The organism is Microbulbifer rhizosphaerae (assembly GCF_014191725.1).
GTDB lineage: Bacteria > Pseudomonadota > Gammaproteobacteria > Pseudomonadales > Cellvibrionaceae > Microbulbifer > Microbulbifer rhizosphaerae.
Map to the genome: position 1 here is coordinate 212237 of NZ_JACHWZ010000004.1, position 57671 is coordinate 269907.

Below are 57671 nucleotides of genomic sequence, written 5' to 3' on the forward strand. Positions count from 1 at the left end.
GGAGGGAGATATCCAGGAGTATGTCACCGCCAACCTGGAATTCCACTTCACTCTCTACCGCCTGGGGCGGCCACATATCATCCTGTCGCTGATCGAGAGCCTGTGGCTGCAGACGGCGCCGCTACAGCACCTGGTGTTCCAGCGCTTCGGCGTACAGGAGCTGCCGGACCGCCACCGGGACCTGCTGGACGCCATCGCCGCCGGCGACGTGCAGCGGGTGCGCACGGCGATTCGCCAGGATATCGAAGAGGGGCTAGGCTCCATTTCCGCGGAAGAGTTGCTGTAGGCCGGTGTTTAACTACATCCATCTCGCGCTGCACATCCTCGTGCCGGTGGCCATTGCCTGGTTTTTCTTCCGGCCCATCTGGAAGAGGGCGGCGCTGATAATGCTGGCCGCCAACCTGGTGGACCTGGATCATCTGTTGGCAGACCCCATATACGCCCCCGACCGCTGCAGTATCAACTTCCACCCGATGCACAGGATGCTGCCCATCTCACTCTACGGCGCCATGGTGTTCCTGCCCTGGCAGCCGGTGCGCCTGCTGGGTATCGGTCTGATCACCCATATGCTGCTGGATGCGGTGGACTGCGGCCTCTGATCCTGGCCCCTGTTTTCCTGACCATAAGCTGGTTAAGTGGTGGCGCTGCCGCCTGTAGCCACCCGGGAAAAAGCCTCAGCGGTCTGTTTCAGGGGGGCTACCTTTTGGTTCAGAGTGGCAAGCCTTTGCTTCAGAGTAACGACCATCCGTAGGTTCTTATTTATCAGCCCAGGGAGCTACCACCGGCGGCTGACAAAGAAGGCGCCCATGGCGCCGGCCAGCAGCATCGCGCCCAGGCTGATGCTCATATAGAAGGCAACGGGGGCCGCAGCAGTGTGATCGCGCCTCACCAGGGCAAAGCGTCGCAGTTGTCCCTCCTCCCCGACGTCATAATACTCGCCCAGGTACCGGGGTGAATAAACTTGCTTGAAATCCAGCCTGGGAAACAAGGGGTTCTGCTTGAGTTCCTCCCTGAGCATCTTGGCTTTCATGAACTCGGTAAACGTCCGATAGTCAGGCATCTCGGCAAACAGATACGGGGGTTCTCCTTCCTTTGTCAAGCCTTTGGATTCATACAGATAGGTGCTGACCCTGGCGTCTTTGATAACAATGCCGTACGCCGTTAACGCCGAGCCCACCATCAGGGCCAGCAGCCCCACAAGTAGCCACGAGCGCCGGGCCCGTTCACTGCGTTTTTTGTGGCTGACGATAAAGTCACGTACCTGGGCTATGTCCTTCAATTTCTGCAGCTCGGCATCCGTCACTTGCCGGCCGATAGCGGCCATATCGAATTCGTAGGCCTGCATCAGCTTGTCGAAGCTTTCGGGCGAGGGGATGGCCTTGTTATTTTCCAGCTTGGACAGATAGGACTGTTCGATGCCGATCTGGGCAGAGGCCTCAGGCTGAGTCCAGTTTTTCGCCTCCCGCCGGGTTTTGATAAATTCGCCAAACGTCATGGGTATATCCTTTTATCTGTTTGAAAATCAAACGAATTCTTTTGTATTCATGCCGGGAAAGCGAGATGAATATCAGGCCATATAAAGGAATTTCCAGATTTTGGCCGGGTGATGCAATCCTTTTTCCGGTTCCACGGTCATCATCACCTGGTTGCGACCGGCGTCCTTGGCCGGAACAGGGCCAGGTCGGCAGGCGGCATGGCGGGAATCTCCTATTTGCGTATTCCGCTCGGCCACACTAAAATGTGATCACAAATTCGAGGGCCGGGATCGCTATCGTCCCGGCCGGCACAGTCGGGAGCGAGATGATGAACAAGAGTCAACTGCAACAGCACGACCGCGAGCACCTGCTGCACCCCTTCACCGATTTCAGCGACCTGGGCAGGCAGGGTACCCGGGTGATCACCGGCGCCGAAGGGGCTTATATCACCGATATCGACGGCCACCGGATGCTCGACGGCATGTCCGGCCTCTGGTGTTGCAACCTGGGCTACAGCCGCCGGGAGATCAGCGATGCCATCTATGAACAGCTGAACACGCTGCCCTTCTACAACAGCTTCTTCCAGTGCACCACTATCCCCTCCATCGAGCTGGCAGACGCCCTCGCGGAGGTGAGCCCGCCGCATATGAACAACGTGTTTTTCACCGGCTCCGGCAGTGAGGCCAACGACACCAACCTGCGGATTATCCGCCGCTACTGGGACCTGAAAGAGCAGCCGGAGAAGCGCATCATCATCTCCCGCAAGAATGCCTACCACGGCTCCACCATCGGCGGCGCCAGCCTCGGTGGCATGAGCGGCATGCGCAAGCAATTCCAGCCGCTGGACTATATCGAGCATATCCAGCAGCCCTACTGGTTCGGTGAGGGCGGCGACATGTCCCCGGAGGAGTTCGGCATCCACGCCGCCCGCTGCCTGGACGAGAAAATCCAGGAACTGGGCCCGGAGAATGTGGCGGCGTTTATCGCCGAGCCGATCCAGGGCGCCGGTGGCGTGGTCATCCCGCCGGAAACCTACTGGCCGGAAGTGAAAAAGATACTGGACCAGTACGATATCCTGTTGGTGATGGACGAGGTGATCTTCGGCTTCGGCCGCACCGGTGAGTGGTTCGGCGCCGACTATTACGGCATGCAGCCGGACCTGATGACTTTCGCCAAGGCGGTGACCAATGGCTACTTCCCTTTGGGTGGCACCATGGTCGGCGATCGGGTGGCGGAGGTGATCAAGGCCAAGGGCGGCGAGTTCACCCACGGCTACACTTATTCCGCGCACCCGGCGGCCTGCATGGCCGGCCTGACGACGATCAATATCCTGCGCAACGAGAAAATCATCGACAATGTGCGCGACGTCACAGCCCCCTACCTGGCCAAGCGCTGGGCGGAACTGGCGGACCACCCGATCGTGGGCGAGGCGCGCAGCCTGGGCCTGGTAGGCGCCCTGGAACTGGTGAAGGACAAGGCCAGCCGCGCACGCTTTGATGACAAGTGCACCGCCGGCGGTGTCTGCCGCGACCAGAGCATCAGGAATGGCCTGGTGATGCGCGCCACCGGCGATACCATGATCATCGCGCCGCCGCTGATTCTCACCACCGGGCAGGTGGACGAACTGGTGGACAAGGCGCACCGGGCGCTGGACGACACCGCTAAGGCGTTGGCGTAATATTCCCGGGTCCGCGGAACTCCAGCTCAGCCCGGGTAGGAGCGGCCCATGGCCGCGATCGTGACATCCAATATTCACGGCGATTTACTACGGGACCCCAAATCAACTCAACCGGGCCCCGGGACTCTGAAAAGGATACCGAGGCCTGAAGCGAAGGCCCTGCTGCCGGGGACCGTCCGTGAAACATTTGCCGATGAGGCTGTTGAGCGACGGTCCCAGGCAGCAGGGCCGCCACGGACCTGGCTTACACCCACCCAGGCCTCCCGAAAACCAAAGGCAATGTATGTCCAAGGAAAAAAAATTCGCGCCGCCTTCGGAAATACTGCAGGAATCCGAAACATTCCTGCGCGAGCACCCCGACCTCAAGTGGATCGAGGGCTTTATTTTCGATATCAACGGCATTCCCCGCGGCAAATGGCTGCCGGCGGACGCGGCGCGCAAGCTGTTGAAGGGCGGCCTGCAGATGCCGCGCAGCGCGGTCAGCCTGGATGTGTGGGGGCGGGATATCGAAAACAGTCCGCTGGTCTTTGCCAGCGGCGACGCCGATGGCGTCTGTATGCCGGTATCGCCCATTTCCCTGGCGCCCTGGCACCGGGAGGAGACGGCGCAGCTGCACATGCAGCTGCGCGAGGCGGACGGTTCCCCGCTCTATGCCGACCCCCGCGCACAATTGCAGCGGGTGGTGGCGCGGCTCAAGGAGTTGGGCTATACCGCGGTGGCGGCCACCGAGCTGGAATTTTACCTACTGCGCGAGGAAGCGGATCACCTGGCGCGGCCGCGCCCGGTGAGCGACAACGACACCGAGCTGGTGCCCTCCACGGATGTCTACGACCTCTCCGAACTGGATGCCCAACGGCATTTCTTCGCCGACGTGCGAGCCGCCTGCGGGTCGCAGGGCATTCCCGCGGACTCGATTCTCTCCGAGTGCGCGCCCGGGCAGTTCGAGATCAACCTGCTGCACAGTGCCGATCCGGTTAAAGTCGCCGACCAGACACTGCTGTTCAAGCGCCTGCTCAAGGGTGTGGCGCGCAGCCACGGCTACCGCGTGAGTACCATGGCCAAACCGTTTGGGGACCAGGCGGGCAACGGCATGCACGTGCACCTGAGCCTGCTCGACGAAAACGGCAAAAATGTTTTCGACGATGGCAGCGACGCCGGTTCCGAACTGCTGCGCCAAGCCATTGCCGGCATGCTGGCCACCGCTAACGATTCCATGGCCCTGTTCGCGCCCCATGCCAATTCCTACCGCCGGTTCCAGGAAAGCTCCCACGCGCCGCTGAATCTGTGCTGGGGCTACGACAACCGCACCACCACATTGCGGGTGCCCGCCAGTAGCCCGGACGCGCGACGTATCGAGCACCGCATTGCCGGTGCCGACGTAAATCCCTACCTGGTGCTGGCCGCGATTCTCACCGGGGCCTGTTACGGCCTGGAAAATACACTGCAAGCACCTGCGCCGGTGGAGGGCGATGCCTATCAGGTGGAGAGCGAACAATTGATCAATACCTGGGGTGCCGCGCTCCAGCGCTTCGAGCACAGCGAGCTGTGGCAGGAGTATCTGGACCCCCGGTTCGTGGAGATCTTCGTATTGCTGAAGCGCCAGGAGATAGCTGAAATCGGCGCCCGCATCACCGATGTGGAATACCAGAGCTACCTGCACCGTGTCTGAAGGAAGACGTCATTTTTCACGCGGGAAAAAAGGCTGGGGCGACAACCGCCGAGGTTGCCAGTGAAGCTCTGCTATACCTAAAGCTAAGCGCACCGTGCGCTTATGACTCTCCTCCTGAAAGTGTGTTCGAGAAACCTGGCCCGCCTTTTGGCGGGCATTTTTTTCGGATTCTTCCTGCGGAATTTCCCTCCTCATAACGCACCAGCCGTGGACCGCTGTGCCCTTCAGGCTGAAAAACCCTGCCTATAATGGAGAGAACCGCAACCGCGACGAAGGAACTATTCAGAATTAAAAGGGGTTACCTCATGATGAGATTGAAGTTCCTTCTCGTCTGTGTGGCCGCTGCGGCCTGTGCCGGCCTCGCCGCCCAGGCGACACTTGCAGACTACAAAGGAGGCGACATTATCATCCGCGGTGGTGCCTCCTTTGTGGAGCCGGACGACGACCAGATTATCTCCCGCAGAATCCCCTTTGTGGTCGAGGAGGACGTTGAGGACGATCCGGCGACCGTGAATGTACTTGGGACAGTCGACGTGGACCTGGACGACGATACCACCTGGTTCATCAGCGGTGTCTGGCTGTTCCGGGATCACTGGGGCCTGGAGCTGCATCACGTCAACGATGCCAGCCACGAAGCGGACCTGGATACTTTTGCCATCGCCGGTGGTTCCGTCGTTGGGGTGGCGAGAGTGGGGTTGGGTGATTTCGACACCTATGTCACCAGCCTGTTTATCAACTGGTATCCTCTCAATCCCAGCTGCCTGATCCAGCCCTATGTGGGCCTCGGGGTGAACTACACTGACATCGACCGCGACCCCGATTTCAAGCAGGTGCGCACGGTGTTTGGCAGCGGAGCCACCTTTGCCAACGGTGTCCTGAACCTGGGCAGTGATTTCGGCGGGGCTGCCCAAGTGGGCGTGGATTTCGTACTGGGGTACGACAGCAACTGGATCGTCAACGCCTCCGCCATCTACGCGGATTCCGAGCCGGGCCTGGAGCTGGGCTACGGTCTGCCGGTCACCGGACTGCCCGCACCTTTCCCCGCCTCGACGATAGCGCCGGTTCATATAAGCGATGATTTCGATTACAGCCCCTGGATGTTGAACCTGGGCGTGGGCTATAAATTCAGCTTCTGACTCCCGGGGGTGTGGTAGCGGGTTGCAGGCCCGCAGAGATCGGTGACTGCGGGTTTGATGATCGATACCGGGCACCGGTGCCCGCCCTCACATCGCGAACCAATTCTCCCTGGCAGTCATTTTAACGAGCGTGTATTCTTCGCCCGTCGGCACGGCCGCAGTCATTTCGAATAACAATCCGGGAATGTTATGACCGCCTTGGAGAATTTTGCAGACGGTCCTGGTGCACTGTCGAGACAGTCCACTGGAGCTGTGCCGCCACGGCCGCTCAAAATCTGCCTGCTGGGCTACCGCAGCCATCCCCACTGTGGCGGGCAGGGCGTTTACCTGTATTACCTGAGCAAAGCGTTGGTGGATGCCGGCCACGCAGTGGATGTGATCTCCGGCCAACCCTACCCGGAACTGGACCCACGGGTGCGGCTGATCAAAATGCCGGGCCTCAACCTGTTCGAAGAGAAAAATCCCACGCGCGCCCTGCGCCTTCGCCATCTGCTCTCGTGGACGGACTTTTTCGAGTGGTGGAGTAAACTCAGCGGCGGTTTCGCCGAGCCCTACACCTTTGGCCGGCGCGCGGCCAGGTACCTGCGCAGGCATGGCCGCCACTACGACATAGTGCATGACAACCAGTCCCTGTGTTACGGGTTGTTGCAGATCGAGCGGGATGGCCTGCCGGTGGTGGCCACCATCCACCACCCGATTACCCGCGACCGCCAACTGGCCCTGGATGCGGCGCCCGACTGGTGCTACCGCCTGCTGGTGCGCCGTTGGCACAACTTCCTGCGGATGCAGATCCGGGTTTCCCGCCGCCTGCGGCATATCGTGACGGTCTCCGAACAGTCGCAGCGGGATATCGTCGAGCAGTTCGGAGTGGCGCCGGACCAGATCCGGTTGATCTACAATGGTATCGATACGGATATTTTTCGTCCCCAGTCCGATATCTCGCGCGCGCCACAGCGCATCATGACCACCGCCTCCGCCGACCAGCCCCTGAAGGGGCTGCGCTTTCTGCTGCACGCGCTGGCGGCATTGCGGAAAAAATATCCCGAACTGGAACTGCTGGTGGTGGGAAGGCTGCAGGAGGGCGGCGCCACGGAGCAACTGTTGAACGAATTGCAGCTGCAAACTGTCGTGCGGTTTGTTTCCGGTATTTCCAACCAGCAGATGGTGGACTACTACGCGAGTGCCTCGGTGGTGGTGTGCCCTTCGCTCTACGAAGGTTTTGGGCTGCCGGCCGGGGAAGCCATGGCCTGCGGGACGCCGGTGATTTCGAGCGACGGTGGCGCGCTGCCGGAAGTGGTGGGCGACGCGGGCATGGTGGTGCCTGCTGGTGACAGCGATGCATTGGCAAGAGCCCTGGACCGCCTGCTCGCCGACGCCTCCCTGCGCGAAACCCTGGGACAGAAGGGCAGGGAGCGCATCGAGCAGCACTTTTCCTGGCGCCTGGCCGCTGAACATCTGGTGCACTACTACCTGGAAATTCTCGGACGCGAAGTGCCGGGCCGGCACCCGTCCGCGGAGTTGCCCCTGCGCAAGGCGCGGGAAAATGGCGGCCGCGGTGCGGAGGCCGCCTGATGATCACTGTCGATCCGAAGAGACTCAACCTGCGGCCGGGACAGAGAGTGCTCGACCTCGGCTGCGGCGAGGGGCGTCACGCGATTCACCTGCTGGTTTCCGAACCGGTGAAGGTGGTGGGCGTCGACCTGAAATTCGCCGACGTGCAGACTGCACGCGAGCGCGTACAGCCATTTGTGGTGGGCACCCAGGTACCCGGAAGCCTGCTGCTCGGCGTGGCCAACGGCCTCCAGCTGCCATTTGCAGACAACAGCTTCGATGTGGTGATCTGCTCCGAAGTGCTGGAGCATATCGAGGACTACACCGGGGTACTGGCGGAAATCGACCGGGTGTTGAAACCCGGGGGACTGTTCGCGGCGAGTGTGCCGACGTATTTTCCCGAATGGGTCTGCTGGCGTTTGAGCGATGAATATCATCAGGTGGAGGGTGGGCATATCCGTATCTTTCGCGAGCGGGAGCTGCGCCGCAGCATCGAAAAGCTGGGGCACCTCTGCTTTGCCCGCCACAAGGCCCACGCGTTGCACACTCCCTATTGGTGGCTCAAGTGTCTCCTGTGGCACAGGCCGGAATCCCGACTGCTGGCCGTCTATCACCGCCTGCTGGTCTGGGATCTGATGCAGAAACCTCGGCTTACGCGGCTGCTGGAAAAACTACTCGATCCGCTGCTGGGAAAAAGTATCGTCCTGTATTTTGTCAAATCGCCGCAGCCGATCAGGTCATTGCCGGAACAGGAAGCTCCGGCATTGGCCGTGGAGTCCGCCGCATGACCGAGTTCGCCGTGCCCGCGAAGCCCGCTGAACTTTTTCCGGCGGATTTTTTACACCGCAGTGCCGGCTATATTCTCTCGCAGCAGCAGGCGGACGGCTGTATCCCCTGGTTCCGTGGCGGCCACGCTGACCCGTGGGACCACGTGGAGGCGGCCATGGGACTGAGCGTGGCCGGCGAGTACGCCGCGGCGGAAAAGGCCTATGCCTGGCTGGCGGAGAGGCAACTGACGGACGGCAGCTGGTGGGCGGCCTACAAGGATGGCGGGATACACAATCGCGAGCGGCGCGAAAGCAATTTCGTCGCCTATATCGCCACTGGCGTCTGGCACCACTACCTGGTTACCGGCGACAAAAATTTTCTGCGTGCCTACTGGCCCACCGTGGAGCGGGCGCTGGAATTTGTACTGGACCTGCAGACGGAACACGGCGATATCCACTGGGCGGTGGATACCGATGGACGACCCGAAGAGGATGCGTTGATTACCGGCTGTTCCTCCATCTACAAGAGTCTGGAGTGCGGTATCAATATCGCCCGCAGTCTCGGCTGCGGCCGGCCGCGCTGGGAGGGGGGGAGGGAAAAGCTCGGGGAGGCGTTGAGGACGAAGCCGCAGCGTTTCGACCGCACCTGGGAGAGCAAGGCGCGCTTCTCCATGGACTGGTTTTATCCGGTGCTCGCCGGTGTGTTTTCCGGAGCCGCGGCGCGGACGCGTTTGCAGGGCAAATGGGATGAATTTGTGGTGGCGGGATTGGGTTGCCGCTGCGTCAACGACGAACCCTGGGTAACCGTGGCGGAATCCTGCGAATTGACCATGGCACTGCTGGCGGCGGGCGAAGCCGGCCGCGCGGCAAAACTTTACCGCGGTCTGCACCGCTGGAGAGATGGCGACGGCGGCTACTGGACCGGCTATGTTTACCGGGACAGCGCCATCTGGCCGGAGGAGAAAACCACCTGGACGGTAGGGGCTATGCTGCTGGCGGCCGATGCACTCGCCGGCCTGACGCCCGCCAGCGGGTTGTTTACTTCGGTGAAGTTGTTGTCAGACCCGACGCAGGATACCGAGGGTGTCGACGGTCTCCACCAACTCGAACTGGGCGGAAGCCAGCGCTAGATTGTAGATCTCGTAGGGCGCCTGGCCGCCGTCGGCGGGGTCTGGAAAGATATCGTGAATCGCCAGGTAGCCGCCCGGGACGATATGGCGCGCCCAGCAGCGGTAGTCGGTCATCGCCGCCTCCCGCGAATGGCCGCCGTCGATAAATACCAGACCGAGGGGCGTGTTCCATCGTCTTGCGACCACTGAAGATGGGGCGACTACTGGAACCACCCAGTCCTCCAGCTGCGCCGCGCGAATATTGGTGCGAAAGGTTCGGAAGCTGTCCATTAATTGGATGTCTTCGTCGAAGAGTTCCGGGTCGTGGTACTCCTCGCCCGGCTGGTGTTCCTCGGAGCCGCGGTGATGGTCCACCGCATAGAGCACACCGTCCACCAGTTTGCAGGCGGAAGCCAGGTATACCGTGGATTTTCCGCAGTAGCTGCCCACCTCCAGGCAGGCACCCAGGCCGCAGGCCTCCACGGCCAGGTGGTGCAGCGCTTCCCCCTCGCTGGCGGCGAGAAAACCTTTGACGGTGTGAATATCGATGGGTAGCTCGAGGGACATGAAAATACCACTGGCGCTTTTTCAAGTGCCCGAACAGTAAACCGCCACCGGCGGAAAAGCAATGCGAAGCCGATGCGTAAAGATCACCGACCCCGCTGGCTGAAAAAAAGCCAGCTGTGTTTCCGCCGCTGGCGCACCCGCCGCTTTCTGCTGCCGCAATTCGACGCCGTCGGCCGGGAGCCGGAAGTCATGCACCCGGCCTCGGTGCAGGTATTCGGTGGTAATATCCGTCTGGGAGATTATCCGCACCTGATTTCCACTCCGGACAACTGCATCCGCCTCACCACGTTCGGTCACCGGGGCGGCGAAGCATGGATCACCATCGGCGACTTTGTGCTGATTTCCCCGGGGGTGCGTATCTCCGCGGCGGAATCCATTACTATCGGTAACGCCTGCATGATCGCGGCCAATGTGTATATCTCCGACTCCGACTGGCACGGCCTCTATAATCGTACGCGCCCCTTTCGTTGTACCGCCCCGGTGCGCCTCGGCGACAATGTCTGGGTGGGGGACAGCGCGATTGTGTGCAAGGGGGTCAGCATCGGCGACAACTCCGTCGTCGGAGCCGGCAGTGTGGTGACCCGGGATGTGCCGGCCAACACCGTGGTGGCCGGCAACCCCGCCAGGGAGATCAAGCGGATCGAGCCCGGGCGTCGTATGATCACCCGCGAGGCTCTGTTCGCCGATGCCTTTCGCCAGGCGCACAACCTGGACGAACTGGATAAAATGCTACTGGAGGGCAACTCCCTGTGGGGCTGGCTGCGTTCGCTGCTGTTTCCGCGACGGGGGGATTGAAGAAGCAGGTGTTTCAACCCTGCGGGTCAATAGTTGATAGCGAATCAAATGAAAAAATACAAAAGCGTTGTTCTGATCGGTATGCCGGGCGCCGGCAAAAGTACTTTGGGGGTGTTGCTGGCCAAAGAGCTGGCGATGGATTTTGTCGATACCGACCTGCTGATCCAGTCCCGGGAGGGCAAGACCCTGCAGGAAATCATAGACGGGAGCGATTATCTGAACCTGCGCCGCATCGAGGGGGAGGTGATTTCCAGTGCGGAACTGCCCAGCCACGTGATCGCCACCGGCGGCAGTGTGGTGTACAGCGCGGAGGGTATGGTCAACCTGCGCCGCTTGGGCCCGGTTATCTTTCTCCACTGCTCCGCGGAGGAATTGCGCCGCCGTATCCACAACTATGAGAGCCGGGGCATCGCCAAGGCGCCGGGGCAGAGTTTCGAGGAATTGTTTGCCGAGCGCGAGGCGCTGTATCGGAAATACGCGGATATCACCGTGGACTGCGACGGCAGGGATCTGCAGCAGGTGCTGGGCAGGGTACTCGAAGCTCTGGATTCCCTGTAAGTGGAAGCACCGCCCGGGATCGCGGAGCTCCAGCTCCGCTTGCGGGCCGGAGGCCCGCCCCATTGAATTTTCGTTGACCGCGCGTCCCGATGATCTCTCGCCCTGCTCGGGCGGGGCGGCCTGGCGGCCGCCAAGCGGAGCTGGAGCTCCGCGCTCCCGGCTTAAAGCGGCAGCTGGGTAGTGTACTTCACCTGCTTGAGCGCAAAAGTGGAATTCACCGAGGCCACATTGGGCAGGTGCACCAGCGAACGTTTGAGCAACTGCTCGTAGTGCTCCACGCTGTCCACCACTACGCGCAATACGTAGTCCTTGTCTCCGCTGGTGGAGTAGCACTCCACCACCTCCTGCACATCCTGCACGGCGGATTCGAAATTGTTGAGGGACTCCTCGTCGTGGTTGTGGATGGTCACATAGCAGTATACTGTGACCCCTAGGTCGAGTTTACGAGGGTCCAGTAGGGTGACGCGGCCGCGAATGATACCCTCTGCCTCGAGGCGTTTGATCCGGCGCCAACAGGGAGTGTGGGAGAGGCCCACTTTGTCTCCCAGTTCCGCCATGGAATAATCGGCATTCTCCTGCAGCGCCCGCAGAATTTTGCGATCGAAATCATCCAGGTCTGTCGAACGCTTCATATAAACTCCCATCCTATATATAGTTATTTGGTCGAGATTTCTGTCATAATTTTATGCATGAATGCGTAAATAAAGCAATGTTCTGTTGCGCTTAACGCACTAGTATGACCCGACCAGCCCGTCGCAGGTAAGGCCGTGTTTCTTGCGGTTGCCCGCAAGAACGGGAGGGCAAGAGGCCCGGAATAAAATAATGACTGGTAGTCCGAAATCAGTTTCGAGCTAGGCAGATAACCGGAAGAGGCGTATGAGTGAGTATGTTGAGAGCCCCCAACGCGAGGCGGGCACCCAGGTCAGGCAGATTTCCCTGGATGACCGGTACACCACCCTCAAGGGGCGGGTACTGCTGTCCGGGATTCAGGCCCTGGTGCGTCTGCCCATCGACCAGATGCGCATGGATCGGGTCCGGGGTCTCAATACCGCCACTTTCATTTCCGGCTACCGCGGCTCCCCCCTCGGCGGATACGACCAGCAACTGAGCCGCGCACAGCAACTCCTTCTACAGCACAATATTCGCTTTGTTCCCGGTGTCAACGAGGAGCTCGCCGCGACCGCCGTGTGGGGCTCGCAGCAGGTGGGCCTGTTCGACGGCGCCGAGGTAGATGGCGTCTGCGGTATCTGGTACGGCAAGACGCCGGGAGTGGACCGCTCCGGTGACGCTTTCCGCCATGCCAACGCCGCCGGTTCCTCCCCCAGGGGCGGGGCGCTGATCATTGCCGGTGACGACCACGGCTGTAAGTCCTCCTCCTATCCCGGCCAGTCCGAATTCGCCTTCGTGGATATGCATATCCCGGTGCTCAACCCGGCCACGGTGCAGGAAGTGCTGGATTACGGCCACTACGGCCTGGAGCTGTCCCGCTTCAGCGGCTGCTGGGTGGCGATGATCACCCTTGCAGAGAACATGGACAGTTCCGCCACTGTGGACGTGGACCCCGAGCGGGTGCAATTCACCTATCCGGAAATCGAGCGTCCCGAGGGCGGCCTGAACATCCGCAAGCAGGACAATCCGCTGGAGCAGGAAGAGCGCCTTTGGCGCTACAAGCGCCCGGCCGCCCTGGCCTTTGCACGGGCCAACAAGCTGAACCGGGTGGTGCTGGAAAACCCCGACGCCACCCTGGGTATCGTCAGCACCGGCAAGGCGCACCTGGACCTGATGCAGGCCCTGGAGGATATGGGCATCGACGAGCAGCAGGCGCGGGAGCTGGGAATCCGTATCCTCAAGGTGGGCATGACCTACCCGCTGGACGTGCCCGGCATCCAGGAGTTCGCCCGCGACCTGGACTACCTGCTGGTGCTGGAGGAAAAGCGCAGCCTGATGGAGGTACAGCTGAAAGAGGAGCTGTATAACGTCCACCTGCAGGACCCGCATTTCCCGCGCATTATCGGCAAGGTGGACGAGCACGACCGCCCGCTGCTGCCCATGTATGGCGAACTGTCGCCGGCGGTGGTGGCGCAGGTGCTGGGCAAGCTGCTGTCTGGCGGGACTCATACCGGCGCACAACTGAGCGAGCGTGCCAGGCACCGGCTGATGCGCCTCGATGCACTGGCCGAGCGCATCTCGCAGCAGGCCGGTTCCAGCGTGTCTCGCCTGCCCATGTTCTGCGCCGGCTGCCCGCACAACCGCTCCACCAAGGTACCCGAGGGCAGCCGCGCCCTGGCCGGCATCGGCTGTCACTACATGGCCCAGTGGCTGGACCGGGAGACCTACACCTTCACGCAGATGGGCGCCGAGGGCGTCAATTGGGTCGGCCAGGCGCCGTTCACCAGCGAAAAACATGTGTTCGTCAACCTCGGCGACGGCACCTATTTCCATTCGGGCCTCCTCGCCATCCGCGCCTCCGTGGCGGCGCAGGTGAACATCACCTACAAGATCCTGTTCAACGACGCCGTGGCCATGACCGGCGGCCAGCCCCACGACGGTGAACTGCGTCCGGACATGATCTGCCGCCAGGTATTGGCGGAAGGTGTGCGCAAAGTGGTACTGGTGATGGACAACCCGGACAAGTACAAGGGCGCACTGAAATTCCCCGCCCAGGTGGAAATTCGCCACCGCGACCAGTTGCCTGTGGTGATGAGGGAGCTGCGCGAGACCGAAGGCTGCACCGTTATCATCTACGACCAGACCTGCGCCACCGAACTGCGCCGCAAGCGCAAGCGCGGCCTGTTACCGAAAGCGGAAGGGCGCCCGTTTATCAACGAACTGGTGTGCGAGGGCTGTGGCGACTGCGTACAGCAATCCAGCTGTATCGCGGTGGAAAAAGTCCAGACCGCACTGGGCGACAAACGCCGCGTCAACCAGACCGCCTGTAACCAGGATATGTCCTGTGTCAACGGCTTCTGTCCGTCATTCGTCACCATCAAGGGCGGCAGGCTGAACAAGCGCGCCGGTGTGGGCGACGTGCTGCGCACCGAGGCGGCCAGGCTGCCCGACCCGCAACTTCCGCAGTTGGCGGAACCCTACAACCTCCTGGTTACCGGCGTCGGCGGTACCGGTGTGGTCACTATCGGCGCGCTGTTGGCGATGGCCGCGCATATCGAAGGCAAGGCCTGCAGTACCCTGGACCAGACCGGCCTCGCGCAAAAAGGTGGGGCGGTCTATTCCCATGTGCGCTTCGCCGCACAGCCGGAAGCCCTCCAGGCGGTACGTATTTCCGACGGCCGCGCCGACGGCCTGGTGGCCTGCGACCTGATTGCCGCCGGCAACCTGGCCGCTTGTCTGGCCAAGCTGGATGAGGGTCACAGTCGGGCGGTGGTCAACACACATCTGAGCCCAACCGCCGCCTCAGTACTGGGCCGCGAGGACAGCCATTCGCCCCAGGCAGTTCTGGACAGCCTGGGCCAGGCGGTGCTGCAACTGGACGCGGTGGAGGGGCACAAGCTCACCAGTGCCGCGCTGGGCGACACGCTGGCGGCCAATATTTTTATGCTGGGCTTCGCCTGGCAGAAGGGCCTGTTGCCGCTGGGCCTGGAATCTCTGCAACAGGCCATCGAACTGAACGGCGTGGCTGTGGAGGCCAACCTGCAGGGCTTCGCAGCCGGTCGACTTGCCGCCGCCAACCGTGAGGCCCTGGATGCGCTGCTGGTGCAGGATAAGGAAGCACAGCTTCCGCGCACTCTCGAGGAAATTGTGGCCCACCGCGTCGAACTCCTCACCGGCTACCAGAATGCGCAGCTGGCGCAGCGATACAAGGCGCTGGTGGACAGGGTCAAGGATGCGGAGATTCTCAAGGTGCCCGGCAGCGAAGCCCTGGCGGAAGTGGTGGCCCGCTACTATGCCAAGCTGCTGGCCTACAAGGACGAGTACGAAGTGGCCCGGCTCTACACCGACGGCCGCTTCGTCAGGGCGCTGGAGGAAAACTTTGTTGGTGATTTGGGGGCCGGCGATTTCGAGCTGGAATTCAATATGGCCCCGCCGCTGCTGTCTCCCTTCGACAAAGCCCTGGGCCGGCCGCGCAAATTGAAATTCGGAGGCTGGATGTACAAGGCCTTCACTCTGCTGGCCAAGTTGAAAATCCTGCGCGGCACCGCGCTGGATATCTTCGGCTACACCGCCGAGCGCAAGATGGAGCGCGCACTGATTCGAGAGTACGAGCAACTGGTGGACGAGGTGCTCGGCAAGCTGAACGCCGGTAACCACGCCTCGGCCATCGAGTTGCTCGGTTACCCGGACGGCATTCGCGGCTACGGCCTGGTCAAGGAAGCCAGTGTGTTGAAGGCCCGCGAACTCCGCGACGTGGCGCTGGTCCGTTTCCGCGATCCCAAGGCCGGCGTAGCGGCGCCGGCGGTGGAGGTCTTCGATCCCTCCCATGCGCAGCAGGTGGGTTGACCGGTCAGGGGCTGAAAAGCACGCGACACCGCGGCGCACCTGAAGGCAGGGAGTAAGGGAGAATCCGGTGGACAGGGGAAGCAGTGATATGGCTTTGGCGCTGGTGAGGCTGCGCGGCGTCGCCAGGCGCTATAGCCGACGCCGGGAGGAAGCGGAGGACCTGCTGCAGGATGCACTGGCGAAGGCGGTTGCCGCCGGGCGCACGGATATGGCGCAGCCGGCGAATATGGCCTGGTTGGTGGGGGTGCTGCGCAATCGCGCGACGGAAGTCGCACGCGGCGCGGCCCGGCGCCGAGCGCGGGAGAGCACCTATGCGGAGCGGACCGGGCGGGCAGTAGCGCTGTCCATACCGGACCGCATCGACTGGAGCCGGTTTCCGCCCGCGCTCAGGATCGTAGCCAGGCTGGTGCTCTCCGGCCACACCCGTGGTGAAATCTCCTATCTTTTGGGGTTGTCCGATGCAACCCTGCGGCAGCGCATTGCGGCCCTGCGGCGTAAACTGGTCCAGGCCGGTGGTGCCCGGCCCTCGGACTTTTCCGGCCTGTGGCGACCACTGGCCTACGGCAGTCTCCGCCGCGCCTTGCGGCACTCCCTGGAGCGGCACGGCGGCCGGCTGGGCGCCCACGACCCGGATGGGCACCTGTTCCTGATTTCCGAAAGCGACCTCACAAAAACACCCCGCGCGGCAACTTATCGTGGTAACCACTGTAACCACAAGGAGATCCCTACATGATCAAGAACCCCCGCGTCGGAAATATCCTCTACTACGTTTCCGATATCGACCGCACCGAGGCTTTTTATCGCGATACTATTGGCCTGGATGTGCAACGGATGCCGGACGACGGCGAGGGCAATCCCTGGCTGCTGGCCTGCATTCCGGGCAATACCGACCTGCTGTTCTTTCTGGGGGAAGTACGCGCGGGCAACTCGCCGATGATCGTCTTCGATCTCGCTGAAGGCGGTATCGACGACGTGGTGGCGGGCCTGTCGGAGGCAGGGGCCACCATTGTTACGCCCGTGAGCCATGCCCCCGGCGGCTGGTCCTCTGAATTCCTCGATCCCGATGGCTATATCCTTTCCTTGTACCAGGACGAGGCTGTGCCGCGCTTACTGGAGGCTCCGGCATAGCGGAGAATGCCCCCCGGCACCCCGTCGTTTGCGGCGGAGCCATTTCACCTCTGGGGTGAGGAATCACCGATAACAACGTAATTGAAAACGAGATTATGAACGTTCAATTGGTAACCTCAGAAGAAGAATTGGATAGGGTTGGCAAGGTTCTTTTGCAGCTCCGGCCTCAGTACAATCTGGACAGCCTTATTGCCAGCCACCATTTTTCCATTACTGGCCTGTAGTTTGAAGTAACCGGTTGTGTTGCGTTATTTTCCGGCAACGCCCGATAAGTTTGTGGGAAACTCTGGGCAGGCTGTCGTTTTCGATTCCCTGATGAAGCGTATTACCAATACATCTGCGCCCGTATCGCCAGCTGATTGGTTTTGTCCCCGGTAAAGTCGTCATCGCCAAAAGTGACATTCAGCATAAAGCGCACCCGGGGGTTGACGTAGTAGTTGAGGCCGAAAATCAAGCTTTTCGCCTTCAGGTCGTGGATATCCCTGTTTCTGATGGTGTCGTAACGGGCGGTGAGTTCCCAGGCACCGTATTTCCCTTGTGGCTTGGGGGATTTGAATACGGCTTTGCCGGCATTGTAGGGCTTGTGTTCCCCGGTGATTATCCAACTCCCCATAACATACCAGGCGTCCACACGCTGATCGTCGATAAAGCAGCCGATAACCGGATCGCAGGCAAAGGGGGCGGGGTCGCCAAAAAAATCCACGAAGGTTAATTCCGACAGAAAGTAGTCCCCGTCGTAATCCGCATAGACGTACTCGGCCTGCCCGTAGAGGGGGCCGTAGGTTCCCGCCAGTTCCAGGCCGGCGGAATTTACCGTGCCGCCGCCGTCATCGATAAAGAACTCGTCGTCGCCGAATTCTCCGAAAAAGAAGTTGTCGCCGCCGGGGGTGAGGGCTATCAGCTGGCGCGGGCCGCGCCGACCGGCGTAGATCACCTCGGCTTCCAGGGGCTCCGTATTTCGGTTGGCATCTTCGTGGCTGAGGGATATGCCGAAGTGCAGGGTGCTCACGTCGTCGTTGACAGGTGTCCAGGTAAAGCGACTGGCGGCGCCCAGGCCTTCGTTGCGAGGGGTGCCGGCGTCCCGCAGGTTGATTGCCATGATGCCGAAGGTGTAGCAATTGACGTGGGTATGCCAGCCGACCCCCTGCTGGAACTGACGGCCCCGGTAAATCCCGGTGGCGCTGGTGAAGGGCCGTTCCATCATGGTGATTTCATTGGCGCTGGTCAGTTCCTCCATGGAGCGGTAGGGCTTGAACTGGCCGATGGTGAGGGTACCGCCGGCGAGACCGGTGGCGATATAAACGTCGCGAAACCCGGAGAGGGTACTGCCGGCGGCAAAATCCTGCTCCAGTTTGTATTTCCAGTTGTATGCCTCGCCGGATAGGATGATGCGCGCGCGGCGGAACTCCGTGGTGCTGATCGGGTCCTCGATATCCTCGTCGAACAGGTAGGTGTCGAAATGGATGCGCCCACCCAGTGCCGCGGAAAAATTGCCGTCGTCGGAGGTGATTTTGAGGCCGCCCTTGGTTTCCGCCTTGTCGGCAACTGCCGGATTGCACAAAATTAAACCAGCCAAGGCACTGATTTTAGCCAGCTTGTTCATCGACACCTCCCTGTGTGCCTTGTGCAGTTATATCCGGTATTGGCGCCTTTCGAGTGTAGCAGTTGTCAAAGCCGCTGCAATTTGAAACCCTTTTTCTGCAACAACTCGACCACGCTTTCTTTTCCCACCAAATGGCCAGCACCGACAATCACAAACAGGGAATCGTGGTTTTCACTGGTGCGGACGATTTTATCGGCCATGGCGCGATTGCGTTGGAAAAACAGCGTCTCGTATAGTGGCTGGAATTCCGGGTTTTCGGCGAGTCCCTCGCCGATCACCAACTGGTAGAGCTGTTCTGTATCGCCCTTTTTCCAGGCGCCGGTCATTCTGGGCACAAAGGTCTCTATCTCTTCCAGCTGTTCCAGGGTCTGACGCAGCAACAGATCCGGGTTCTCCAGGCTGTTGAGCAATTGCAGCTGCTGCAGAACGCCTTCCAGTTCCACGATGGTTTTTTTGTCCCGTTTGGCCTGCTGGAGAAAGTGGCGGTCGATTCCAAGGCTGGGGTCCAGCCCCTGGGACTGCATTTCCACCATGCTCAGGGTAATCATGGCGATGGCGGGGCGCTGGCGGACAAACAACGGCTCCGGCAGCTGGCGGCTGCGCAGCCAGTCCTGGAGTTTGCGGTAGACATCGGGGGACAAATCATCGCGGAGGCTCCGACCTGTGGGGTAGAGGGACTCCTGCATGATCTGCTGCTGCAGTGCGGCGTCGCTCTCCGCGGCCAGTACATCCGCCTCCACCACCAGCGCGGCACTGTCCGCATAGGCCTGTTCGATCTGCTTGCGCAGGGGATAGAAGTCTGCGGTGGCCAGGTGCACCGAGCCCAGCAGGTAGACCCGGTGGCCGTTCTTCTCCGCCTGCCAGAAAACACCCCGGTCGTTTGCCGCACTGGCCAGGCTGGTCGCGAACAGCAGGAAAAAGCTGAGAAACAGTTGCGGCAAGCAACGGAACTGTCGCGAATTTGTCATTTGGCATCTCCCTTTGTCGTTGTTGATTGGCATCTTAGCACGACGCCTGGCCGACGCAGTTGCGCAGGTGCCGCGGCGGAGAAGCCTTTGCGGTATCTGCAGGTGGAACTGGTTTTCAAAAATGGGTATTGCGGCTCGGCAAACGATCGCCGATCCATCACAATACGATGGTTGAATGGCCATCGCAGTGCACAAGGGTCTATGAAAATCGTACAAATATTGCCCGAATTGAACGGGGGCGGGGTCGAGCGAGGCTCCCTGGATTTTGCCCACGAACTGGTTCGGTTGGGGCATGAATCCATTGTGATCTCCAACGGCGGCGAACTGGTGCCGCGCCTGACCCTGCGGGGCTGTCGGCATATCGACATGCCGGTACACAAAAAGTCGCTCTGGTCGCTGCGCCTGGTAGGTCGCCTGCGGCGCCTGTTGGAGGAGCTGCAACCGGATGTATTGCACGCTCGCTCACGTATGCCGGCGTGGATTGCCTGGCTCGCCTGGCGGGGCATGCCGGAAGAGCGGCGCCCGCGGCTGGTGACTACTGCCCACGGTCTCTACTCGGCCAACTTCTATAGCGCGATCATGGCCTCCGGCGAGCGGGTGATTGCCGTATCCCAGTGCGTGGCGGATTATTTGCAGCAACACTACGGCAAGAAGCTGCGTACTCCTCCGCGGGTGATTCACCGCGGGGTGAATACCCGGGAGTTTGATCGCAGTGCGCCCATCTCCGGCCAGTGGCAGCTGCGTCTGCTCAATGACTACCCGCAACTGGAGGGTAAGAACTGGCTGCTGATGCCCGCCCGCCTGACTCCCTGGAAAGGTCAGCGCACCTTCCTGCAGATGCTCGCCGCCGTCTCCCGCCAGCGGGATGACGTGTTCGGCCTGGTGGTGGGTGCCGCGGACACGGGCAAAGAGAAGTACGCGCGGGAACTGGAGCAACTGGCCCTGGATCTCGGGCTCAGCGACAAGGTGTTGTTCCTGGGCCAGCGCCGCGATATGCGCGAACTCTATGCCAGTTCACAGATCACCTATAACCTCTCCGAACATCCGGAACCCTTCGGGCGCACGGTTACCGAGGCACTGGCGATGAACTGCCCAGTGGTGTCCTACAACGACGGCGGCCCGGCGGAAGTGCTGCGCAGCTGTTTTCCCCAGGGATTGGTGGAGCGGGGCGATCTGGATACGCTGGTACAGGCGAGTCTGCAGATTCTCGACCGGCCGCAGTCGATCGATTTTACCGGTTTCAGTCTCGAAGAGATGACGGCGCAGACGCTGGAAGTCTACGAAGAGCTCTGCGCCGGCTAAGAATCTGTTTGGAACCTTCATACTTTCAGGCGCAGGGCCAGAGCCGGGCGCAGAGAGTTCCTCACGAGAGTCCAACCAGGCTTCGAACGGTACGCACTGCGCCCCCTACCGGGTTGGAGTAGGGGGCGTCGCGCGCACCATTTTTACCGCCTGCGGGTGGATCAATTCCCACAACTGATTGATTAACCGCCGGTGCGCAGCACTGATTATTTCTTCCTGTACTCCGCTGTTCTTCCCACTCCGATAACCGGCGTTCAACTCGCCAATAGCCACCCTCTCGATCAATCCCATATCCTCGAATTTCTCCAGTGCCCACCGGTAGCGATCCGGCATACTTACCGACTGCGGACGCAGACTGGTCAGCGGCCGCGCCAGGTTTATCGATTCGCTCAGCATCGTCATGCTGTCCTCGGTGCAGAAAATTCGTTCGGCGCTGGGAATGGTGTCCGCCAGTGATGGCGAACTGTCTCCGGGCCAACAGCTGGCGGCGACGAAAGATTCCGGTAGATGTCGGTCGCACAGTTGGCGCAGGTAGCCGGGACTGCGCCGCGAGCCGGCGACAATCCAGCGGATATCATTTTCTTCCGCGCACTCCCGGGCCCAGCGCAATAGCGTGGTCCAGTCCTGCCGCCGGTAACGGTAGCCGCTGCCATCGCCGCCGAGCAGTAGTGCCCAGCGGTTGGGCTCTATTCTTCCGTTGCCGACGCGGGCCGGGGCAAAATCCATCACAAGGTTGTTCGGCGGTGATCCCGCGACTGCTTCCAAAGTCAGCAGTGCGGAAAAATTTTTACAGGACAGGTGCCGTAGTGATCCGATAAAAATATTGTGACATTGCCAATACCGGGCCAGGACGCTGTTGGCGAAGCTGGTATTGCCACCGGCGGAAACGATCAGATCCGCCGGCTGTGTGGGCAGCTGTATCCGGTAGCAGCGCAGAATCCACCGAGCGGGGGTTGGAAATCGCTCCAGCCTGTTGCACGAGAAGGCCAGGGGGCGGCGCAGCCATTTGAAGCGCAGCCGGCAGTCGGCTTCATGGACGGAAACGGATCGGCCGGAATGGCGTAGCCAGTCCGCCAGCCCCCGGGCCTGGTTGACATGGCCGGGGATGCCGTCGCTCAGAATGAGGATGCGCACTGGGAAACCAGCTGCGCATACACCTGCCAAGTGGCCCTGGCCATATTGTCCAGGGTCAGCTCCCTGCCGGCGCGGGCGAAGACCGGGGCGAAGTCCCGCTGCAGGCGCTGCTTATCCTGCAGTGCGGTGTGCAGCTTTTGCGCCAGGTGAGCCGGTTCCCGATCGTCCAGTAGATACTGGTTGGGAATGTATTCCCCGGCGTTGCCGACGCGGCTGGCTACCACCGGGCAGTGGTTCAGCAGTGCCTCGATCAAGGTGTATGGGGCGCCCTCGTTGCGCGAGGGCATTACCAGCAGGTCCGCCGCGCGCATAAAGGCGCTTACCTGGTCGGAGTAGCCGATAAAGTTCACCCGGCCGCCCAACAGCAGGCTGTCGCTGAGTTTTTGCAGGTTTTCCTTTTCCGGACCTTCTCCCAATATGATCAGCTGAGTATCCGGAAGCTCCGGCATGGCTTGCAGCAACAGATCTACTCCCTTGAGTTTGACCAGGCGCGCGGCCACAAGCAGCGTGGAACCCGCGGCCACGGGGAACTCTACCGGCGTTGCAGGCCGGACGGCGGTGTCGACGCCGTTGGGGATAATGTTCCAGGACAGGCGCGAGTTGGCTACCGCGGTATGGCTGACCGCAATGCGTGCGCTGAAGGCACTGGCCAGCTTATCCCGGGGGTGGCGGACGTTGTGCCGGGTGATTACCTGCCGAGCATCGGTGTATTTTTGTACCCCCACGAGCAATTGCGCGGACTTGCTGCCGTGGCCGTGGGCGATCTGGTATTCGCCGGCGCGGATCTGGTTGGCCAGGCGCCAGATCAGTGTCGGGTGGTGGCGGCTGCGGTCGGTGTTCAGTGGATCCACCGACTCGTCCAGGGTGGCCCGGTAACGCGGATGGGCGATCACCGATACCCGGGCGCCGGTGTTGTGCGCCTGCCAGCGGGACAGGTCCGCCACGTGTTTTTCCATTCCGCCGTGTTCACGGCTGGCGATAAGATGACAAATACTCTGGATCATACGGTTGCCAACCCAGTGCTGGTTTCCTCGGCCATGCGCTCCAGCAACTGCTGGGCACAGCGCAGATGCTCATTGAGTGGTGCGCGTCGCTGGCTGGGAAAGCCGCGCAATTGCCACAGGGGATAGGGGGTGATTTCGCCGCGTTCGCTCAGTTGACGGATACCTCGCAGCAGTTTGTTGCAACGCCCGCGCGGAGATAAGTTCAGTACGCCGACCGCAGCATGGCTGTTGAGTGCCTCAAACAGCATGGAGGCGCTGTCCGGGCTGACCCAGATCTCCCGTGCGGCGGCGATGGTCCGCGGCAGCCAGTCACTGCCGGTATCGCGCCAGTGCACGAAACGGCATCGATCCGCCAGCGTCGCCAGCATTTTCCGGGTGTCAATGGGGGTTCGGCGGCTGTCCGCTACAAGCCAGCACAGGTCCGGACGCGCGTCGCAGATATGATTCAGTTGCTGCACTATGTGCGCGCTGTCCCAGGTGAAATAGCGATTTTCCCCGCCCAGAAGAATCAGGCCACAGGGTTTTTCTTCCGTGCTTTTTTTCACGTTTCCCGTTTTCACACTTCCCGGCGCCAGTACTCCGCGGCTGGCGATCACATTGCCGACCAGGGGCGGGCGGTCGTGCTGTGGAACTATGGCATAGTCGAACCAGTTGGCGGGCAGGGTGGGGCGCATGAGTACCACGGCGCGGCCGCCGTGGCGGTTGCGGGCGCTGAGCAGGGGCAGGTGTGTTTTGTGCCCGGTACCGACAATCAGGTCCGGTTCTGGAAGGTGATTCCCGCGGACAAAGCGATTGTGCAGCCACTCGTGCCATTTTTCCGTCGCGGAATAGCGGCAGTCGATTCCGTAGCTACGAATGGATTGCAGGCTGGCGAGGCCCTGCAGCAGGCCGTCCACCTGCTTTTCATGGCCGCGATTGCCGTCGCACAACGTCCATATTGTCAAGTTCATGGTCACCCCGCTCGGTTATGCGAGGTATTTTGTGCGGGCCTTGTTACAGGAGTTTGATTGAAATATGACTGTGTGGAGACGGGGGCCGGGGCCGGAATTAATTATGCCTTGTAGGAGCGGCCGTTGGCCGCGATCGATCTCTCCCTGTAGCGCAGTCCGATCGAGGCCAGCGGCCGCTCCTACAGGGGAGAGCCGAGTGCCGGTATCAATAGTCGAAATGCCAGTTGATCGACGCAAAATCGAAACCCGGATTGGGCCTATTGGTGTAGCCGTTAGAAAAATGGCTGTAACGAAGCGACAGTACATCGCCGCCGGGCAGCCGGTAGCCGCCGGCAAAGTGCAGGGCGAAATTCCATTTGGTACTGAGGTCGATTGTGCCGAAACTTTGATTGGACAGGTAGGCGGCACCCACACCGGCCTCGGCAAAAAAGCCCTGGGGGGCCGCTTTCGGGTACCAGCGCAGTACCGGTTTCAGCTCCAGGATATTCTGGTGCTGGGTCTCTCCGCGGTGCTCTTTCCACAGGCGCGAGTAGCTGCCTTGGAACCACCATTGCCAATTGTTATCGCCGATTACATATTCCGCGAAGCGGCGGGAATAATTGATACCGATCATTTCCGCGCTGGCAATGGAGTGCCGCTGGATCATTGCTTCGTCGTCCATGCCCTTGCCGGCACTGACAACCAGTTCCTGTTCTGCATGGGCGGGAGAGGAGATTAAAAAGACGCACAACAGCGCGGCGGCCGGCAATCGAACCATGACTTATCACTATTTAAATCGACAACCAATAAGCCTAGCGGGATATCGGCCATTGGCAAGACCTATTTCACTCACCGACTGCCAAGCACTTCTCACCGCCACTGCCGCTTCAGTTGGCGCAGCGCATCCGAGTGCAGTTGGCGCGCACGCTCCTGGCTGAGGCCCAGTTGCTCGCCGATAACCCTGAAAGAACAGTCCCGGTCGGAGACGAGCCCGTAGCGCAGGTTGAGTACGGTGCGCTGGCGCGCCGGCAGCCGCGCGACGGCTTCGCGCAGGCGCTGGGCCAGTTCCTGGTTGGTGACCAGTTCATCGGTATTGAAGAGTTCGTCCGCCGGCGCGTAGTCCAGGCGGGTGCTGTTCTGGTCGTCGGTCACCGGTTCGTCGAGGGAACCTGTGGGGCCGGGCAGTTTGAGCAGGCTCTGTACCCGTTCCAGGTCCAGGCCGGTGTACTTCGCCAGGTTTTCGTCCGAGGCGGGCAGGCCCTCCGCACGCACTTGGCCGATGGCGCGGTAGATGGCGCGCAGGTCATCCTGCACATTGGCGGGCTGGCGCACCAGATCGTCGTTGCGGCGCAGGGCCAGCTGGATCTCCTGCTGTATCCACCAGTAGGCGTAAGTGGAAAAGCGGTAGCCCATCTGTGGCTTGAAGCGCTCGATCGCCTTCATCAATCCCACGTTGCCCTCCTGGATCAGATCGATAAAGGGCACTGAGGGGTTGCGGAAGCGCTTGGCGATGGCGATCACCAGACGCAGGTTGCACTGGATCAGTTTTTTGCGCTGCTCCTGGAAACGTCGCAGCAGGCTCTGCATGGAGCTGCGATCACGTTGGGGCAGCTTGCGCTCGGCGAGCAGATCCTCGGCCCGGGCGATGATCAGGCCGTGATCATAGGCGCCGGTGCTGCCGCGCTGCTCCACTCCTTCGCTGCGAAGCTGTACCAGCTCGATGCCGCGCTTCTGCAGCAGGGCGATCAGCTTGTCTTCCAGTTCACGCAGCAGGCAGGTGGTGGTGTGTTCCTCTTCCGGAGTCAGCAGTTCCAGCCGGTACAGATGCTTGAGATAGGTCTGCATCGGCGTGCTGCTGCTCTCGGAGACGGACTCCTCGGCGGCGGATAACTCCGCCGGATCGAGTGGCTCGGTATCCGGGGGAACATCGGGGCCGGTGGGTTCCTCCGGAAGGTTGTTCCGGGGGAACTGTTCATCTGTGTCCTTCAGCCATTCTTCATCCCTTGAGTAAAAGTTTTCTCGGGACAAGTGCGTAGACCTTCTGTTGGCTGTGCGACTGACTCGCGGACCTCCGTTTTGGCGGCCGTTTGGCGCCTAATTCGTGGTCCGGTTCTCTTGAATATAGATGAATGTAGAATTCTGCGCCTGGATAAGAGTGACTGGGAGGTTTTGCTGGTGCGTGGGATTGGGGGAGTGGTCAGTCGGTACGGTTGGCGCGGATGTCGTAGCTGAAGTCGATGTTCTCGGCCACCCGCAGCGCGCCCAGGGCGGCGCGGAAGGGCTGCAGCTCCAGCTGTCGGTGGCTCAGGGCAAACTGGCCCCGCGCGCGCAGCTGTCGTCCGTCGAACTCCACTGTGGCGGGCAGGCGCACGGCAATGCTGCGGCCCAATATCCGGATGGTTACCGGAATATTGACCTGTTGGCCACTGCTGACCACGGCGCTGCCGCTGAGTTGCACCTGGGGAAACTGGTCGCCTTTCAACAGCTTATCGCCCAGCATATTGGCGCGGGTACCGGCGACTGCCTTGGCCGAGGGCTGTGCGGAGAAGTCCTCGCCGTAGTGGCTGCGTAGCGCCGGGCTGTCCACCACCAGCGCCGCTACCGGTATGTTGAGCTCGAAGCTGGACTCCTGCGGTGGCGTCTCCAGTTGGACACTGCCGCTGACGCCACTGGCGGAGATCACGTGATTGTGTCCCAGCCCGGAGAGGACCCCGGCGCGATATACGCGCCAGTGGATGTCGGAGGCGGCGGAATCTATCCGGTAGCTATCGGTTGCGGCACCGGCCGCGGTAGAAATAAAGCACAGCAGGAAAGTGAGCAGCGACAGCCGTTGGTGATACATGGCGGAATCCTTTTTCCCTGGGTGCGCGCCATCATCGGAGAAAATATTTTCCGCGGCAACGGAATTTCATTCCTGACTTTTCTATTTCACGCGCTTTACCCGCATACTGCGCCCGCCATCGGCCTGCTTCATAAAGAAGGAGCCGAACAGTGCCCGCTCGACGATTACGATATCGCCGCTTTTCCAGTTCACCCGGGTGCTGTCGTTCTGCCGCCAGACCTGGCCGTTGGTCAGGGTGATCTGCAGTTTTCCATAGGCGGCGTCCCGGATTTCAGCGATCGTGGCGTTGATGGAATCCGGTGCCTCCTCGGCGATCTGCTGCTGCTCGCGGCCGAAGCTTTGTTCCGCCCGTTGCTCCAGGCCGCTGCCCAGCGCGTCGTAGCAGGCCAGTCGCTCGCTGTCGTTTTGCATCCCGGCGCAGCGCTGCATTTGATCGGCGAGGGAGTCGGCACCGGCAGTACCGGCAAGTAAAAGCCAGGCAATAAATAGAAGACTTCTCATAATGACAGTTTCGCTAGTCGAGTGTGCTGTAAGGTACTAATTGTGTATATCAGCGGGCCGCTAAGCGGCCAGATGCAAGGCACATTTGCGCCGGCATAGTCATCTATGTCAAGCAAATGCAACGCCGCAGATGGCTGCTTAGCGGCCCGCCCAGGGTGCCCCCCAATCGTCCACAGCTGCACACTAGAGGCGGATTCTGCCTCACAGGTAGTGACCAGACAAACGGAAACGTGCTGAAAATCACATTTTTGGCCTGACCGGCGTGGAACAATAGGTTCCGTCTAAAACCATAAATTCGAACTATCAGGGGTTGGAAAATGAAGAAACTCATTATTCCCGCAATCGTCATCGCCGCCGTCGGGGGCTATTTTTACTACCAGAATATGGAGCCCGCCACCGCCGAGAATGAAATCGTAAAAGAGATGGATGCCGCGATGGAAGAGGCCGACGTGGCCGAAACGGAAGCGGCCGAAGAAACAGACGTCATTGCCACCAATGATACGGCAGAGGCGGAGGACGACATATTCGCCGACGCGCCCGAATTGATGGAGGAGGATGCCGAAGACGCCATGGAAGCCGCTGCCAGCGAAGCGGAGGAAATGGCCGAGGAGGCCATGGACGAAATGCCGGAAGACGAGATCGATCACGCGGAAGAGTAATTTTCCAGAGATTAAAAAATACCCGGGCAGCCCCCGGGTATTTTTTCTGTTCCACCCCCCACCCCCCACCCCTGCCTCTCCTGAGTATTGAACGGCCGCCCACCGCATCTGCGCATCTGTCCGGTACGGAGGAGACCCTACCTGTCCTATCCGGAGTCCACTTCTTCTACAATGTCGGCGAAGAAAGCAGTGATTGGAAAATTACGACGTGAATAACAACAGCAGCCAGTTGCTGCACAAGCTGCGCCAACTGCTGCCCCGCGAGCGGCTGCTGACCGAGCGCGAGCAGTTGGCGCCTTTCGAGAGCGATGCGCTGCCGGTTTACTGCGAGCGCCCGCTGGCGGTGGCGCTGGCGGAGTCGGAAGAGGAAATCGTCACCGTGGCGCGCCTGTGTGGCGAGCACCGGGTGCCGCTGGTATCCCGCGGCGCCGGCACCGGTCTTTCCGCCGGAGCCAAGCCCCACGGGCGGGGTATTCTGCTGGTCACGGCGCCGATGGACCGTATCCTCGCGATCAACACCCACTCACTGACCGCCCGGCTACAACCGGGAGTGCCCAATTTGCAGATCTCCCAGGTCGCGGTCCGGCACGGGCTCTTCTATGCGCCGGACCCCTCGTCGCAAATCGCCTGTTCCATTGGCGGCAATGTGGCGGAGAACGCCGGCGGCGTGCACTGCCTGAAGTACGGCGTCACCGTGCACAATGTGGTCGGCCTGCGCCTGGTGACCTGGGACGGGGAGATACTCACCTTTGGCGGCGAATGCCTGGCGCAGCCGGGCTACGACCTGCTGGCACTGGTGCACGGCTCCGAGGGCTGCCTGGGAATCGTTAGCGAAATCACAGTGAAACTCACCCGGGTACCCGCCGAGACGCGCACCCTGATGGCGGATTTCGCCAGCATTGGTGCCGCCGCTGACGCCGTGTCGGCCATAGTGCGCGCCGGCGTGGTGCCGGCGGCGCTGGAGATGATGGACGCCCTGGTGATCTCCGCCACCGAGGCGTTCTGCCAGGCCGGCTATGACCTGGATGCCGCGGCCATTCTACTGATCGACCTGGACGGCGATCCCCTGGAGGTGGATGCGGAAGCGGCGCTGGTGGAAGCGGTGCTGCGCAAATTCCAAGCCACCCGAGTGCAGCGGGCGCAGGACGAAGACCAGCGCCAGCGATGGTGGAAGGGGCGCAAGAGCGCCTTCCCGGCCATCGGCCGCCTGGTGCCGGACTATTACTGCATAGACGGCACTGTACCGCGCCACCGCATCGGCGACGTGCTGCAGGCCATTGCCGAGTTCGCCGAGGGGTACCGTTTGCGGGTGGCCAATGTGTTTCATGCCGGCGACGGCAACCTGCATCCGATCATCATGTTCGACGGTCGCGAGCCGGACGCGCTGGAACGGGTCGAGGCGCTGGCTGCGGATATTCTGGAGTATTGTATCCAGGTGGGCGGCACCATTACCGGCGAGCACGGAGTGGGTACGGAGAAATTCAACCAGATGGCGATTCAGTTTGGGGATGCGGAAATAGAGCAGTTCCTGGCAGTAAAAAATGCCCTGGATCCGCACGGGTTGCTGAACCCGGACAAGTTGATTCCCTCGCTGGCGCACTGCCGCGAGTACCGTGTGTTGAGAAAAAAACATGATTGAGCCGAACTGTGTACAGGAAACTGTAGGGTGGGAATTCATAGAGATGCTCCGTGGCTGAACAGGATCGCACCCAGGAATTGCAGGCCGCGCTGGAACAGGCGCTGGCCGGGGACATGCCGGTCGCAATCCGCGGCGGAGGCAGCCGTGCTCATTTCAATCTGGCACCGGGGGACAATCCGCTCAGCGCAGCCGCGCACCGCGGCGTGATTGACTACCAGCCGGACGAACTGATGTTGCGCGTGCGTGCGGGCACGCCCATCGCCGAACTGGAAACGCTGCTCGCCGCTGAGGGGCAGCGCTTTGCCGCAGATATTCCGCAACCCGCCGAGCACAGCACCATAGGCGGTGCCATCGCCTGTGGCTGGGACGGCCCGGCGCGCCCCGCCGGCATGTCCCTGCGCGACACTGTGCTCGGCTGCCGCATGTTGAACGGCCGCGGCCAGTTGGTCAGTTTTGGAGGCCAAGTGATGAAGAATGTCGCCGGCTATGATCTTTCAAGACTGCAGGTGGGCGCTCTCGGCACCCTGGGTGTATTGCTCGATGTATCCCTGCGCCTGCTGCCGCAACCGGAGTGCACGGAGAACCGCAGCTTTACTGTAAGCGCCGCGCAATTGCCGGACTGGTGGGAAAAACTGCGCGCGCTGCGCCCGCTGCTGCGCGCCAGCTGTTTTGTGGGCACGAGTGGCTCGGTGGACGCCGGCGGCTTGATGGAGGGAAAGCTGCACCTGCGCCTCAGCGGGCGCAAGTCGGCCCTGAAAGCGGCGCTGCAAAAGCTGGGCGGTGAGCCGAGCGCCTTCGACTGGCGCGCGTTGCGGAACCTGCGCCACGAATTCTTTAGCGCCCCGCAACTCGCCTGTGTTGTCCTGCCGCATTTCGCAGAGTTGGATATTCCCCTTGAGGAGACCCTGATCGACTGGGAAGGCGCGCGTATCTGGGTGCCCAACGGCGATGGCGTGGCCCTGCAGCGTGCGGCGGCGAAGCGGGGCGGGTTTGTGCGTGTACTGCGCGGCCCCACGCTTCCGGTAGCCAACGGTGCTGGGGACTGGCCGCGGCGGATCAAAGATGCTTTCGATCCCCGGGGGCTGTTTAACCGCGAACTCTTTAATACGTATTTCGGTGGAGGGCAGGCATGCAGGTAAAACTGCTCGACGGACTGCTGGAAGAGAGCGATGCGCAGCGCGCCGAGCAGGTGCTGAACGCCTGCGTGCACTGCGGCTTCTGCACCGCCACCTGCCCCACCTATCTGCTCGCCGGCAACGAACTGGACAGCCCCCGCGGGCGTATCTACCTGATCAAGGAAATGCTGGAAACCGGTAGCGCTGGAGAGCTGACCCGCACCCACCTGGACCGCTGCGTGACCTGCCGCAGCTGTGAGACCACCTGTCCTTCCGGGGTGGAATACCACAAGCTGGTGGCCATAGGCCGGGCCACCAGTGAGCGTCTGGCACCGCGCAACGTTTTCCAGCGCGGCCTGCGCGTCGCACTGCGCAAGCTGATGTTGTCGCCGCGGCTGTTTGGCGGCCTGCTCGCCGTGGGGCGTTTCGTTTCACCGCTGATGCCGGCTTCCCTGCGCCGGGTGTATTTCCCATCACGCAAGGGCGCCCGGCCGCTGCCGGGCAAACCGGTGGGTGCCCGGACCGCGGCGGTGATTCTACTGCCCGGCTGCGTGCAGCCGTCGCTGCGCCCGGAAATTGACACTGCTTTTGCGCGTATTCTGGGCTTCTTCGGTGTGCCCTTATTGCAACCGGCCGCCGCCGGCTGCTGTGGCGCGGTCAGTCAGCACACCAGTGCTGAGGAGGAGGCGCGGGACCTGGCGCGAAGGAATATCGACTGCTGGTGGAAACTTGTGCAGAACCGCGAAGTGCGCGCCATAGTTTCCACTGCGACAGGTTGCGGCGCCCAGTTGCATGACTATCCGTTGTTGCTGGCCGATGATCCGCACTACGCGGCGCGGGCGCAGGCGCTGAATCAGCTGATGCGTGATCCGGTGGAGCTGCTGGAGGAATTGCTGCAAGAGAAATCCCTGCGCTTGCCCGCCGATGCCCTGATCGGCAGTTTTGCTTTCCACTGCCCCTGCACTCTGCAACACGGCCTGGGTTTGAACGGCCGGGTGGAGCGACTACTGGCGGGATTTGGTCTGGATCTACCGCAGATCAATGACGCGCATTTGTGCTGCGGTTCCGCCGGCACCTATTCGATATTGCAGCGGAAATTCTCGCAGGCGCTGCGTCGCAGGAAGTTGGCCAATCTGCAGGCGAGCGAGCCGCAGACCATTCTCACCGCGAATATCGGCTGTCTGCTGCATTTGCAGGGAGGTACGGAGACGCCGGTGCGCCATTGGTTGGAGCTGGTGGCGGAGGCACTGCCAAACGATTAGCACAAGAGTATAAATTGACTGTGTTTTGTAGGAGCGGCCGCTGGCCGCGATCGGCCAACACTACGAAGTGAAGCCGATCGCGGCCAGCGGCCACTCCTACAGGTGGTGCTGTTCGATTACGTCGTGATCGTGAAGTGAAGGGGAATTTATTTCGTCTTTCCCTGTTTGTTGTTCTCCACCCGCTGCAGCGCCAGACGCAGAAATCCGTCCGCCTCTTTTAGTGCGCGTTCCGCGGCTTCTCTGTCCAGGCCGCTCAGAATCATCATGATCGCCAGCTTGGCATTGTGGCCGCACTGGCTGAGTACCCGGTCCGCTTCCTCGAACGACACGCCGGTGGCCTCCATCACAATGCGCCGCGTGCGCCCGACCAGCTTGGCGTTGGTGGCCTTGACGTCCACCATCAAGTTGAAAAAACTCTTGCCCAAGCGAATCATGCTGGCGGTGGTCAGCATATTCAGTACCAGTTTTTGCGCGGTGCCGGATTTCATGCGGGTGGAGCCGGTGAGGACTTCCGGGCCTACGTCGGGCAGTATGGCGATATCCGCCTCATCGGCAATGGCGGCGGTGGGGTTGCAGGATAGCGCTACCGTGGTGCATCCGAGTTCGCGCGCGTAGCGCAGGCCGCCGATCACATAGGGGGTGCGGCCACTGGCGGCGATGCCCACCACCAGGTCGCGGGCATTCAGGTTGATATCCTGCAGGTCCCTGCGGCCCAGTTCCGGGTCGTCCTCGGCTCCCTCCTGGGCACGCAGGAAGGCGGCCTCGCCGCCTGCGATCAATCCCACCACCATATCTTCGCCGACCCCATAGGTCGGCGGGCACTCCACGGCGTCCAGAATGCCCAGGCGACCACTGGTGCCGGCGCCCATATAGATCAGCCGGCCGCCCGCTTTGAATGCTTCGGCAATCGCGTCCACCGCCGCGCCGATTTGCGGCAGCACTTGGCCCACCGCCCGCGGCACCTCCCGGTCGGCCCGATTGATCTTTTGCAGGACTTCCAGTGTCGGCAGCAGGTCTATGTCCAGGGTGTCGGGGTTGCGCGCTTCGCTGGTGAGGCCGCCGAGTTCGCGGATCAGTTCGGGGTCCACGGATTTATCCCCCCTTGTCGTGGATATCCAGCTTTCAGAATAGGGTCCCCCGGGCGCGGTTACCAGTGGCGGTGAAGCCCAGCGGCACCGATCGACCCTGCCGCCTGTGGCCGTCCGGGAAAAACCTGATCGGTAAATATTTCCCGGATGGCCACAGGCGGCAGGGCCTTACATTGTGCCCGGTGAAACGGCTGCGCTATTTGGTCTGGGCGTTGAACTGCTTGCCGCTGACGCCGAGGCTGTCTTCTCCCATCAGGTACAGGTAGGTGGGCATTATTTCTTCCGGTGTGGCCACCGTCTGTGGATTTTCCGCCGGGTAGGCAGCGGCGCGCATATTGGTGCGGGTGGCGCCGGGGTTGATGCTGTTGACGCGGATGCTGGAGACACCGTCCAGTTCGTCCGCCAGCACCTGCATCAGGCCTTCGGTGGCGAATTTGGATACCGAGTAGGCGCCCCAGTAGGCGCGGCCTTTGAGGCCGACGCCGGAGCTGGTAAAGATGATGGAGCCCGCTTTGGAATTCTCCAACAGTGGCAGCAGAGTTTTGCTGAGGCCGAAGGCGGCGTTGACGTTGACCTGCATCACCTGTTGCCAGGTGGCGAAGTTGTAGCTGGCGATGGGGGTGCGCTGGCCGAGCAGGCCGGCGTTGTGCAGCAGGCCGTCCAGGCGGCCGAATTCCTGATCTACTGCCTCGGCGAAGTGCTCGAAGTTTTCGATGCGCGCCTCGTTCAGGTCCATGGGAAAGATCGCTGGCTGCGGGCCGCCGGCGGCCTCGATTTCGTCGTAGACCGCTTCCAGTTTAGGGGTAGTGCGCCCGAGCAGGATCACCGTGGCGCCGTGGGCGGCGAAGGTCTTTGCCGCCGTCTTGCCGATTCCGTCGCCGGCGCCGGTGACCAGGATGATTTTGTCCTTGAGCAGGTCTTTGGGGGCTCGATAGTCGCGGACAACTTCAGACATGCAAATTCCAGAGTTTGTGGTGTATCCGATCGCGGTCAGCGGCCGCTCCTACAGAGCTTCGCCGAGTCCCCGGTCCCGAGTACCGATTCCCATCTTTTCAATGTAGTGCTGCTGCAGCAGGGGCCAGATTTCTTCCGCGGAATCCACCAGGTGGTCGGCGTTCCAGCCGGCCGGATCGTCGCCGTCATCGATATAGCCGTAGCTGCAGGCGATGGTGGGCATGCCGGCGGCGCGGCCGGCGTCGATATCCCGCGGGTGGTCGCCCACGTAGATGGCCTCTTCGGGGTGGCAGCCGATCTGTGCGCAGGCGAGCAACATGGGCTCCGGGTGCGGCTTGCGGTTGACCACGTGTTCGGGGCAGATGACCGCGCCTACCGCGGGCAGGTGAGGGAATGCGCGCAGCAGCGGTGCCGTGTAGACGAGCGGTTTGTTGGTGACTATGCCCCAGGCGATATTGGCCGCGGCCAGTTGACCGAGCAGGGGCTCTATGCCGGGGAAGGGCAGGGTCTTCACCGCGAGGTGGCCCAGATAGAGGTCGAGGAATCGCTTGCGCAGGGATTCGAACTGGGCGTCGCCCTCTTGTATGCCGAAGCCCAGTTCGACCATGGCGCGGGCGCCGTTGGAGACCACGGCGCGAATGGCGGCGTCCGGCAGCGGCGGCAACTGCTCCTGCTGGCGCAGCTGGTTCAGGACGTGGATAAAGTCCGGCGCGGTATCGAAGAGGGTGCCATCCAAATCAAACAGTACTGCTTTCATAATCTGTGTAAATCGTACTTCTGGCTGCGTTCAGGCAGGTTTGACCGCGTGCAGCAGGTAATTGACGTCCACGTTGCGGGGATTCAGCTTATAGCTGCGGGTCAGTGGATTGTAGGTCATGCCGGTGATGTCGCGGATTTCCAGTCCCGCGTCACGGAGCCAGGCGCCCATTTCCGACGGGCGGATAAACTTGGCGTACTCGTGAGTGCCCTTGGGCAGTATTTTCAGTACATATTCCGCGCCCACCACCGCGAACAGCCAGCCTTTGGCGGTGCGGCTGATTGTGGAGAAGAACAGGTGGCCGCCGGGTTTGACCAGGTCGGCGCAGGCGCGGATTACCGAGGCGGGGTCGGGTACGTGTTCGAGCATTTCCAGGCAGGTGACGATATCGAAGCTCTCGGGCTGCCCGGCCGCCAGTTCTTCCGCGGGGATGCGCAGGTATTCCACCTGTGTGCCGCTCTCCAGGGCGTGCAGCTTGGCTACCTGGAGGGGCGCTTCGCCCATATCGATGCCGGTCACCCGGGCGCCGCGCTGGGCCATGGCCTCGGCCAGGATACCGCCACCGCAACCCACATCCAGCAGCTCTTGGCCGGCCACCGGCGCGCGCTGGTCGATATAGTTGGCGCGCAGGGGGTTGATCTCGTGCAGCGGCTTGAACTCGCCCTCGCGATCCCACCAGCGGCTGGCGAGTTGCTCGAATTTGGCGATTTCCGCGGGGTCGACGTTGGTCATGGACTTTCCGTTACTTCGTTCGGCCTTTTGGTGACTCGGATGACAGTCCCGGGCGGCTGCGCCTTCGCATCTGGCTTCGTCCCGGGTTCCCCTTCAAACAAGGCCCGCAATTCTATCACGCCACTCCCGAGCCCGCTGGACCAGCTCCACTTCGTTGAGGGTCTGCAACTGGCGGCCCTTCAGCAACTGCCGGCCCGCCACCCAGACATCCGTGACCCGTTGTCCACAGTTGGTATAGATCAACTGCGATACCGGGTCGTGCAGGGGCTGCTGCTCCAGGGCGCTGAGATCCACCGCCGCCAGGTCCGCGCTCTTGCCCACTTCCAGGCTGCCGGCGGTGTCCTCGATACCCAGGGCGCGCGCGCCATTGATGGTGGCCATGGCCAGAGCCCGATGGGCGGGCAGGGCGGAGGCGTCACCACTTGTCGCCTTGGCCAGGAGGGCGGCGGTGCCGGCTTCGGAGAACAGATCCAGGCTGTTGTTGCTGGCGGCGCCGTCGGTCCCTAAGGCCACATTCACCCTGGCGGCGAGCAGCCGGTCCACCGGGCAGAAGCCGGAGGCGAGCTTGAGGTTGGATTTGGGGCAGTGGGCTACGTGGGCGCCGCTCTCCCGCAACAGCTCGATGTCCCGCTCGTTCACTGCTGTCATATGTACGCACAGAGTCTGGGGCCCGAGCAGGCCCAGGCGCTGCAGCCGCTCGGTGGGGCGCTCGCCGGTTTCCGCCAGCGCGCGTTCCACTTCGCTGGTGGTTTCGTGCAGGTGCATCTGAACCGGCACCTGCAGCTCCGCGGCGTAGATGGCGATCTTCTCCAGGGTGGTATCGCCCACGGTGTAGGGGGCGTGAGGCGCGAAGACCACGCCGACGCGCTCGTGGGCCCGGTAGTCATCGCGCAGGGCCAGGCCCTTTTCCAGGGCGTCGTCGCCGTCGCGGCTCCAGGGGGTGGGGAAGTCGATCACCGGAAAGGCGATCTGCGCACGCATGCCCGCCTCCCGCGCCGCGGCGGCGGTGGCTTCGGGGAAGAAGTACTGGTCGGAGAAGGTGGTGGTGCCACTCCTGAGCATTTCCGCCATTGCCAGCCGGCTGCCGTCGGCGGCGAATTCCGGGTTCACCCATTTCTGTTCGGCGGGCCAGATATGCTGCTCCAGCCACTCCATCAGCGGGCGGTCGTCCGCCAGGCCACGCAGCAGGGTCATGGCGGCGTGGGTGTGGGTATTGATCAGTCCGGGGATCAGGGCATGGCGGTCCAGGCGGATCTCTTCTTTCGCCCGGTAGCGCTCAGAGGCCTCCGCCGAGGGCAGAAGGGCGAGAATCTTTCCCCCGTCGATTGCCAGGGAGCAATTTTCGAACACTTTTTGTTCGGGGATGACGGGAACAATCCAGCGGGCGTGTATCAGTGTGTCGATCATGTAGGTTGTAGTAGGCAGTGTTGACGATTGGCGGATGATACCAGTCTTGGCCCTCGGTGCATGTAAGTTGGGGGAGTGGCGGTCCCGCTGCCGACGGCCGTTCGCTCAACAGCCTCATCGGCAAATGTTTCGCGAGCGGCCACCGGCATCAGGGCCTTCGCATCTGACTCCGTTATTCTTTCCCGGGTCCCTATGCTGTCGGCTGGCCTAAAACCTGCCATCCCTGGCGTAACCTCGTTGCCTTTGATTTGGCCCCGGCCCCGCCATCCATGGCGGGTCGCTGAGCAGCGCACAGCACTGTGCGCTGTATACGCGCAGCCCAGCCCCAGTCCCGAAACTGTGGTAGAATCGCCCGCTTATCCGGCCCCGGTACAGGGCCCGCGTTATAAAAAGGAACGCCGTAGACCATGGGCGAATTAGCCAAAGAAATCTCTCCGATCAATATCGAAGAAGAACTCAAGCAGTCCTATCTAGACTATGCGATGAGCGTGATTGTGGGCCGGGCGCTGCCGGATGTGCGCGACGGCCTGAAGCCGGTGCACCGGCGCGTGCTCTTCGCCATGAGCGAACTCAAGAACGACTGGAACAAGCCGTACAAAAAATCCGCACGCGTCGTGGGCGACGTCATCGGTAAATACCATCCCCACGGGGATACCGCGGTGTACGACACCATCGTGCGTATGGCCCAGCCTTTCTCCCTGCGCTATATGTTGGTGGATGGCCAGGGCAACTTCGGTTCCATCGACGGCGACAGCCCGGCGGCCATGCGTTACACCGAAATCCGCATGGACAAGCTGGCCCACGAGCTGCTGTCGGACCTGGACAAGGAGACCGTCAACTTTATCGACAACTACGACGGCTCCGAGCGGATGCCGGAAGTGTTGCCGTCGCGGGTGCCCAACCTGCTGGTGAATGGCTCCTCAGGCATCGCGGTGGGCATGGCCACCAATATACCGCCGCACAATATGAGCGAAGTGGTGCGCGGCTGCCTGGCGCTGATCGACAACCCGGAGTTGTCCATCGACGAACTGATGGAGTATATCCCCGGGCCTGACTTCCCCACCGGTGCCACCATCAACGGCCGCGCCGGTATCCTGATGGCCTATCGCACCGGCCGCGGGCGCATCTATGTGCGCGCCAAGGCGGACGTGATTCGCGATGACAAGACCAATCGCGAGACCATTATCATCACCGAGATTCCCTACCAACTGAACAAGGCGCGCCTGATCGAGCGCATCGCCGAGCTGGTGAAGGAGAAGAAGATCGAGGGTATCTCCGAGTTGCGCGACGAGTCCGACAAGGACGGCCTGCGGGTGGTGATCGAGCTGAAGCGGGGTGAGCTGGGGGATGTGGTACTCAACAATCTCTACTCCCAGACCCAACTGGAGAATGTGTTCGGTATCAATATGGTGGCGCTGGTGGACGGCCAGCCCAAGGTGCTGAACCTCAAGCAGCTGCTTGAGTATTTTGTCCGCCACCGCCAGGAGGTGGTGACCCGTCGCACCGTGTACCTGCTGCGCAAGGCCCGCGAGCGGGGGCATATCCTTGAGGGCTTGGCCATCGCCATCGCCAATATCGACCCGGTGATCGAGTTGATCAAGGCTTCGTCGACACCGACGGATGCCCGCGAAGCGTTGCTGGCCAAGGGTTGGCCGGTGGGCGAGGTGCAACAGTTCCTGGAGCGCGCCGGCGCCGACGCCTGCCGCCCGGACGACCTGCCCGCGGAGTTCGGCCTTCGTGACGGCGCTTACTATCTGTCCCCAGCCCAGGCCCAGGCGATCCTGGAGTTGCGCCTGCACCGCCTGACCGGTATGGAGCACGACAAGCTGCTCGCCGAGTACAGCGAGCGCCTGGAGCAGATCGCCGGATACCTGCATATCCTGGGCAGCTTCGAGCGCCTGATGCAGGTGATCCGTGAAGAGCTGGAGACTCTGGAGAAAGAGTTCGGCGACGCGCGCCGCACCGACATCGTCGCCTCCCGCCTGGATCTCACCGTGGAGGACCTGATCACCCCGGAAGACAAGGTGGTGACCATTTCCCACGGCGGCTATGCCAAGAGCCAGCCGCTGGCGGATTACCAGGCCCAGCGCCGCGGCGGCATGGGCAAGTCCGCCACTCAGGTGAAGGACGAGGATTTCGTCGAGCACCTGCTGATTGCCAATTCGCACGACACCATTCTGTGTTTCTCCAATAAAGGAAAGGTGTACTGGCTGAAGGTTTACGAAGTGCCCACCGCCGGCCGCGCTTCCCGCGGTCGGCCGATGGTCAATATGCTTCCGCTGGAAGCGGACGAGCGCATCAGCAGTATGTTGCCGGTGTCTGAGTACGACGAGAACCACTTTATTTTCTTCGCCACTGCCAACGGCACGGTGAAGAAAACCCCGCTGACCGCTTTCTCCCGCCCGCGCAGCGTCGGCCTGCGCGCGATAGAGCTGGAGGAAAGCGATCGCCTGGTGGCCACTGCGATCACCGACGGCGAGCGCGATGTTGTGCTGTTTACCAGCGCCGGCAAGGCGGCGCGCTTCTCCGAGAGCAATGTGCGCTCGATGGGCCGCGTGTCCCGCGGTGTGCGGGGTATCCGCATGGCCGAGGGCAAGCAGGTGATCGCCATGGTGATCCCGGAAGAGGGCGGCGCGGTGATGACCGTGACCGAAAACGGCTACGGCAAGCGCACTGCCATCGAGGATTTCCCCACCAAGGGCCGCGGCACCCAGGGCGTGATTGCGATGGCGGAGAGCGAGCGCAACGGCGAGTTGGTAGGCGCCTGCCAAGTGCGCCCGGGCGAGGAGATCATGCTGATTTCCGATCAGGGCACCCTGGTGCGCACCCGCGTGGACGAGGTCTCTGTGCTGAGCCGCAACACCCAGGGTGTGCGGGTGATCCGCCTGAAGGAAGGGGAGCACCTGGTAGGGCTGGCCCGTATCCAGGAGAGCGAGGAAGCCGAAGAGGGAGAAGAATAATTCTTTTCCAGTACTTACAAAAAGGCTGCGTTGCAACGCGGCCTTTTTTGACCCGGCCCCGAGAGGTTTGTCAATTTCTGTAGGGTGGGCAAAGCGGAGCGTGCCCATCGGCGCTGAGTGCCAGTAAGTGGGCTTATAGACGGCCCTGCTACCGGGGGCTGTTTGCGGGACACGGGCTGGGCGCCCCCCCGTGAATCCATCCCTGGATGGCTTGTCCGCGAGGTCCCTCTCGCAGACAGTCCCGCAAACAGCCCCCGGCATCAGGGCCTTCGCATCCAGGTCAATGTCTTGTTTGAAATTCGTTAAATTGAGATCTGTATTTGCAATGAGAAAATACAATTTCTGCTCCGGCCCCGCCGCACTGCCCGAACCGGTACTGCTCAGGGCCCAGGAAGAACTGCTGGACTGGGAGGGGCGCGGTTGCTCGGTGATGGAGGTGAGCCACCGTTCGCCGGAATTCGAGGCCGTGGCCGCGCGTGCGGAACAGGACCTGCGCGATCTGCTCGCCATCCCGGACAATTATAAGGTGCTGTTTCTGCAGGGTGGTGCCACTGCGCAGTTCAGCGCCGTGCCCTGGAACCTGCTGGGCGCCGGGCAAAAGAAAATCGATTTTATCCACTCGGGGCAGTGGGCGAAGAAGGCGATGGAGGAGGCCGGGCGTTACGGCGAAGTCAATATCGTCGCCTCCAGCGAGGATCGCAATTTCAGCTATGCGCCGGCGGCGGACAGCTGGCAGCAGAGCGAGGACGCGGCCTATTTCCATTACGTCCCCAACGAAACCATCGGCGGGGTGGAGTTCGGTTATGTGCCGGAAGTGAGTTGCCCGCTGGTTGCGGACATGTCCTCAAGTATTCTGTCACAGCCGATTCCTGTGGAGAATTTCGGGGTGGTTTTCGCCGGTGCACAAAAAAATATCGGCCCTTCCGGTATTGCAGTGGCCATAGTGCGCGACGATCTGCTGGACCGGGCGCTGCCGGATATTCCCCGCAGCCTCAGCTGGAAAGTCGCCGCGGACGCCCATTCCATGGATAATACGCCGCCGACTTTTGCCTGGTACCTCTCCGGCCTGGTGTTCCAGTGGCTGAAAGAGCAAGGGGGCGTGTCGGCCATGGCGGAGCTGAGTTGGCGCAAGTCTGCGCTGCTGTACGACTTTGTCGACCGCAGTGATTTCTATTCCAGCCCGGTAGCCGAGGGCAGCCGCTCGCGAATGAATATACCCTTTGTGTTGGCGGACGAGCGGCTGGACAAGCAGTTTTTGCAGGAGTCGGAAGCCGCCGGACTGCTGAACCTGAAGGGCCATCGATCAGTGGGCGGCATGCGCGCTTCGCTCTACAATGCGGTGCCGGTGGAGGCGGTTGAGGCGCTGGTGAATTTTATGGCCGATTTTGAGAAACGCGTGGGCTGATGCCGTTGGGTTGAGCGACAGCCTCGCTGCAAAGGTCCTGACAGCAGGACTGCCCATCTATCTATTGGAACAGGTTGGATGTCTGAACAATCGAACAACATCGATCCGCGCCTGCTGGAATTGCGCGACCGCATCGACGAAATCGACGGGGACATCGCCCGCTTGATTTCCGAGCGGGCGGAGTGCGCACTAAAGGTAGCGGAAGTGAAAAAAGCCACCGGCGGCGATGCTCTCTTCTACCGCCCCGAGCGCGAGGCGCAGGTGCTGCGCAAGGCCATGGAGCGCAACCAGGGGCCGCTGACCGACGAGGAGATGGCGCGGCTGTTCCGCGAGATCATGTCCGCGTGCCTGGCTCTGGAGGAGCCGGTCAAGGTGGCCTATCTGGGGCCGGAGGGTACCTTTACCCAGCAGGCGGCGCTCAAGCATTTCGGCAACTCCGCCCAGTGCCGGCCGCTGGCAGCCATCGACGAAGTATTCCGCGAGGTGGAAGCGGGCGCGGTGAATTATGGTGTGGTGCCGGTGGAAAATTCCACCGAGGGGGTCATCAATCACACCCTGGACAATTTCATGACGTCGAACCTGGTGATCTGCGGCGAGGTGGAGCTGCGTATTCACCAGCACCTGATGATTTCCGATATCACCCGCGCGGACGCGATCACCCGGATCTATTCCCACGCCCAGAGCCTGGCCCAGTGCCGCAAGTGGCTGGACTCCCACTACCCCAATGTGGAGCGGGTGGCGGTGGCCAGCAATGCGGAGGCTGCCAAGCGAGTGAAGGGCGAGTGGAATGCGGCGGCCATCGCCGGCGACATGGCGGCGGAACTCTACGGCCTGAAGGTACTGGCGGAGAAAATCGAGGATCGCCCTGACAACTCCACCCGCTTCCTGATTATCGGTTCCCAGGCGGTGCCGGCCAGCGGCGACGACAAGACTTCGCTGATGGTGTCCATGCGCAATGAGCCGGGTGCACTGCACGACCTGCTGGAGCCATTCCAGCGCCACAAGATAGATCTTACCCGGGTGGAAACGCGGCCGTCGCAATCCGGTAACTGGACCTATGTATTCTTTATCGACTTTGTCGGCCACCGGGATTCGGAAAATGTTGCCGCAGCCCTTAAAGAGGTGGGAGCCGGCGCTTCGGATATGAAGATATTGGGTTCCTATCCGCGCGGGGTATTGTAAGTGCCCGACAGAGCGATTGGCCGGCTGGTGGTCGTGGGCGTCGGCCTGATCGGCGGCAGCCTCGCGCTGGCGTTGAAAGCCGCCGGTGCCTGCCGCGAGGTGATCGGCGTGGCGCGCCACCGGCGCACCTGTGAACAGGCGCTGGAGTTGGGAATTGTCGATCGCGCCGTTACCGAGCTGACCGAGGTGCTGCCGGAATTGGGGCCCGGCGACCTGGTGTTTGTCGCCGTGCCCACGCTGGCGGTGGAGGAGGTGTTCGGGATTCTGCGCGAACACCTGCCCGCTGGCGTCACGGTAACCGACGGGGCCAGCGTCAAGGGCAGTGTGGTTGCGGCGGCTAAAAGGGTTTGGGGCGAGGTGCCGGACTTCCTGGTGCCCGGACACCCCATCGCCGGTTCCGAGCAGAGTGGCGTCGCCGCCGCGCGGGACGATTTGTATATCGCCCACCGCATTATCCTCACGCCGCTGGAGAACACCGGGCCGGAGCATTTGCGGCGCGTCCGGCAACTGTGGCGGGCGGTGAATGCTGAAGTGCTGGATATGCCCGTGGAAGAGCACGACGAGGTGCTCGCCGCCACCAGCCATCTGCCCCATGTGATCGCGTTCGGCCTGGTGGACACCCTGGCCCACGACGCCGAGAACGAGAACATTTTCCGCTACGCTGCGGGGGGCTTTCGCGATTTCACGCGTATCGCTTCCAGTGATCCGGTGATGTGGCGGGATATCATGCTGGCGAACCGGGATGCCATTCTCAAGGCAGTGGATCTCTACAGCGCCAATCTGTCCTCCCTGCGGGCCGCCATCGCCGCCGGCGACAGCGACCAGCTGATGGGCGTGTTTACCCGCGCCAAGGCGGCACGGGATCATTTCAGTAAAATGTTGGCCAAAAAAGCGTACACAGAATCTATGAAAACACAGGAAGTTACTTTTATCGCGCAGCCGGGCGGCGCCGTCGAAGGCAGCTTGCGGGTCCCCGGCGACAAGTCCATGTCCCACCGCTCCATTATGCTGGGCTCCCTCGCCGAGGGTGTGACCGAGGTGGAGGGGTTCCTCGAAGGGGAGGACGCCCTGGCAACCCTGCAGGCGTTTCGCGACATGGGCGTGGTGATCGAGGGACCGGCGAACGGCCGCGTGGTGATTCACGGCGTGGGCCTTCATGGCCTGCAGGCGCCGCCGGGGCCGCTGTACCTGGGTAATTCCGGTACCTCCATGCGCCTCCTTGCCGGCCTGCTCGCCGGACAGTCGTTCGATGTGACCCTCACCGGTGACGAATCCCTGTCCAAGCGCCCCATGAACCGCGTGGCCGACCCGCTGAGGGAGATGGGCGCGGAGATCGAAACGGGGCCGGATGGCCGCCCGCCACTGCAGATCAAAGGTTCGCGCAAGCTGCAGGGCATTGACTACCAGTTGCCGATGGCCAGTGCGCAGGTGAAATCCTGCGTGCTGCTCGCGGGCCTGTACGCCGAGGGGGAGACCTCCACCACCGAGCCGGCGCCGACCCGCGATCACACCGAGCGTATGCTCACCGGTTTCGGCTATTCAGTGCAGAGGGATGGCGCCCGCGCCAGTCTGAGCGGCGGCGGCAGGCTGGCTGCCGGCAAAATCGATGTGCCGGCGGATATCTCCTCCGCGACCTTCTTTATGGTGGCGGCCAGCATCGCTCCCGGTTCAGATGTGCTGCTGGAGCATGTGGGTATCAACCCTACCCGTGACGGCGTGATCAATATCCTGCGCGCCATGGGTGCGGACATCACATTGCAGAACGAACGCGAAGTGGGCGGTGAGCCGGTGGCGGATATCCGTGTGCGCTACGCGCCGCTGAAAGGTATCCGTATCCCCGAGGACCAGGTGCCGCTGGCGATCGACGAATTCCCGGCCATCTTTGTTGCTGCCGCCTGCGCCGAGGGCGAGACGGTGCTGACCGGTGCGGAGGAGCTGCGGGTCAAGGAGAGCGACCGTATCCAGGCCATGGCGGACGGTTTGAGTATCCTCGGTGTCAACGCCGAGCCGACGCCGGACGGCATCGTCATCCAGGGGGCGGGCGAGGGCGCCGCCTTCGACGGCGGCACCGTGGATAGCCTCGGTGACCACCGCATCGCAATGGCCTTTGCCGTGGCGTCCCTGCGCGCCAGCGATACCATACGCATATTGCACTGCGCCAATGTGGCCACCTCCTTCCCGGATTTTGCCGGGTTGGCAACCCGCGCAGGACTACGCTTGCAGCTCGGTTAGCCGGGAGCGCCGAGCTCCAGCTCCGCACGCGAGCCACAGGCTCGCCTTTAGTCCCGATCGCGGCCAACGGCCGCTGCTACAGAAAGAGAATTACGTAAATCAGACTATGAGCGAAACAGACAACCAGCCCCCGGTAATCACCATCGACGGCCCCAGCGGCTCCGGCAAAGGCACCATCGCCAAGCTGTTGGCAGAGAAGCTTGGCTATGCCCTGCTGGATTCTGGCGCTCTTTACCGTCTCACCGCGCTGGCGGCGCTGGAACGCGAGGCGGACCTGACTGATGACGCCACCCTCACCGAGATTGCCGACGGGCTGGATATCCGCTTCGAAGTGTGCGATGGCAAAGCTGCGGCACTCCTGGAGAGCCGGGATGTGACTGACGATATCCGCCGGGAGCGGGTCAGTATGGCCGCGTCCAAGGTTGCGGCCATGCCGGGGGTGCGCGCCGCGCTGTTGCAGCGCCAGCGGGACTTCCGCCAGCCCCCCGGGCTGGTGGCGGATGGGCGGGATATGGGCACCACGGTATTTCCCGACGCCCCGGTCAAGATATTCCTCACTGCCAGCGCCGAGGAACGCGCGCGGCGGCGCTTCGCACAGTTGCGGGAGAAGGGGGTTTCTGTTAGCCTCCGCGACCTGCTGGAGGACATCCGCGCCCGCGATGCGCGCGATACAAACCGCGCCGCCTCTCCTTTAGCTCCCGCGGAAGACGCGGTGGAGCTGGACAGTACGGGCATCGATATCGAGGGTGTCCTGCAGCGGGTGCTACAGCTGGTGCGCGAACGCACATAGAGCGACAGCAGACAAAGTTTCCAACGACAGCGGCCGGGATCAGCCAGAATCGCCCGGCCGTTGTTGTAATCCGACCCGCGTGCTGGCAGCGCGGTGGGGTTCGGACTGGTGGTTGACTAAACTAAAAACCTGAGTTTGCGGCTCAGGTTCGAGTCATCATCGGTCGGGCCCGACTATATAGGTAATGTAATGAGCGAGAGCTTTGCTGAACTTTTCGAAGAGAGCCTGAAGAGCGTAGAGATGTCCCCCGGTTCCATCGTGACCGGTGTGGTGATCGACGTGGACAAGGACTGGGTGACCGTACACGCCGGCCTGAAGTCCGAAGGCGTTATTCCCTCCGCCCAGTTCATGAATGACAGGGGCGAGATCGACCTGCAGGTGGGCGACGAAGTCCAGGTGGCCCTGGAAGCTGTGGAAGACGGTTTCGGTGAAACCCGCCTGTCCCGCGAGAAGGCCAAGCGCGCCGAAGCCTGGAAGATCCTCGACGCGGCCCACGCTGCCGACGAAGTGGTCAAGGGTGTTATCAGCGGCAAGGTCAAGGGCGGCTTCACTGTCGACGTGGCCAATATCCGCGCGTTCCTGCCCGGCTCTCTGGTAGATGTGCGTCCGGTTCGCGACACCGCGCACCTGGAAGGCAAAGAGCTCGATTTCAAGGTCATTAAACTGGATGCCAAGCGCAACAACGTGGTGGTGTCCCGCCGCGCGGTTATGGAAGCTGCGAACAGCGAAGAGCGCGAAGCGCTGCTGGCCAGCCTGCAGGAAGGCATGACCGTCAAGGGTATCGTGAAGAACCTGACCGACTACGGTGCCTTCGTGGACCTGGGCGGTATCGACGGCCTGCTGCACATCACCGATATGGCTTGGAAGCGCATCAAGCACCCGAGCGAGATTGTGAATGTCGGCGACGAGATCGACGTAAAAGTCCTTAAGTTCGACCGCGAGCGCCAGCGCGTATCCCTGGGCCTGAAGCAGCTGGGCGAAGACCCCTGGGTCTCCATCAAGCAGCGCTATCCGGAAAACAGCCGCGTGAAGGCTGTGGTGACCAACCTCACCGACTACGGCTGCTTCGCCGAGCTGGAAGAGGGCGTCGAGGGCCTGGTGCACGTCTCCGAAATGGACTGGACCAACAAGAACATCCATCCGTCCAAAGTTGTCAACGTTGGCGACGAGGTCGAAGTGATGATTCTGGACATCGACGAAGAGCGCCGCCGTATCTCCCTGGGTATCAAGCAGTGCCAGGAAAATCCCTGGGATGCCTTCGCGCGCATGCACGCCAAGGGCGACAAGATCTCCGGCAAGATCAAATCCATCACCGATTTCGGTATCTTTATCGGCCTGGACGGCAGCATCGACGGTCTGGTACACCTGTCCGATATCTCCTGGAACGAAGCTGGCGAAGAAGCCGTGCGCAAGTTCAAGAAGGGCGATGAAATCGAAACTGTTATCCTGGGCATCGACTCCGACCGTGAGCGCATCTCCCTGGGCATCAAGCAGCTGGAATCCGATCCCTTCTCCGACTACGTGACCACCAACGATCGCGGCAGCATCGTGACCGGCACCGTGAAGGAAGTGGACGCCAAGCAGGCGGTCATCATCCTGGCGGACGAAGTGGAAGGTGTTCTGCGCGCCTCTGAAATCAGTCGCGACAAGGTGGAAGACGCCCGCAACGCTCTGAAAGAAGGCGAGGAAGTGGAAGCCAAGATCACCAGCGTGGATCGCAAGAACCGCGTGATCAGCCTGTCCATCAAAGCCAAGGACCAGGACGACGAGAAGCAGGCGGTTAAGGACCACAGCAAGAAGCAGGCCGAGCAGGTACAGCCGGCCACCATCGGCGACCTGATCAAGGCGCAGATGAACAACAAAGAGTAACTTCTTTGTTATCAAAAGCCCCAGGCTGATTGTCCGGGGCAACTCGAAAGCCGGACCGGGGTTGCCCAGTCCGGCTTTCTATTAGATGATTGCCGCTCTACTCTAGAATAATCAATGACTTACAGAAGGCGACAGGGCGCATGACCAAATCCGAACTGATCGAAAGGATTGCGTTGAGGTTGGATCAACTGCCGGTGAAAGACGTGGAGCTGGCGGTAAAGGTGATGTTGGATTCTATGTCGGAGGTTCTCGCGCGGGGAGAGCGCATCGAGATTCGCGGTTTTGGCAGCTTTTCCCTGCACTATCGCGCTCCGCGTACTGGCCGCAATCCGAAGACGGGAGACGCAGTGTCGCTGGCGGGCAAGTACGTGCCCCACTTCAAGCCGGGTAAGGAACTGCGCGACAGAGTCAACCGGCGCATGCGCGATGAGACGGTAGGCCAAGTATGATTAACTATTGATTTACCTTCCGGAAGATGGAGGTTCCCTTGTCATTCCTGCGCTGGCTGTTGCGTCTCTTCTACGGGTTGCTCGCCCTCCTGTGTATCGCCATCGGGATCTACTTTGCGGTGGACAATCCCGACACCATCTCGCCCAGCCTCGGGGGCTACACGCTACGCTCCGGCAGTGTGGGTTTCTGGCTGATCGCTTTCCTGTTGTTTGGGGTGCTGCTGGGGTTTATCGTCAGCCTGCTGCCTTTCTATGCGGAGCGCCGCCGCGCGCGGGGTCTGGAGCGCCAAATGCAGCGCCTGGAACGGGAACTCCATACGGTACGCCGCCAGGTGTCCGGAGACTAACTTGGCCGATCTAGCCTTTTTCTTTTTTCTCCTTGCCGCCATTGCCATTGGCTGGCTGTTGGGGCGCAGGAGTATCAGGAAGAAAGCGGACTGCAGTGACAAGCAGCAGGCCCTGGCGCGCTCCTATGCCCAGGGGCTCAACTACCTGCTCAGCGAGCGCCCCGACGACGCCATCGACAAATTCATCGACTCGCTGGAAGTCAGCAGCGCCACTTTCGACACCCATCTGGCCCTGGGCAATCTGTTGCGCAAGCGCGGTGAGCACGACCAGGCCATCCGCGTGCACCAGAATCTGCTGGCGCGCCCCAGTTTGCCAAGGGTCAGCCAACAGAAAGCGCAGTTGGAACTGGCCCGGGACTATATTGCCGCCGGCTGGCTGGACAGGGCTGAGCGCCTGTTGCAGGAACTGGTGGAGACCTCATCGGAACTTCGCAATACCAGCCTGGAGCACCTGGTGGAGGTGTATCGGGACGAGCGCGAGTGGGCCAAGGCGATTCACGCGGTCAACCTGCTGCACGGGCGGCGCTTCAAGCGACTGTCGTCAGAGTGGGCACCGATCCAGGCCCACTTCTGCTGCGAGCTGGCGGAGGAGGCGATCAATGGCAAAGACTACCTCAGCGCGCGCAAGCATATCGACGCGGCACTGGGTTACCACCGTAATTCAGTGCGTGCGAACCTGCTCTGGGGCCGGCTGGAATACCTGCTCAACCGGCCGCAGGAAGCCATCAGGGTACTGCAGCGGATCCCGCGGCAGAGCCCGGATTATATTCCCGAAACCCTCGACCTGCTGATTACCTGCTACAGCGAGGTGGGCGACGAGAAGGGGCTCGATAAATACCTGGAGACCCTGCTGCGCGAACACCCCTCCAACAGCGTGCTGATCGCCCTGACCGAGCGAATCCACCAGCGGCAGAGTGAGGCGGCAGCAGCGGCCTTTATGGGCAAGCAACTGGCCCTGCGCCCGTCGCTGCGCGGCCTGGGCCACTTCCTCGATCTGCATATCGACAGCACCCAGGGACGCGCACGGGAGAATCTTTCCCTGTTGAAAACCCTGATTGACCAGTTGATCGCCAGCCGCCCCCACTACCGCTGCAGTAATTGCGGTTTCTCCGGCAACCAGTTGCACTGGCTGTGTCCCAGTTGCAAGCACTGGGATTCGGTGCGCTCGGTCAAGGGTGTGGAAGGGGAATAATCAATGGCCGCTGAACTATCGATCAATCTGTAGGGTGCGCCGCGCGCACCACTGAGAGGTATTTTTTTGCAAACGCGAGTTTCTTCTCCGGTAATCGTCGCCCTGGACTATGACAACGCCGATTCGGCACTGGCAATGGCGGATCGATTGGACCCGCAACTCTGTCGCGTCAAGGTGGGCAAGGAGCTGTTTACCGCCGCCGGGCCGCAGCTGGTCAGGGAGCTGGTGGCGCGGGATTTCCAGGTCTTTCTGGACCTCAAGTTTCACGATATCCCCAATACCGTCGCCGCTGCGGTCAGGGCTGCGGCGGAACTGGGCGTGTGGATGGTCAATGTACACGCCAGCGGCGGCAGCCGGATGATGCGCGCGGCGATGAAGGCGCTGGAGGAGTTCGGCGAGAGCAAGCCGCTGTTGATCGCTGTTACGGTGTTGACCAGTACCGCCCCGGAGGAACTGGCGGAAACCGGCGTGGCACGGCCGTTGCAAGACCAAGTCCTGGCACTGGCTGGGCTGGCGCAGCGCAGTGGCCTGGACGGTGTGGTCTGCTCCGCCCGCGAGGCGCAGTTGCTGCGCGCGGCCAGCGGCGGTGATTTCGCCCTGGTGACACCGGGGATACGTCCGAGCGGTTCCGCGGCCGATGACCAGAGGCGCGTTGTCACACCGGAGCAGGCCCTGGAGTGGGGTGCCGATTACCTGGTGATCGGGCGCCCGATCACCGCAGCGGCAGAGCCCGCGGTCGCGCTGCGGGAGATCCTCGAGGAAATCGCTTAAAAAACAGCCATTTGTGTAATGGCGTGTAATGCGATTGCACCCACAAACGGGAAATAAACTGATAGAGTGTGCCGCGGCGGAGACCCCGACTGGCCCGGTTGACACAAATTCGTGCGCAGCCGGCAGCTCCGGAGAGCATTGCCAGTTATTGTTGCGGCAAGAGAACACACGGAAAAGACAGATGGCGCGTTGGGTGGTAATTGGCGGCACTGGCACTATCGGCGGAGCCCTATGCCGCCACCTGGTATCGGCCGGGCAGCAGGTGCTGTCCGTCTCCCGCGCCCCTCGCGGCCCCGAGGGCTGTGAACACTTCTCCTTCGCGCTCCTTCCCGAAAACGATTTATCCGAGCTCTTCCGCGCCGGAGACCAGGTTGTCTATGCCGCTGGCCTGGCCGGACGCGGCGACTGCGAACGAAACCCGCAGCTGGCGCGCTGGCTCAACAGCGATTGTCCGGTAGCGCTGCTGCGCGCCGCTGATAGCGCTGGTGCAGAGTCATTTGTATACCTTTCCAGCGTCAAGGCATTGCGCCCGCCGGCCGGGGTCCTGGCAAATGAGGACAGCGGAATCCCGGCGGCGGATGTCTATGGTCGCAGCAAGTGGCTTGGGGAGCGGCAATTACTCGCGGAGCCGGTGCGCTGCAGACTCAACCTGATCCGCCCGGCCTCCGTTTACGGCGGTGATTCTGCCGCAGCCCGCGCCCAGCGCTGGCGCGGGCTGTTGCGCACCTGGGCGCGTCTCGCGCCACTGCCGGCCAGCGGTTGCCGAAGTTTTGTCAGCCTGTCGGACCTGCTGGCGGCCATTGCGCTGGTAGCGGAGGCGGCTGATTGCAACCGGGAGATATTTATCGCCGCGGAGCCGCGCTTTTACGATCTGGCGGCCATCGCCTCTGCCGCCAGCGGTGCGCGGACCCGGGCCTGCAGTTGGCTCACGCGGCTGCTGCTGGCACCAGTGCGGCCCCTGCGCCGGCTGCCTATTGCGCACAAGCTGCTCGAACTGGAGCAGAGCGAACTCTACAGTGCCGCCCGTTTGCGCAGCACGTTGCCCTGGCGGGCCGAGGGGCGATACAGCGAATTTTTGCGGGGTGTTTCGTGAGCGGTTTGCCCGGAAACTGGTTCTTTCTGGTGCCGCTGGCGGGGGCGGTAAGCTATGGGGTGATGGTGCTGTTGCTGTCGCGCATGCGCGAACTGGCCCTGGATCTGCCCAATCACCGTTCCCTGCACGAGGCGCCGGTACCCCGCACCGGCGGCTGGGCCCTGCTGGCCGGCTGTGCGCTGGCGCTGATGTTGAGCCCGGCGGTATTGCCAGTATCGGTTTTCACCGGGTTTGGGTTGCTGTTGGCGGTGTCGGCGCTGGATGATCTGCGCCATGTTTCCGCCCGGGTTCGCCTGCCGGTACACCTGCTGTCGGTGGCACTGTTGATCGTCGGTCTGCCGCAGCCGCTGGCTTGGTGGTGGTATCCGCTACTGCTGGTCGCGGGGGTGTGGATGATCAACCTGTACAACTTTATGGACGGGATGGACGGCCTGGCCGGCAGTATGACAGCCGTGGGTTTTGCCACCCTGGGGTTGATCTGTGCATGGAGAGGGCAGGGAGACCTGGTGGGCATCTGTGCCTTGCTGGTAGTTACCGCCCTGGTGTTCCTGCGCCACAACTGGCCCCCGGCAAATATTTTCCTGGGTGACGCAGGTTCCACTGCCATCGGTCTGGCGGTGGTGGCAGTCAGCCTGTTCGGCTGGCAGCGGGGGGCTTTCGGTCTGCTGATGCCTGTTGTGGTCTTTGCGCCCTTCTGGCTGGATGCCACGGTGACATTGCTGCGTCGCATGGTGGCGGGCAAGCGCTGGTGGGAAGCGCACCGGGAACATTTTTATCAACGCAGCGCGTTGCGTATCGGGGTAAAGAGAACGCTGTACCGGCAACTGGGATTTATGCTGTTCACGTCTATACTGGCGCTGATGTTGATGCTATTCGATCTGGGTTGATCGATCGCCGCGATTCAGGGGTGGCGGCGGCAAGGAAATAAAAAATTTAGGGGGTGGAGTGAAACGCGTCTTACGCACAACTCAGAAACATTACAAGCCGACTTTGATGCTGTTGTACGACCTGTTGGTGCTGGCCGGCGCATTTTTCGTGGCCATGACGATCCGGGTCAACGACCTGTCGCCGGCCCTGGAAATGGAGATGTTGATCTGCCTGGGGCTGACCCTGGGTTCCAGCAGTTTTATCTTCATGCGCCTGGGGCTCTACCGCACAGTGATCCGCTATATGGGCCAGCAGGCCATCGTGGCCGTTCTGCAGGGAGTCACTGCCTCGGCGGTTGTGCTGGCGGTCGCTTCCTATCTCACCTATGCGGGAGTTCCCCGTTCGGTTCCAGTAATTTACTGGTGTTTTGCGCTCATTGCAGTAGGTGGTTCCCGCTGGCTGGTGCGTATCTACTACCAGATGGCGCTGGAGATCCACAAAACCCGGGTGGCTATCTACGGCGCCGGCACCGCCGGCCTGCAGCTCTACAAGGCGCTGGTGCACGGTGAAATCTACAAGCCGGTCGCCTTTTTCGATGACAACGCCTCCAAACAGAACACTCTGATCGACGGAGTGTTGGTGTACAACCCGGCCAATATTCTCGATATCGTCGCCGAGCGGGATATTGCCGAAGTGCTGTTGGCCATGCCCGGCGTTCCCAAGCGCCGCCGCCGTGAGATCACCCGCAGCCTGCGCGAGCGGGGGTTGGTGGTGAAGGTGATTCCCGGGCTGGAGGAGCTGGTGGATAGCGCCGGGCGTACCTCCGACTTGTCGCAGATCTACGAGAATGTTCTCGGTCGCGCGCCGGTGGAACCACAGAAGTCCCTGATTGCCGAGTCCATTAGCGGCAAAGTGGTTCTGGTCACCGGGGCGGGCGGTTCCATTGGTTCGGAACTTTGCCGCCAGATAGTGCAATGGAGCCCCAGGCAACTGGTGATGGTGGAGACTTCCGAGTACGCCCTCTACCAGATAGAGCGGGAGCTCTACCAGCAGCAGCAGGATGAAGGGCTGCAGGTGCCGGTGACCGTGCTCTTGGGGGACGCGCGCGATCGGGCGCGCATGGCGGAGATTATCCAGTCCTTCGGGGTGCAGACCATTTACCACGCCGCGGCCTACAAGCACGTACCGCTGGTGGAGCAGAATGTGGTGCTGGGCGCGGACAACAACGTGCTCGGCACGCTCTCGGTGTTGGAAGCGGCGGAGGCTTGCGAGGTGGAGCAGTTTGTGTTGATTTCCACCGACAAGGCGGTGCGCCCCACCAATGTGATGGGGGCTACCAAGCGCCTGGCGGAGCTCATCTGCCAGGATTTCGGCCGTCGTTTTGGCAAGACCCGGGTGTGCATGGTGCGATTCGGCAATGTGCTGGGCTCGTCCGGCTCGGTGATCCCGCTGTTTACCGACCAGATCAACGCCGGCGGCCCGGTCACCGTGACCCACCCCAAGGTCACCCGCTATTTCATGACCATACCGGAAGCTGCCCAACTGGTGTTACAGGCCGGCAGTATGGGACGCAACGGCGAAGTGTTCGTGTTGGATATGGGCGAACCGGTGCGTATCTTCGACCTGGCCCGGCGACTGATTCACATCATGGGGCACACGGTGCGTGACGAGGAGAACCCCGAAGGGGACATCGAGATCCAGATCAGTGGCCTGAGACCGGGAGAGAAGCTCTACGAGGAACTGCTGCTGGGGGACAAGGTTTCCGGCACTGACCATCCGATGATTATGCGTGCGGAGGAGGAGCGACTCTCCAGTGAGCGGCTGCAAATCCTGCTGGGGGAGCTGCGTGACGCTTGCAGTCGCCATGACTGCGAGGGGGTGCATCGCGTACTGACCGACGCGGTTAAGGATTACATGCCCAAGCACAGCCTGGTGGACACAGTCTGGAATCAACACCGGCTGCAAGGACCAATGCGCAGTGTGGGTCCGGCACAAGTGAAACGGCTGCCGGTGGCGGAGGACAGGACGATCGGCTAGCGGTTTTTGATTGGAGGTCGGGCTGCTCGTCCGGCCAGTGTGGGTAAAATTTACTGACCGAAAATAAAAAAGGGCCGCATCGCTGCGACCCTTTTTTATTGCTGTTTGGCTCCGCCTGCTGGGCTCGAACCAGCGACCCAATGATTAACAGTCATTTGCTCTACCAACTGAGCTAAGGCGGAATATCTTTGCGGCCAGTGCCGTTCAGATGGCGCGTATCTTATAGACGGCCCCCGTGCAGGTCAACCCCTTTTTTTCGCTTTAACTGATTGATTTGTCAGCGTTTATATCCGTGCCTACAATCCTGAACTGGCCCGGAGAATGGTGGAGACTATGGAATCGCGTCCGTTTCAAGTGGTGTGCAATTACAATCCGGCGGGTGACCAGCCCGCCGCGATAGAGGCGTTGGTAGAGGGAGTGGAAGACGGTCTGAGCCATCAGACCTTGCTGGGTGTGACCGGCTCCGGCAAGACTTTCACCATGGCCAACATCATCGAGCGGGTGCAGCGGCCGGCCATTGTGATGGCCCATAACAAGACCCTGGCGGCACAGTTGTACGGGGAGTTCCGGGAGTTTTTTCCCAAGAACTCGGTGGAGTACTTCGTCTCCTATTACGACTACTACCAGCCGGAGGCCTATGTCCCTTCCTCGGATACTTTTATCGAGAAGGACGCCTCGGTCAATGAGCATATCGAGCAGATGCGCCTGTCCGCCACCAAGGCGCTGATCGAGCGTCGCGATGTGATCGTGGTAGCCACTGTATCCGCCATCTACGGCCTCGGGGACCCGGACAAATACCTGAAGATGGTGCTGCATCTGGACCGCGGCGACCTGGTGGACCAGCGCACCATCCTGCGCCGCCTGGCGGAGCTCCAGTACACCCGCAACGACACCGACTTCCGCCGCGCCACCTACCGGGTGCGCGGCGACGTGATCGACATCTATCCGGCGGACTCGGATATGGAGGCGGTGCGCCTGTCCCTGTTCGACGAGGAGATCGAGGAGATCACCCTGTTCGACCCGCTCACCGGCGAGATGCTGAAAAAAGTGCCGCGGGTGACCATCTTCCCCAAGTCCCATTACGTGACCCCGCGGGAGACCATCGTCAGCGCCATCGACCAAATCAAGGAGGAGCTGCGCGAGCGCCTCAAGCAACTGCGTGACAACGGCAAGCTGCTGGAGGCCCAGCGGCTGGAGCAGCGCACCAAGTACGACCTGGAAATGATGCAGGAGCTGGGTTACTGCAACGGGGTGGAGAACTACTCCCGCTACCTGTCCGGTCGGGGCCCCGGCCAGCCGCCGCCCACGCTGTTCGACTATTTGCCCGACGACGCGATGCTGTTTATCGATGAGAGCCACGTTACCGTGCCACAGATCGGCGGTATGTATCGAGGCGACCGCTCGCGCAAGGAGACGCTGGTGGAATACGGTTTCCGCCTGCCCTCGGCGCTGGACAACCGCCCGCTCAAGTTCGAGGAATGGGAGCAGCTGGCGCCGCAGGCTATCTTCGTTTCCGCCACTCCCGGCCCCTACGAAGCGGAGCACGCCGGCCAGGTGGTGGAGCAGGTGGTGCGACCCACCGGCCTGGTGGACCCGCAAGTGGAGATTCGCCCCGCGACGACCCAGGTGGACGATGTCCTCTCGGAAATCCATCGCTGTACGGATGCGGACCAGCGGGTACTCATTACAGTACTCACCAAACGCATGGCGGAGGACCTTACCGAGTACCTGGACGAAAGTGGTATACGCGTGCGCTACCTGCACTCGGATATCGATACGGTGGAGCGGGTGGAGATTATCCGCGACCTGCGCATCGGCGAGTTCGACGTACTGGTGGGGATCAACCTGCTGCGCGAGGGGCTGGATATGCCGGAAGTGGCGTTGGTGGCCATCTTCGATGCGGACAAGGAGGGCTTCCTGCGCTCCGACCGCTCCCTGATCCAGACTATTGGCCGCGCCGCGCGCAACCTGCATGGGCGGGCCATTCTCTACGCGGACAGAGTCACCGACTCCATGAAGCGCGCGCTGGAGGAGACGGAGCGGCGGCGACTGAAGCAATTGGAGTTCAACGCCGACCACGGCATTACCCCCCAGGGCATTCGCAAGAGCGTGGCGGACATCATGGAAGGCGCCGTCGCCCCCGGCGTGCCGGCGAGAGGCCGTCGCAAAGTGGCGGAAGGGAAGGGTGCCTACAAGGTGGACCGCAAGCCGCTCACCGACCAGCAGCGCTGGGCGCGTATCGAGGAGTTGGAAGAGCAGATGTACGGACACGCCAAGAACCTGGAATTCGAGGCCGCCGCCAAACTCCGCGACGAAATCACCCGCCTGAAAGCAGAGCAGTAGTCCCCGGGACCGCGGAGCTCCAGCTCCGCAAGCGGACCGAAGGGCCGCCCTTGGTGGCGTGGGATCGAGAGCTGTGGCGGCCCCTCTACCGGTGACTTTTCGCGAGACACGGGCTGGGGGTCCCCCTTAAATACATCCTTGCACGCTCGGCGTCGGCATCCATGCCTCCGACGGTCCCGCAAACAGCCACCGGCGTCAGGAATCTTTGCCGTCAATCGCTTTGTTGGATTCCTGGTCTGTAGGAGCGGCCGTTGGCCGCGATCAGACTTGCCGGCAGAGTGTCCACTAAGTTGTTGAAAACCCAAAAATCCGATGCTAAAGTTCGCGCTCTTCGCAGCACGGGGTTCCCGGGTTGCAAGGTTTAGACCCGTAGCTCAGTTGGTTAGAGCGCTGCCTTGACATGGCAGAGGTCAGCGGTTCAAGTCCGCTCGGGTCTACCATCCTATATTTTTTATGCCCGGCCTTTCGCCGGGATCATGCTGCCTTTGGTAGGGGCGGCCACTGATAGAAAGGAAGTACAATGCCCGTTGTCACTCTCCCCGACGGTTCCCGTCGCGAATTCTCCAAGCCTGTTTCCGTGCACGACATTGCCGCCGATATCGGCCCCGGCCTGGCCAAGGCTGCGCTCGCTGGCGTGGTGGACGGCAAAGAGGTCGATACCAGCTATGTGATCGATCGCGACGCGGAACTGGCAATCATTACCGACCGCCAGCCGGAAGGGCTGGAGGTGATCCGCCACTCCACCGCGCACCTGCTGGCCCAGGCGGTGAAGCAGCTGTACCCAGGCGCCCAGGTCACCATTGGCCCAGTGATTGAGGACGGCTTCTACTACGACTTCGCCTATGAGCGCCAATTTACTCCGGAAGACCTGGAGAAAATCGAGCAGCGCATGGAAGAGCTGGCGAAGGAAGATATTCCGGTCAGCCGCCGCCTGATGCCGCGCGATGAAGCGGTGAAGTACTTCCGCGACATGGGCGAGGAATACAAGGCGAAGATCATCGCCGATATTCCCAGTGATCAGGACATCTCCCTGTATCGCCAGGGCGACTTCGAGGACCTGTGCCGCGGCCCGCACGTGCCCTCCACCGGCAAACTGAAAGCGTTCAAGCTCACCAAGGTGGCCGGCGCCTACTGGCGTGGCGACGCCAACAACGAGATGCTCACCCGCGTCTACGGCACCGCCTGGGCCAACAGGAAAGACCTGAAGGCCTACCTGCACCGCATCGAGGAGGCGGAAAAGCGCGACCACCGCAAGCTGGCGAAGAAATACGATCTCTTCCATATCCAGGAAGAGGCGCCGGGCATGGTATTCTGGCACCCGAATGGCTGGACCATCTACAGCACCATCGA

General features: G+C 61.8%; 50 protein-coding genes and 2 tRNA genes (2 of these 52 running past the window's edge). 34 read left to right on the forward strand and 18 right to left on the reverse strand.

The annotated features are described in order from the left end of the window. Both FHS09_RS05765 and FHS09_RS05770 read left to right on the forward strand, forming a co-directional pair. Positions 1-286: the final stretch of a GntR family transcriptional regulator gene (locus FHS09_RS05765; RefSeq protein ID WP_183457663.1), read on the forward strand. 386 nt of this gene lie to the left of the window's left edge; the window shows 286 of its 672 coding nt (coding positions 387-672); the start codon falls outside the window, past its left edge; it ends in the stop codon at positions 284-286. 4 nt (positions 287-290) lie between these two features. Continuing rightward, positions 291-599, forward strand: coding sequence for a DUF6122 family protein (locus FHS09_RS05770; protein WP_183457664.1), 309 nt, complete (start codon positions 291-293; stop codon positions 597-599). Positions 600-775: 176 nt separating this feature from the next. Here FHS09_RS05770 and FHS09_RS05775 read toward each other — a convergent pair whose 3' ends face one another. Next, positions 776-1495, reverse strand: a complete 720-nt coding sequence (locus tag FHS09_RS05775) for a helix-turn-helix domain-containing protein (RefSeq protein WP_183457666.1) — start codon at positions 1493-1495, stop codon at positions 776-778. A 308-nt stretch (positions 1496-1803) separates the two neighbouring features. On the opposite strand from FHS09_RS05775, the gene FHS09_RS05780 reads away from it, so the two are divergent. From FHS09_RS05780 to FHS09_RS05805, 6 genes are all read left to right on the forward strand, one after another. Then, a complete protein-coding gene (locus FHS09_RS05780) occupies positions 1804-3153 on the forward strand; it encodes an aspartate aminotransferase family protein (protein WP_183457668.1) in 1350 nt (449 codons plus the stop codon). Positions 3154-3436: 283 nt separating this feature from the next. Next, entirely contained in the window at positions 3437-4822 is a 1386-nt protein-coding gene (locus FHS09_RS05785; protein WP_183457670.1) for a glutamine synthetase family protein, read from the forward strand. A 305-nt stretch (positions 4823-5127) separates the two neighbouring features. After that, the gene (locus FHS09_RS05790) at positions 5128-5958 is read left to right on the forward strand and encodes an OmpW/AlkL family protein (protein ID WP_183457672.1); all 831 of its coding nucleotides are present in this window, start codon (positions 5128-5130) and stop codon (positions 5956-5958) included. 189 nt (positions 5959-6147) lie between these two features. Continuing rightward, positions 6148-7530, forward strand: coding sequence for a glycosyltransferase family 4 protein (locus FHS09_RS05795; protein WP_183457674.1), 1383 nt, complete (start codon positions 6148-6150; stop codon positions 7528-7530). Then, entirely contained in the window at positions 7530-8297 is a 768-nt protein-coding gene (locus FHS09_RS05800) for a class I SAM-dependent methyltransferase (protein WP_183457676.1), read from the forward strand. Before FHS09_RS05795 ends, FHS09_RS05800 begins: the two co-directional genes overlap by 1 nt. Further along, positions 8294-9406 (forward strand): prenyltransferase, encoded by a 1113-nt coding sequence (locus FHS09_RS05805; RefSeq protein WP_183457678.1) that lies wholly within the window; start codon positions 8294-8296, stop codon positions 9404-9406. The genes FHS09_RS05800 and FHS09_RS05805 overlap by 4 nt, the downstream gene beginning before the upstream one ends. Here FHS09_RS05805 and FHS09_RS05810 read toward each other — a convergent pair. After that, positions 9335-9952 (reverse strand): class I SAM-dependent methyltransferase, encoded by a 618-nt coding sequence (locus tag FHS09_RS05810; RefSeq protein WP_183457680.1) that lies wholly within the window; start codon positions 9950-9952, stop codon positions 9335-9337. The two genes, FHS09_RS05805 and FHS09_RS05810, sit on opposite strands and share 72 nt — an antisense overlap. A gap of 72 nt (positions 9953-10024) precedes the next feature. On the opposite strand from FHS09_RS05810, the gene FHS09_RS05815 reads away from it, so the two are divergent. Together FHS09_RS05815 and FHS09_RS05820 are read left to right on the forward strand one after the other, a co-directional pair. Next, positions 10025-10747 (forward strand): acyltransferase, encoded by a 723-nt coding sequence (locus FHS09_RS05815; protein ID WP_183457682.1) that lies wholly within the window; start codon positions 10025-10027, stop codon positions 10745-10747. 48 nt (positions 10748-10795) lie between these two features. Next, entirely contained in the window at positions 10796-11305 is a 510-nt protein-coding gene (locus tag FHS09_RS05820; RefSeq protein ID WP_183457684.1) for a shikimate kinase, read from the forward strand. A 161-nt stretch (positions 11306-11466) separates the two neighbouring features. Here FHS09_RS05820 and FHS09_RS05825 read toward each other — a convergent pair whose 3' ends face one another. Beyond that, positions 11467-11937, reverse strand: coding sequence for an Lrp/AsnC family transcriptional regulator (locus tag FHS09_RS05825; RefSeq protein WP_020413378.1), 471 nt, complete (start codon positions 11935-11937; stop codon positions 11467-11469). A gap of 244 nt (positions 11938-12181) precedes the next feature. Here FHS09_RS05825 and FHS09_RS05830 point away from each other — a divergent pair, with 244 nt between their 5' ends. The 3 genes from FHS09_RS05830 to FHS09_RS05840 all read left to right on the forward strand — a co-directional run bounded on the left by FHS09_RS05830 (position 12182) and on the right by FHS09_RS05840 (position 16888). Next, a complete protein-coding gene (locus FHS09_RS05830; RefSeq protein ID WP_183457686.1) occupies positions 12182-15760 on the forward strand; it encodes an indolepyruvate ferredoxin oxidoreductase family protein in 3579 nt (1192 codons plus the stop codon). Between the two features lie 88 nt (positions 15761-15848). Beyond that, positions 15849-16493 (forward strand): RNA polymerase sigma factor, encoded by a 645-nt coding sequence (locus tag FHS09_RS05835; RefSeq protein WP_183457688.1) that lies wholly within the window; start codon positions 15849-15851, stop codon positions 16491-16493. Next, on the forward strand, positions 16490-16888 hold the full coding sequence (locus FHS09_RS05840) for a VOC family protein (RefSeq protein ID WP_183457690.1): 399 nt from the start codon (positions 16490-16492) through the stop codon (positions 16886-16888). The genes FHS09_RS05835 and FHS09_RS05840 overlap by 4 nt, the downstream gene beginning before the upstream one ends. A gap of 325 nt (positions 16889-17213) precedes the next feature. On the opposite strand, the gene FHS09_RS05845 is transcribed toward FHS09_RS05840, so the two are convergent. Together FHS09_RS05845 and FHS09_RS05850 are read right to left on the reverse strand one after the other, a co-directional pair. Further along, positions 17214-18491, reverse strand: coding sequence for an OprO/OprP family phosphate-selective porin (locus tag FHS09_RS05845; RefSeq protein WP_183457692.1), 1278 nt, complete (start codon positions 18489-18491; stop codon positions 17214-17216). A gap of 65 nt (positions 18492-18556) precedes the next feature. Further along, entirely contained in the window at positions 18557-19459 is a 903-nt protein-coding gene (locus FHS09_RS05850; RefSeq protein ID WP_246394574.1) for a TraB/GumN family protein, read from the reverse strand. A gap of 201 nt (positions 19460-19660) precedes the next feature. Between FHS09_RS05850 and FHS09_RS05855 the strand changes: the two genes are divergently transcribed. Then, positions 19661-20761 (forward strand): glycosyltransferase family 4 protein, encoded by a 1101-nt coding sequence (locus FHS09_RS05855; RefSeq protein ID WP_183457696.1) that lies wholly within the window; start codon positions 19661-19663, stop codon positions 20759-20761. A gap of 105 nt (positions 20762-20866) precedes the next feature. Here the strand turns inward: FHS09_RS05855 and FHS09_RS23195 are convergent, their stop codons facing one another. From FHS09_RS23195 to FHS09_RS05890, 7 genes are all read right to left on the reverse strand, one after another. Then, a complete protein-coding gene (locus tag FHS09_RS23195; RefSeq protein WP_183457698.1) occupies positions 20867-21895 on the reverse strand; it encodes an ELM1/GtrOC1 family putative glycosyltransferase in 1029 nt (342 codons plus the stop codon). Further along, positions 21877-22899 (reverse strand): glycosyltransferase family 4 protein, encoded by a 1023-nt coding sequence (locus FHS09_RS05865; RefSeq protein ID WP_183457700.1) that lies wholly within the window; start codon positions 22897-22899, stop codon positions 21877-21879. Before FHS09_RS05865 ends, FHS09_RS23195 begins: the two co-directional genes overlap by 19 nt. Beyond that, positions 22896-23849, reverse strand: coding sequence for an ELM1/GtrOC1 family putative glycosyltransferase (locus tag FHS09_RS05870; protein ID WP_183457702.1), 954 nt, complete (start codon positions 23847-23849; stop codon positions 22896-22898). Before FHS09_RS05870 ends, FHS09_RS05865 begins: the two co-directional genes overlap by 4 nt. Before the next feature lie 205 nt (positions 23850-24054). Further along, complete coding sequence (locus tag FHS09_RS05875; protein ID WP_183457704.1) at positions 24055-24606, reverse strand: acyloxyacyl hydrolase; 552 nt, start codon at positions 24604-24606, stop codon at positions 24055-24057. A gap of 92 nt (positions 24607-24698) precedes the next feature. Then, complete coding sequence (locus FHS09_RS05880; protein WP_183457706.1) at positions 24699-25856, reverse strand: sigma-70 family RNA polymerase sigma factor; 1158 nt, start codon at positions 25854-25856, stop codon at positions 24699-24701. Between the two features lie 169 nt (positions 25857-26025). Beyond that, positions 26026-26670, reverse strand: coding sequence for a YceI family protein (locus FHS09_RS05885; protein ID WP_183457708.1), 645 nt, complete (start codon positions 26668-26670; stop codon positions 26026-26028). 81 nt (positions 26671-26751) lie between these two features. Next, a complete protein-coding gene (locus FHS09_RS05890; RefSeq protein ID WP_183457710.1) occupies positions 26752-27171 on the reverse strand; it encodes a hypothetical protein in 420 nt (139 codons plus the stop codon). A 317-nt stretch (positions 27172-27488) separates the two neighbouring features. On the opposite strand from FHS09_RS05890, the gene FHS09_RS05895 reads away from it, so the two are divergent. The 4 genes from FHS09_RS05895 (at position 27489) to glcF (ending at position 31846) form a co-directional block, all read left to right on the forward strand. Beyond that, complete coding sequence (locus tag FHS09_RS05895) at positions 27489-27830, forward strand: hypothetical protein (protein ID WP_183457712.1); 342 nt, start codon at positions 27489-27491, stop codon at positions 27828-27830. Positions 27831-28023: 193 nt separating this feature from the next. Beyond that, positions 28024-29469, forward strand: a complete 1446-nt coding sequence (locus FHS09_RS05900; protein ID WP_221191812.1) for an FAD-linked oxidase C-terminal domain-containing protein — start codon at positions 28024-28026, stop codon at positions 29467-29469. 50 nt (positions 29470-29519) lie between these two features. Beyond that, positions 29520-30608, forward strand: a complete 1089-nt coding sequence (glcE, locus tag FHS09_RS05905) for a glycolate oxidase subunit GlcE (RefSeq protein WP_183457714.1) — start codon at positions 29520-29522, stop codon at positions 30606-30608. Continuing rightward, a complete protein-coding gene (gene glcF, locus FHS09_RS05910) occupies positions 30599-31846 on the forward strand; it encodes a glycolate oxidase subunit GlcF (protein WP_183457716.1) in 1248 nt (415 codons plus the stop codon). Before glcE ends, glcF begins: the two co-directional genes overlap by 10 nt. 146 nt (positions 31847-31992) lie before the next feature. On the opposite strand, the gene murQ is transcribed toward glcF, so the two are convergent. The 5 genes from murQ to FHS09_RS05935 all read right to left on the reverse strand — a co-directional run bounded on the left by murQ (position 31993) and on the right by FHS09_RS05935 (position 36784). After that, positions 31993-32934 carry an N-acetylmuramic acid 6-phosphate etherase gene (gene murQ / locus FHS09_RS05915; RefSeq protein ID WP_183457718.1) on the reverse strand — a complete coding sequence of 314 codons (942 nt, stop codon included), beginning with the start codon at positions 32932-32934 and terminating at the stop codon, positions 31993-31995. Between the two features lie 196 nt (positions 32935-33130). Beyond that, complete coding sequence (locus FHS09_RS05920; RefSeq protein WP_183457720.1) at positions 33131-33889, reverse strand: YciK family oxidoreductase; 759 nt, start codon at positions 33887-33889, stop codon at positions 33131-33133. Between the two features lie 48 nt (positions 33890-33937). Next, positions 33938-34645, reverse strand: a complete 708-nt coding sequence (locus FHS09_RS05925) for an HAD family hydrolase (RefSeq protein ID WP_183457722.1) — start codon at positions 34643-34645, stop codon at positions 33938-33940. A gap of 30 nt (positions 34646-34675) precedes the next feature. Further along, a complete protein-coding gene (gene ubiG, locus FHS09_RS05930) occupies positions 34676-35377 on the reverse strand; it encodes a bifunctional 2-polyprenyl-6-hydroxyphenol methylase/3-demethylubiquinol 3-O-methyltransferase UbiG (protein WP_183457724.1) in 702 nt (233 codons plus the stop codon). 93 nt (positions 35378-35470) lie between these two features. Beyond that, a complete protein-coding gene (locus FHS09_RS05935; protein ID WP_183457726.1) occupies positions 35471-36784 on the reverse strand; it encodes a TRZ/ATZ family hydrolase in 1314 nt (437 codons plus the stop codon). A gap of 407 nt (positions 36785-37191) precedes the next feature. Here FHS09_RS05935 and gyrA point away from each other — a divergent pair, with 407 nt between their 5' ends. The 13 genes from gyrA (at position 37192) to FHS09_RS06000 (ending at position 53978) form a co-directional block, all read left to right on the forward strand. Next, complete coding sequence (gene gyrA, locus FHS09_RS05940; RefSeq protein ID WP_183457728.1) at positions 37192-39744, forward strand: DNA gyrase subunit A; 2553 nt, start codon at positions 37192-37194, stop codon at positions 39742-39744. 325 nt (positions 39745-40069) lie between these two features. Further along, positions 40070-41149: a 3-phosphoserine/phosphohydroxythreonine transaminase gene (gene serC, locus FHS09_RS05945; RefSeq protein ID WP_183457730.1), complete on the forward strand. Its 1080-nt coding sequence runs from the start codon at positions 40070-40072 to the stop codon at positions 41147-41149. 78 nt (positions 41150-41227) lie between these two features. Next, a complete protein-coding gene (pheA, locus tag FHS09_RS05950; RefSeq protein ID WP_183457732.1) occupies positions 41228-42331 on the forward strand; it encodes a prephenate dehydratase in 1104 nt (367 codons plus the stop codon). Next, a complete protein-coding gene (locus FHS09_RS05955; RefSeq protein ID WP_183457734.1) occupies positions 42332-44563 on the forward strand; it encodes a bifunctional prephenate dehydrogenase/3-phosphoshikimate 1-carboxyvinyltransferase in 2232 nt (743 codons plus the stop codon). It abuts the gene before it with no gap. 106 nt (positions 44564-44669) lie between these two features. Next, a complete protein-coding gene (gene cmk / locus FHS09_RS05960; protein WP_183457736.1) occupies positions 44670-45353 on the forward strand; it encodes a (d)CMP kinase in 684 nt (227 codons plus the stop codon). 189 nt (positions 45354-45542) lie between these two features. After that, positions 45543-47222 (forward strand): 30S ribosomal protein S1, encoded by a 1680-nt coding sequence (gene rpsA / locus FHS09_RS05965; RefSeq protein ID WP_183457738.1) that lies wholly within the window; start codon positions 45543-45545, stop codon positions 47220-47222. 140 nt (positions 47223-47362) lie between these two features. Then, the gene (ihfB, locus tag FHS09_RS05970; protein WP_183457740.1) at positions 47363-47671 is read left to right on the forward strand and encodes an integration host factor subunit beta; all 309 of its coding nucleotides are present in this window, start codon (positions 47363-47365) and stop codon (positions 47669-47671) included. Between the two features lie 38 nt (positions 47672-47709). Beyond that, positions 47710-48018, forward strand: coding sequence for a LapA family protein (locus tag FHS09_RS05975; protein WP_246394576.1), 309 nt, complete (start codon positions 47710-47712; stop codon positions 48016-48018). 1 nt (position 48019) lies between these two features. Next, positions 48020-49210 (forward strand): lipopolysaccharide assembly protein LapB, encoded by a 1191-nt coding sequence (gene lapB / locus FHS09_RS05980; protein ID WP_183457744.1) that lies wholly within the window; start codon positions 48020-48022, stop codon positions 49208-49210. A gap of 66 nt (positions 49211-49276) precedes the next feature. Beyond that, the gene (gene pyrF, locus FHS09_RS05985) at positions 49277-49981 is read left to right on the forward strand and encodes an orotidine-5'-phosphate decarboxylase (RefSeq protein WP_183457747.1); all 705 of its coding nucleotides are present in this window, start codon (positions 49277-49279) and stop codon (positions 49979-49981) included. A 181-nt stretch (positions 49982-50162) separates the two neighbouring features. Then, positions 50163-51074 (forward strand): NAD-dependent epimerase/dehydratase family protein, encoded by a 912-nt coding sequence (locus FHS09_RS05990; protein WP_183457748.1) that lies wholly within the window; start codon positions 50163-50165, stop codon positions 51072-51074. After that, positions 51071-51961, forward strand: coding sequence for an MraY family glycosyltransferase (locus tag FHS09_RS05995; protein WP_183457749.1), 891 nt, complete (start codon positions 51071-51073; stop codon positions 51959-51961). The genes FHS09_RS05990 and FHS09_RS05995 overlap by 4 nt, the downstream gene beginning before the upstream one ends. 58 nt (positions 51962-52019) lie before the next feature. After that, positions 52020-53978 carry a polysaccharide biosynthesis protein gene (locus FHS09_RS06000; protein ID WP_343057412.1) on the forward strand — a complete coding sequence of 653 codons (1959 nt, stop codon included), beginning with the start codon at positions 52020-52022 and terminating at the stop codon, positions 53976-53978. Between the two features lie 106 nt (positions 53979-54084). Here the strand turns inward: FHS09_RS06000 and FHS09_RS06005 are convergent. After that, positions 54085-54160: transfer RNA gene (locus tag FHS09_RS06005), tRNA-Asn, on the reverse strand. A 151-nt stretch (positions 54161-54311) separates the two neighbouring features. Between FHS09_RS06005 and uvrB the strand changes: the two genes are divergently transcribed. The 3 genes from uvrB to thrS all read left to right on the forward strand — a co-directional run. Further along, complete coding sequence (uvrB, locus tag FHS09_RS06010; RefSeq protein WP_183457750.1) at positions 54312-56321, forward strand: excinuclease ABC subunit UvrB; 2010 nt, start codon at positions 54312-54314, stop codon at positions 56319-56321. A gap of 363 nt (positions 56322-56684) precedes the next feature. After that, positions 56685-56761: transfer RNA gene (locus tag FHS09_RS06015), tRNA-Val, on the forward strand. An 80-nt stretch (positions 56762-56841) separates the two neighbouring features. Next, on the forward strand, positions 56842-57671 hold the start of the coding sequence (gene thrS, locus FHS09_RS06020) for a threonine--tRNA ligase (protein WP_183457751.1). 1099 nt of this gene lie beyond the right edge of the window; the window shows 830 of its 1929 coding nt (coding positions 1-830); it begins with the start codon at positions 56842-56844; the stop codon falls past the right edge of the window.

What these genes read in the sequence shown, in the direction of transcription:
- FHS09_RS05775 (WP_183457666.1), bottom strand. Translation starts at nt 1,495, where the DNA reads ATGACGTTTGGCGAATTTATCAAAACCCGGCGGGAGGCGAAAAACTGG.
- FHS09_RS05780 (WP_183457668.1), top strand. Translation starts at nt 1,804, where the DNA reads ATGAACAAGAGTCAACTGCAACAGCACGACCGCGAGCACCTGCTGCAC.
- FHS09_RS05785 (WP_183457670.1), top strand. Translation starts at nt 3,437, where the DNA reads ATGTCCAAGGAAAAAAAATTCGCGCCGCCTTCGGAAATACTGCAGGAA.
- FHS09_RS05790 (WP_183457672.1), top strand. Translation starts at nt 5,128, where the DNA reads ATGATGAGATTGAAGTTCCTTCTCGTCTGTGTGGCCGCTGCGGCCTGT.
- FHS09_RS05795 (WP_183457674.1), top strand. Translation starts at nt 6,148, where the DNA reads ATGACCGCCTTGGAGAATTTTGCAGACGGTCCTGGTGCACTGTCGAGA.
- FHS09_RS05800 (WP_183457676.1), top strand. Translation starts at nt 7,530, where the DNA reads ATGATCACTGTCGATCCGAAGAGACTCAACCTGCGGCCGGGACAGAGA.
- FHS09_RS05805 (WP_183457678.1), top strand. Translation starts at nt 8,294, where the DNA reads ATGACCGAGTTCGCCGTGCCCGCGAAGCCCGCTGAACTTTTTCCGGCG.
- FHS09_RS05810 (WP_183457680.1), bottom strand. Translation starts at nt 9,952, where the DNA reads ATGTCCCTCGAGCTACCCATCGATATTCACACCGTCAAAGGTTTTCTC.
- FHS09_RS05815 (WP_183457682.1), top strand. Translation starts at nt 10,025, where the DNA reads ATGCGTAAAGATCACCGACCCCGCTGGCTGAAAAAAAGCCAGCTGTGT.
- FHS09_RS05820 (WP_183457684.1), top strand. Translation starts at nt 10,796, where the DNA reads ATGAAAAAATACAAAAGCGTTGTTCTGATCGGTATGCCGGGCGCCGGC.
- FHS09_RS05825 (WP_020413378.1), bottom strand. Translation starts at nt 11,937, where the DNA reads ATGAAGCGTTCGACAGACCTGGATGATTTCGATCGCAAAATTCTGCGG.
- FHS09_RS05830 (WP_183457686.1), top strand. Translation starts at nt 12,182, where the DNA reads ATGAGTGAGTATGTTGAGAGCCCCCAACGCGAGGCGGGCACCCAGGTC.
- FHS09_RS05835 (WP_183457688.1), top strand. Translation starts at nt 15,849, where the DNA reads ATGGCTTTGGCGCTGGTGAGGCTGCGCGGCGTCGCCAGGCGCTATAGC.
- FHS09_RS05840 (WP_183457690.1), top strand. Translation starts at nt 16,490, where the DNA reads ATGATCAAGAACCCCCGCGTCGGAAATATCCTCTACTACGTTTCCGAT.
- FHS09_RS05845 (WP_183457692.1), bottom strand. Translation starts at nt 18,491, where the DNA reads ATGAACAAGCTGGCTAAAATCAGTGCCTTGGCTGGTTTAATTTTGTGC.
- FHS09_RS05850 (WP_246394574.1), bottom strand. Translation starts at nt 19,459, where the DNA reads ATGACAAATTCGCGACAGTTCCGTTGCTTGCCGCAACTGTTTCTCAGC.
- FHS09_RS05855 (WP_183457696.1), top strand. Translation starts at nt 19,661, where the DNA reads ATGAAAATCGTACAAATATTGCCCGAATTGAACGGGGGCGGGGTCGAG.
- FHS09_RS05865 (WP_183457700.1), bottom strand. Translation starts at nt 22,899, where the DNA reads ATGATCCAGAGTATTTGTCATCTTATCGCCAGCCGTGAACACGGCGGA.
- FHS09_RS05870 (WP_183457702.1), bottom strand. Translation starts at nt 23,849, where the DNA reads ATGAACTTGACAATATGGACGTTGTGCGACGGCAATCGCGGCCATGAA.
- FHS09_RS05875 (WP_183457704.1), bottom strand. Translation starts at nt 24,606, where the DNA reads ATGGTTCGATTGCCGGCCGCCGCGCTGTTGTGCGTCTTTTTAATCTCC.
- FHS09_RS05885 (WP_183457708.1), bottom strand. Translation starts at nt 26,670, where the DNA reads ATGTATCACCAACGGCTGTCGCTGCTCACTTTCCTGCTGTGCTTTATT.
- FHS09_RS05890 (WP_183457710.1), bottom strand. Translation starts at nt 27,171, where the DNA reads ATGAGAAGTCTTCTATTTATTGCCTGGCTTTTACTTGCCGGTACTGCC.
- FHS09_RS05895 (WP_183457712.1), top strand. Translation starts at nt 27,489, where the DNA reads ATGAAGAAACTCATTATTCCCGCAATCGTCATCGCCGCCGTCGGGGGC.
- glcF (WP_183457716.1), top strand. Translation starts at nt 30,599, where the DNA reads ATGCAGGTAAAACTGCTCGACGGACTGCTGGAAGAGAGCGATGCGCAG.
- FHS09_RS05920 (WP_183457720.1), bottom strand. Translation starts at nt 33,889, where the DNA reads ATGTCTGAAGTTGTCCGCGACTATCGAGCCCCCAAAGACCTGCTCAAG.
- FHS09_RS05925 (WP_183457722.1), bottom strand. Translation starts at nt 34,645, where the DNA reads ATGAAAGCAGTACTGTTTGATTTGGATGGCACCCTCTTCGATACCGCG.
- ubiG (WP_183457724.1), bottom strand. Translation starts at nt 35,377, where the DNA reads ATGACCAACGTCGACCCCGCGGAAATCGCCAAATTCGAGCAACTCGCC.
- FHS09_RS05935 (WP_183457726.1), bottom strand. Translation starts at nt 36,784, where the DNA reads ATGATCGACACACTGATACACGCCCGCTGGATTGTTCCCGTCATCCCC.
- gyrA (WP_183457728.1), top strand. Translation starts at nt 37,192, where the DNA reads ATGGGCGAATTAGCCAAAGAAATCTCTCCGATCAATATCGAAGAAGAA.
- serC (WP_183457730.1), top strand. Translation starts at nt 40,070, where the DNA reads ATGAGAAAATACAATTTCTGCTCCGGCCCCGCCGCACTGCCCGAACCG.
- pheA (WP_183457732.1), top strand. Translation starts at nt 41,228, where the DNA reads ATGTCTGAACAATCGAACAACATCGATCCGCGCCTGCTGGAATTGCGC.
- cmk (WP_183457736.1), top strand. Translation starts at nt 44,670, where the DNA reads ATGAGCGAAACAGACAACCAGCCCCCGGTAATCACCATCGACGGCCCC.
- rpsA (WP_183457738.1), top strand. Translation starts at nt 45,543, where the DNA reads ATGAGCGAGAGCTTTGCTGAACTTTTCGAAGAGAGCCTGAAGAGCGTA.
- ihfB (WP_183457740.1), top strand. Translation starts at nt 47,363, where the DNA reads ATGACCAAATCCGAACTGATCGAAAGGATTGCGTTGAGGTTGGATCAA.
- FHS09_RS05990 (WP_183457748.1), top strand. Translation starts at nt 50,163, where the DNA reads ATGGCGCGTTGGGTGGTAATTGGCGGCACTGGCACTATCGGCGGAGCC.
- uvrB (WP_183457750.1), top strand. Translation starts at nt 54,312, where the DNA reads ATGGAATCGCGTCCGTTTCAAGTGGTGTGCAATTACAATCCGGCGGGT.